The organism is Duganella sp. Root336D2 (assembly GCF_001425005.1).
Taxonomy (GTDB): domain Bacteria; phylum Pseudomonadota; class Gammaproteobacteria; order Burkholderiales; family Burkholderiaceae_D; genus Rugamonas.
This window is the reverse complement of record NZ_LMDB01000012.1, coordinates 508,241-565,159: the sequence shown is the minus strand read 5'-3', so window position 1 is coordinate 565,159 and position 56,919 is coordinate 508,241. Positions and strand designations below refer to the sequence as shown.

Below are 56,919 nucleotides of genomic sequence, written 5' to 3'. Positions count from 1 at the left end.
GGCGCCAAGAAAGCCCTGCCGGGCGTGCAAGTGGTCGGCAAGGAGTTCACCAACGCCAATGCGACCGACTTCAACGCCATCCTGACCAACATCAAGTCCAAGAATCCGGACCTGGTATTCTTCGGCGGGATGGACTCGGTGGGCGGCCCTCTGCTGCGCCAGATGAAGGCGCTGGGCATCACCGCCAAATTCATGGGCGGCGACGGCGTCTGCACCGATGCGCTGTACCGCCTGTCCGCCGGCGCTGCCGCAGACGGCGTGGTCACCTGCGCCGAAGCGGGCGGCGTGACTGCCGACATGCAGAAGAACATGGATGACTTCCGTGCCCGCTACAAGAAGAAGTACGGCCAGGAAGTGCAGTTGTACGCACCGTATGTGTACGACGCCATCATGACCATGGCCGACGCCATGGAAAAAGCCAATTCGTCCGAGCCTGCCAAGTACCTGCCGGTGCTGGCCAAGATCAAGCACCAGGGCGTGACCGGCCTGGTTGAATTCGACCAGTTCGGCGACATCAAGGATGGCGCGTTGACCCTGTTCACTTACAAGGGCGGCATCAAGACCAGGATGGAAGTAGTCAAGTAATACACGAGAATTATCGGGGGGGAGCCCGTGGGCCGCCAGCCAGCATGGCGGCCCATTTTCGTTTCAGGAGAAAGTGCAATGCAAACCAAAACCATCATCGCCGCCATCGCTTTGGCCTTTGCTGGCGCCGCAAGCGCCCAGGAATTGGTCAAGATCGGCTACGTTGGCCCGCTGTCCGGCCAGTCCGCCCATTTGGGCAAGGATAACCAGAGCGGCGTCCGCCTGGCGGTGGAAGACTTGAACGCCAAAGGTTTCAAGGTTAACGGCAAGGCGGTCAAATTCGAGATGGTGTCCGAAGACGACGCCGGCGACCCTAAGCAGGGTACTTCGGCTGCGCAGAAACTGGTCGACGCCAAAGTGCAGGGCGTGATCGGCCACCAGAATTCCGGCACCACCATCCCTGCCTCCAAGATCTACTACGACGCAGGGATTCCGCAGATTTCCGCCTCGTCCACCAGCCCGGTGTATACCAACCAGGGCTTCAACACCACCTTCCGCGTGGTGGCGAACGACTTCAAGCTGGGCAGCTCGCTGGGCAAATACGCGACCCAGAAACTGGGCGCCAAGCGCATCGCAGTGATCGATGACCGCACCGCCTACGGCCAGGGCGTGGCCGCCGAATTCCTGAAGGAAGCCAAGAAAGGCGCCGGCGTGCAGATCGTGGACAAGCAGTTCACCACCGATAAGTCGACCGACTTCAACGCCATCCTGACCTCGATCCGTTCCAAGAACCCGGACCTGGTATTCTTCGGCGGCATGGACTCGGTGGGCGGCCCTCTGCTGCGCCAGATGAAGGCATTGGGCATCAAGGCCAAGCTGATGGGCGGCGACGGCATCTGCACCGAAGCACTGCCGAAGCTGTCGGGCGGCGCCGACGACGTGGTGGTATGCGCGGAAGCCGGCGGCGTGACAGCGGAGCAGGAGAAAAAGCTGGACGAATTCGCCGTCCGCTTCAAAAAACGCTACGGCTACGACGTGCAGATTTACGCCCCGTACGCCTATGATGCAACAATGGCCATCGCCCACGCCATGGCCGACGCCAAGTCGACCGACCCGGCCAAGTACCTGCCCTTCCTGAAGAAGGTCAAGCATGACGGCATCAGCGGCACTATCGCCTTCGACGCCAAGGGCGACATCAAGGACGGCGCCATGACGCTGTTCGGCTACAAGGCCGACAAGAAGACGCGCATCGAAGTAATCAAATAAAAAAAAGCCGGGCTCGCCCGGCTTTTTTACGTCAACCCCAATTCATTTCTGCGACAGGACCCATTTCACCAGGGTCTTGGCTTCCGCCTCGCTTACCTGCGGGTTGGCTGGCATTGGGACTGCGCCCCACACGCCGGAACCGCCCTTCATCACTTTCTGTACCAGCTTGGCTTCAGCATCTTTCTGCCCGGCGTACTTGGCAGCGACATCTTTGTATGCCGGGCCAACCAGCTTGGTGGCCACTGCGTGGCACGCCATGCAGTTTTTGGCCTTGGCCAGGTCAGCATTTGCGAAAGCAGCCTGCGACGAGAAAGCCGCGGTTACCAGGAAACCAACCAACAGTGAACGTTTCATTTTCATCTCCGGGAAAAAAACTGACACAATTCTACTCCACAACGCACGCTGCGTATTATGGGTTGACCGTTAGCTGGATATTGCTATGATGGAATACTAAGGAGTTTTCCATGCCCATTATTTTATTGATAATCGCCCTCGTGGCACTGAAGTACTTTGAAGTCTGGAAGTTCGCCGACCTGTCGTGGTGGTGGATCATCGGCGCCATGGCCGCCGCCTTCCTCTGGTTCGAGTTCATCGAACCGATGCTGGGACTGGACAAGCGCAAGGCCCACAACGTCGACGAGCAACGCCGCAAAGACCGCGTCAAGAAGGCCTTCGACGACCTCAAGAAACGTAAGTAAGCGTCTGGCCATCCAGGCGCCGTGCGCCCCCTCCTGTAGCGCTGCCCGCTGAACCGGGCAGCGGCTCAGGGCTTCAAGATGATTCGCTACCACGATCAGCCACGAACTGGGCTTCAGCAGCGACTCAGGCATGCGCCGCATGTTCAAGGACCTGACCAACCTCACCCCAGCCCAATACCACCTTAACTACAGCAGATGAAAGTCGGGGTCAGCTCCGGCAATCGGACATTCTGTCCGATTGCCGGAGCTGACCCCGACTTTTAATTACTTACGCGCGAGCTGGCTGAGGTCGCGTACTGCGCCGCGGTCGGCGGAGGTGGTCAGCGCGGCGTAGGCTTGCAGGGCTTGCGAGACGTAGCGCTCCCGATTCTCCGGTTTCCAGGCGTCGGCGCCGCGCGCTTCCATTGCGGCACGGCGCGCTGCCAGCGTATCCGGCGTTACGCGCAGGTTGATGGTGCGCGATGGGATGTCGATGTCGATCATGTCGCCCTCTTCCACCAGGCCGATCGCGCCGCCTTCCGCCGCTTCCGGCGAGGCGTGGCCGATCACCAGGCCGGACGAGCCGCCCGAAAAGCGGCCGTCGGTGAACAGCGCGCAGGCCTTGCCCAGGCCTTTCGATTTGATGTACGAAGTCGGGTACAGCATCTCCTGCATGCCCGGGCCGCCTTTCGGGCCTTCGTAGCGAATGATGACGACGTCCCCTTCGTGCACGGAATCGCCCAGGATGCCTTCCACCGCTGCGTCCTGGCTTTCGAATACGCGTGCCTTGCCGCTGAATTTCAGGATCGATTCATCGACGCCGGCGGTTTTCACGATACAGCCCTTTTCCGCGATGTTCCCGTACAGGACTGCCAGGCCGCCGTCCTTCGAGTAAGCGTGTTCCAGGTCGCGGATGCAGCCGGTGCTGCGGTCCAGGTCTGAGGAGGCGTAGCGTTCGGATTGCGAGAACGCCACCTGGGTCGGTACGCCGCCCGGCGCTGCACGGAACAGCTGGTGCACCGCTGCGTCGTCGCTGCGCTTGATGTCGTACTTTTCGATGGCGTCGCCCATGGTCGGGCTGTGCACGGTGTGCTGGGTGGTGTCCAGCAGGCCGGCGCGCGCCAGTTCGCCCAGGATGGAAATGATGCCGCCTGCGCGGTGCACGTCTTCGATGTGGAATTTGTCGGTCATTGGCGCCACCTTGCACAGGCAAGGTACCTTGCGCGAGATACGGTCGATGTCGGCCATGGTGAACAACACGCCAGCTTCGTGCGCAGCAGCCAGCAGGTGCAGCACGGTGTTGGTGGAGCCGCCCATCGATACGTCCAGTGCCATCGCGTTCTCGAACGCTTCCTTGCTGGCGATGGAGCGCGGCAGCACGGTGTAATCATCCTGTTCGTAGTGGCGCTTGGCCAGCTCCACGATCAGGCGGCCGGCGCGCAGGAACAGTTCCTTGCGGTCGCTGTGGGTGGCGACGATGGTGCCGTTGCCAGGCAAGGACAGGCCCAGCGCTTCGGTCAGGCAATTCATCGAGTTGGCAGTGAACATGCCGGAGCAGGAACCGCAGGTCGGACAGGCCGAACGCTCGATTTCCGCCACGTCGGCATCGGATACGCTGCTGTCGCCGGCCTTGATCATGGCGTCGACCAGGTCCAGCTTGATGATCTTTTCGCCGCCGTTGACAGCCTTGACCACCTTGCCCGCTTCCATCGGGCCGCCGGAGACGAAGACTGCCGGGATATTCAGGCGCATGGCAGCCATCAGCATGCCGGGCGTGATCTTGTCGCAGTTGGAAATGCAGACCATGGCGTCGGCGCAGTGGGCGTTGACCATGTATTCCACCGAGTCGGCGATCAGGTCGCGCGAGGGCAGCGAGTACAGCATGCCGCCGTGGCCCATGGCGATGCCGTCGTCGACTGCGATGGTGTTGAATTCCTTGGCCACGCCGCCGGCTGCTTCAATCTCGCGCGCGACCAGCTGGCCCAGGTCTTTCAGGTGGACGTGGCCCGGTACGAACTGGGTGAAGGAGTTGACCACGGCGATGATCGGTTTATTGAAATCGCCGTCCTTCATGCCGGTGGCACGCCACAGGGCGCGGGCGCCTGCCATATTGCGGCCTTGGGTGGTGGTGTAGGAACGGTATTGCGGCATGGCGGGGTCTCCTCAGTAAGAGTCCTAGGGTGCCTCGCCCATGGCGAGTTGTCAAATATATGATATGCACTGCTGTGATATGCTTTGCGAATGAATATCGAACTTCGCCAGCTGCGCTACTTCGCCACCGTCGCCGAGGAGCTGCATTTCGGCCGTGCTGCGCGCCGCCTGCATATGACCCAGCCGCCGCTGTCGCAAACCATCATGGCGCTGGAAGAGATGCTGGGCGCACCGCTGTTCGAGCGTAACCGGCGCGGCGTGGCGCTGACGGCTGCCGGCGAAGCCCTGCTGCCGGAGGCGCGCCGCCTGCTCGAACAATCGGCCGGGCTGGCGGCGCTGGTGCAGCGCGCCGCCACCGGCGCCAGCGGGCGGCTGTCGCTGGCTTTCGTGTCCTCTGCCGACTACAGCGTGCTGCCGCCTACCCTGCGCGCCTATCGCGCTGAATACCCGCAAGTCGAAATCACGCTGAAGGAGGCCACGTCCGACCTGCAGCTCGACGACCTGCTGGAAGGCCGGGTCGATGCCGGCCTGCTGATCCCTCCCCTGCCCGACCGCGCCCGCCAGGAACTGGAATACCTGCCCGTGCTGAGCGAGCCGCTGGTGCTGGCCGCGCCTGCGGGACTGCCGGCCGTGGCGCATGCAGGCAAGCGCACCGGCGCCGCCGATCTGCGCAAGCTGGCCGGCCTGCCGCTGATCATTTTTCCGCGCCATATCTCGCCCGGGCTGTACGACGCCATCCTGTCGGTGTTCCGCGATGCCGGCATCACCGCCGAGGTGGCGCAGGAAGCGATCCAGATGCAGACCATCGTCAGCCTGGTATCGGCTGGCATGGGTATCGCACTTGTGCCACAATCCGTGTCGAATTTGCGCCGCCCCGGGGTGGAGTACCTGCCCCTGGTCCAGAGCACGCCGCTGGTGGAAACCGGCCTGGCCTGGCGGCGCGACAATGCCTCGCCCGTGCTGCGCGGCTTTTTGGAATTAATGAGAAAGAGAATCTGAATGCCGTTAATGCATCCAATGCCCGATCCGGTCGCCATCCACCTGGGTCCTGTGGCGATCCACTGGTATGGCCTGATGTACGTCCTGGCTTTTGCCATGTTCATCGGGCTTGGCCGCCTGCGCATCAAGCTGCCGCATATCGCCGCGCAAGGCTGGACCAAGGAAGACCTGGACGACATGCTGTTCTACGGCATGCTGGGTGTGATCGTCGGCGGACGCCTGGGCGAAGTATTCTTCTACCAGCCGGAAATGCTGCTGACGCCACTGCGCATCTTCAAAGTGTGGGAAGGCGGCATGAGCTTCCACGGCGGCTTCCTCGGCGTGTTGATCGGCATGGCGCTGTGGGCGCGCAAACGCAAGCGCAACCTGCTGGACGTGTATGACTTCATCGCGCCGCTGGTACCGCTCGGTTATGCCGCCGGCCGCATGGGCAACTTCATCAATGCCGAGCTGCCGGGCCGCGTGGTCAGCGATCCAAGCCTGCCCTGGGCGATGATCTACCCGAATGTGGGCCCGATGCCGCGCCACCCTTCGGCCATCTACCAGATGCTGGTCGACGGCATCCTGGTGTTCTGCATCCTGTGGCCATTCGCCCGCAAGGCCCGCCCACGCCTGGCGGTCGGCGCCCTGTATGTGCTGCTGTATGGCTGCGCGCGTTTCTTCACCGAGTGGTTCCGCACCCCGGACTGGGAAATCACCGTAGCCGGCCTGCCGGTCACCTCGGGCCAGATGCTGTCGCTGCCGATGATCGTCGGCGCCATCATCATGCTGGTGTGGGCCTACCGCTCAAACCAGCCCGATAGCGCCGGCCAGCGCGCCTGAGGCAATCAGCCACAAGGGATTCAATTTGGTCGCATAGGCCGCCGCTGCGGCGGCCAGCGCCAGCACGATGCCGCGCCACCCGGCGCCGGCCACACTCAGGAAGGTCCACGCGGCGCCGGCCAGCATGCCGGCCGCCAGCGGCGCCAGCGCATCGCGCAGCGCACCGGCCCAGCGCCCTTCCCCGCCGCCATGGCGGTTGATCACCGTCCCCAGCGCCAGCACCAGGCAGGACGAAGGCACAATCGCCGCCAGCGTCACCACGACCGCGCCCAGCCAGCCCTTGACCATCCAGCCGATCAGCGTCACGAACAGCAGGTTCGGGCCGGGCGCAGCTTGCGCCAGCGCGTACATGGCCGCGAACTGTTCGTCCGTCAGCCAATGGTTCTGCACCGAGACGTAATGGTGCACATCCGGCGCCACCAGCACCACCCCGCCGCCGATTGCCGTTAGCGACAGCAGCGCCAGGTGCCAGGCGAGGCCGCCCAGTTTGACGTCGTCGTTCATGGCTTCCTCCAGACAAAGGCAAACAGCAGGAAGCCGATCGGCACCAGCGTGGCCACGACCGTGATCAGCCCAACCTTCGCCACGCCAAGGCCGACAAAGGCCGCCGCCAGCAGCGCGACCTGGACCGCCCGGCGCGCGCGCAAGGCAGTGCCGCGCAACATGCCGAGCGCCAGCTTCAGCGCGGTAGCGAGGATCAGCCCCGACGCAGCGGCAGCCATCCCGCGCATGGCGTTGACGAAGATTGGATGGTGGGCCAGGCCCTGGTAAGCAGCCCCCAGCGCGATGACGATGAAAAACGGGCCGAGCAGGAGCCCTGCCAGCGCCGAGAAGCCGCCCGCCACGCCGGCATAGCGCTGGCCGACCATGACGGACAGGTTGCAGATGGTGGGGCCTGGCAGGAGCTGTGCGATGCTGAGGAGCTGGCCGAATTCGGCGGCCGTCAGCCACTGCGTGCGTTCGACCAGGTGGCGGTAGGCAAACGGCAGCACGCCGCCGAATCCCTGTATCGCCATGTGCGAGAAAACCTTGAACAGCGCCCAGCATCCTACCCGTGCATCCTGCATCGCATCCCCCTTACTGCGCCGCGCATTCCCTCAGGCGAATGCGTGATAGAACATATAGCCCGCCAGTGCAAACAGCACCACGGCAAAGACCCGCTTGAGCGCCGCCACGTCCATCTTGTGTGCCATGCGCGCGCCAAGCGGCGCCATGATCACGCTGGCAGCCACGATCACCGCCAGCGCCGGCAGGTAGACGAAGCCCAGCGAATGCTGCGGCAAGCCCGGCTCCGACCAGCCGTAGTAAATATTCGACAAGGTGCCCGACAGCGCGATCGGGAAGCCCAGCGCGGCGCTGGTTGCCACCGCCTGGTGAATACGCACATTACACCACGCCATGAACGGCACCGAGATAAACCCGCCCCCGGCACCGACCAGCCCCGCCATGGTGCCGATCGCGCCACCGGCAGCGAACATGCCCGCCGTGCCAGGCAGTTCACGCCCGGCCGAAGGCTTTTTGTTGCGCAGCATCTGCGCCGCGGAGAATGCCACGAACAGCGCAAACAGCAGCGACAACGCGGAAGTATTCATCTGCTTGCCGATCCAGGGCCCGATCCACGAGCCGATCACGATGCCCGGCGCCAGCAGCGCCACAATGCGCCACTGCACCGCGCCGTGCCGGTGGTGCGCCCGTACCGAAGACATGGAGGTAAACATGATCGTGGCCAGCGAGGTCGCAATCGCCATGTGCACCACCAGCGCGGGTGGAAAGCCCTTGGCCGTGAAGATCATGGTAATGAAGGGAACCAGCACCATGCCGCCGCCAATTCCCAGCAAACCAGCTGCGTATCCGCCCCCGGCCCCCATCAGGAGCAGGAGGCCGACCAGGCTCCAATCCATCAATCGCCCTTCAGCAGCGCCATCACATGCTTCCACTGGGCCGGCGTGACCGGCGTGATCGACAGGCGGCTGCCTTTTTGCAGCACCACCATGTCCTCAAGCTGCGGCAGCGAGCGCATTTCGGCCAGCGACAGCAGGCGCGTCTTGCGCACGCCTTTCACATCGACGGAAATCCAGCGCGGCTGCTCCTGCGTCGCCTTCGCATCGTAGTAATGGCTCTTGGGATCGAACTGGGTGGCATCGGGATAAGGCCCGCTGGCCACTTCCGCGATGCCGGCAATGCCAGGCTCGGGACAGGAGGAATGGTAGAACAGGACGCCGTCGCCCGGCTTCATCGCATCGCGCATGAAGTTGCGGGCCTGGTAGTTGCGCACACCGAACCACGGCATCGTCCTGCTTTTGGCAGACATGACGTCGTCGATGCTGACTTCGTCGGGCTCAGACTTCATCAACCAATATTGCATGGCTCTCCTCTGGGCGTAAAAAAACGGTTGCGCACCCTCAGGTGCAGGCAACCGCTTTTATGGAATGAGGCCCCGCCTGTGCCGTTATGCCGGCATCCCGAACCTTACGGTTCAAGGTGGTTGCAGTTAGTTCAACTTCGGGTTCATCAGACAAGTGACGCTCACGCCCGCCGAACAAATTTCCGCAACCGATGCATGTAAATGGTTCAAGGAATATATGGCAAATCTCGAACACCGCAGGGTGACACGAAGTTTACTCCTCAAACGTTTTGCGGGAAAGGCCTTTAAGACAATTTTTGGAGATTAGAAGAGATTCTCTTGCGGCGTCAGCGCATTGTCGAGCACCTTGTGCATGGCGCCCAGCTTCTCCTGCACCTCCAGCATGGACGGGCCGCCGTTGGCAGTCTTCGATGCCAGGAATTCAGCCGCCATGCCCAGCGCCGCCATCACGGCGATGCGGTCATTGCCCTTGATCTTGCCGGCGTCGCGGATTGCATTCATCTTTTTGTCGAGCAGGTTGGCCGCTTCGCGCAGCGCGCGCTCTTCATCGGCCTTGCATGCCAGCTTGTAGGGCTGGCCCATGATGGTCACGTCGACATGGATCATTGGGCATCCTCAGGAGTATCTGCTTCGGCAGCGGGAATTTTATCCAGCAGCGCCATTACGCGGGCGTGCGCTTCCCCGAGGCGGCGTTGGTATTCAAGGTTATCGGCCACCAGGGCTGCATTGGCCTGGCGCAACTGAGCGTTCTCGCGGCGCAAAGACTGCGCGAGTTCCGCAAGGCGGTCGATTTTGTCGGAAAGTTCTTGGAAGTCTGCGATCATCCCGAAACTATAGAGCCGCACGATTGTGCGGTCAACTTGGTGTTATAGATGCTTACGATTGTAGCTCATTTGTAAGCGTGCCCTGCGATCTTCCGCGCCGCCGCCGCGATGTCGATCCACACATCCTTGAACGCGCCGCAAATATCGGCCAGGTCATGGCCTAGTTCCCTGAACCAGATGCCGAGGCTCATGTTCCGTCTCCCGTGATTGAACCCCGCCATTACACCAGGCGAAAATGACAGGACGGCCCGCGCTTTGATTACAAATCTGTAATCGGGCGCCGCCCGCATTGACGGCGCTTTGGCATTTCCAGACAATGCTGGGGATGAAAGCCCTACTGGTAGAAGACGAACAGCGGATCGCGAGCTTTGTATGCAGCGGATTGCGCGAACAAGGCATCCTGGTGGACCATTGCGAAGATGGGAACCTGGGCTATGACTACGCGCTGTCACGCCAGTACGACATCATCCTGCTCGACATCATGGTGCCGGGCCGGGACGGCCTGGCGATCCTGAAAGCGCTGCGCCGCGACGGCCGCGACACGCCGGTGATCCTGCTCACAGCGCGCAATGAACTCGACGACCGGCTCCAGGGCCTGAACCTGGGCGCCGACGATTACCTGGCCAAGCCGTTCTACATGGAAGAACTGGTCGCCCGCATCCACGCGCTGCTGCGCCGTGTCAGCGGCGAACGGCAGAACGTGCTGACGGCCGGCCCGCTCAAGCTGGACCGGCTGACGCGCGTGGCGGAACTCGACGGCCGCGAAGTCGAACTGACCAGCCGCGAATTCAATTTGATGGAATACCTGATGCGCGCGCCGGGCCGGGTCTACACCCGCACCCAGATCCTCGAGCATGTTTGGGGCTACGACTTCGACCCGCAAACCAATATGGTCGACGTCTGCATCCAGCGCCTGCGCAAGAAACTGGCCCTGCCCGAGCACGTCGCCATCGAAGCGGTGCGCGGCGTCGGCTACCGCCTGCGCAAGCCGGACGGCGACGCATGAAGCCTGCGCGCCGGCCGTTCATCCGCTCCTTCCGCATCCGCATTGCGCTGATCACGACCGGCCTGGCCGTCGGCGTCATTGCGGCGCTGTTCGTCGCCTCCGCCCTGGCTGTCGTCGCACGCCGGGCCAGCATCCTGGACCGCATGATGGTGGCGCACCTGGCGGGGCCGGGTTTCAGCACCAGATCGCCGACAGTATGGCCCTCGATCGATGCCCACCTGAACGCCAGCTTCAGTGCCTTTGCGCCAATCGAAAGCACGGAGAATTTCGCCATCCTGCGCGCCGTGGACGACCAGGCAGGCCAGCTTTACCGGAGTCCGAACTGGCCGGCTTCCCTGCTGGTGCCGGAGGCTGCCGACAGCGAACTGCGCACCTACTACGGCGGCGGTACGCAGTGGCGCATCGGCCAGACGCGGCGCGGCAGCGTCGTGGTGCAACTCGGCGTGAACACCACCTTGTCCGAGGCCCAGCTGAAGGCCACCATCTGGCGCTTTGGCGGCGCCGTGATCCTGCTTTGCCTGGCGGTCGGCGGCGTGGCCTGGTACCTGGCCGGCCGCGCCATGCGCCCGATCGAGCACTTGAGCGGCGTGATGGAGCGCATCCGCGCCAGCGATTTGCGGCAGCGCGTGGCTGCCGATGAAGAGGTGCAGGAATTCGAACGCCTGGTCACCGTCTTCAATGACATGCTGGACCGGCTGGAGCGCAGCTTCCTGCAGTCGGCCCGCTTTTCCGGCGATGCCGCGCACGAGCTGCGCACGCCGGTCTCGATCCTGCAGGGCGAACTGGAACGCGCCTTCGAGCGGGCCGGCGCCTACCCGGAACTGGAACAGTCGCTGGCCGACATGCTGGATGAAGTGCGCCGCCTCGACAACGTCGTGCGCAAGCTGCTGATGCTGTCGCGCGCCGATGCCGGCCAGCTGCAGATCCCGCTGCAGGCGCTCGACCTGGTGCCGATCCTGCGCGAGCTGGCCGACGACCTGGACATGATGGCGCCCGAGCGCCCGTTGCGGCTCGACCTGCCGGCGCGCATGGATGCGCGGGGCGATGCCGACCTGCTGCGGCAGGTGCTGCAAAACCTGGTCAGCAACGCGGTCAAGTACGGCGTGCCGGAGGGCTGGATCGCCATCGCCGCCCGCCGCACCGGCACCGGCTGGCAAATCGACGTGGCCAACGCTTCGGCCGGCATCGCCTTCGAACAGCGCGACCGGCTGTTCGACCGCTTCTACCGCGCCGGCCATGCCTATGACCGCCGCGTGGCGGGCGTGGGGCTGGGCCTGGCGCTGGCGCGCGAAATCGCCCGCGCCCATGGCGGCGAACTGCGCCTGTCCGACTGCACGCCGGCCCAGCTCACCTTCAGCCTGTCCCTGCCGGCAGACGCAAGCGACAACTGACTAGCAATTCAGGCATATCAAGCTCCCAAGAAATATAACCCTCCGGAAACGCTAAACACCCCTCGTTCATAGAGCGGGCGCCGGCGCGCACCTGCCCTGCGCACGCTTGCATGAGCTGCCGTTGCGATAGCAAGCTGAACTTGTCATTATTTATTTACGAAAAGACCACAAATTCTGACAAGTTATGCTGGGAGGGACTATGCAGTACAAGCAGGTCGAACGGGTCGACACTGCGCTCGATGCCACACGCGCCGACGACCCTTTTCGCGATGACCGCTTGCTGGCGGAGATGCAGGACATCGTCACCGGGGAGAACACCTTCGGAATCAGATTAGTCGACACGCCCGAAGGGCGTAGCAAGGCGAGCATGCTGATTCACAAGATGTACGCCTGGCGTGGCCTGGAAGGCACCCATGCACTCACCGACGACCCGAACCGCGTCACGCTCATGGCGCACAGCCGCGACGAAGCAGTCGGCACGCTGACCCTCGGGCTGGACAGCCCGTCCGGCATCCTGGCCGACCAGCTGTTCGGCGCCGAAATCGACGCCTTCCGGGCGCGCGGCAAACGCGTCTGCGAATTCATCAAACTGGCCTTCGACATGGGGCCAAAATCGAAGAGCTACCTGGCGGCACTGATCCACCTGGCCGTCATGTATGCCTACGATATCCACCGCTTCGACGTCCTGTTCATCGAAGTCACGCCGCGCCATCGCCAGTTCTACCAGCGCATGCTTGGCTTCCGCCAGCTCGGCGAAGAGGTGGTCAATCCGCGCGTCAACGTGCGCGGGGTGCTGATGCACATCGAACTGTCGTACATGAAGGAGCAGATCCGCCGCTTCGGCGGGCAGCCCGATTCCGACGAACGTTCTTTCTATCCGCTGTTCTTCTCGCAGCATGAAGAAGCGGGAATCATCCATCGGCTGCGGGAACAGGAATAAGCCATGGCTGAATCCAACACCGAACGCCGCTTCGACTATGCGCAAGCGTTCTCGCGCAATATCGGCTGGGTTACCGGGGCAGAGCAGGAAGCGCTGCGCAACAAATGCGTGGCGATTGCCGGCGCCGGCGGCGTGGGCGGCGTGCACCTGCTGACGCTGGCGCGCATGGGCGTGGGCGCTTTCCACCTGGCCGACTTCGATACCTTCGACATCCCCAACTTCAACCGCCAGGCCGGCGCCTTCATGTCGACGCTGGGCCAGCCCAAGGTTGACGTGATGGCGCGCATGGCGCGCGACATCAACCCCGAAGTGAAGATCCGCACCTTCCCGCAAGGGGTCAACCAGGGCAACCTGCGCGACTTCCTGCAGGGTGCCGACGTGTACGTCGACGGGCTGGACTTTTTCGCCTTCGAGGCGCGCAAGCAGACCTATGCCATGTGCGAGGCGCTGGGCGTGCCGGCCACCTGTGCGGCGCCGCTGGGCATGAGCGTGGCCGGCCTGAACTTCGTGCCCGGCGGGATGAGCTTCGAAGAATACTTCGGCTGGGGCGACTTGCCGGAGCTCGATATGGCAATCCGCTTCCTGGTCGGACTGGCGCCGGCCGCCCTGCACCGCAGCTACCTGGTACCCGGCGGTATCAACCTGGCGGAACGGCGCGGCGCCTCGACCTCGATGGCCTGCCAGCTGTGCTCAGGCGTGGCGGCCACCCAGGCCATCAAGATGATGCTCAAGCGCGGCAAGCTGCTGGCCGCACCGCATGGCTTCCAGTACGACGCCTATCGCGACAAGTTCGTCCATACCTGGCGCCCGGGCGGCAATCGCCACCCCTTGAACTGGCTGGCGATCCAATTAGCCAAGCGCAAATTCTCGGCAATGCTGGCTGAGCAATCAAAATAAATATGGATTAATTTTAAATTAATACTCACGCTGCCCGCGGCATAAAAAGTCACACAAAATATCAAACCATGCGAATGCTCACCAAATATATCGCCCAAGTCGTTGAATTTGCTACTTAATTTTGAGAAGCTACATGTCGGAATATTTTACAGAACGGGCCGAGCAACGCAAACAACATGGTTTGAAAGTTAATACTAAGCGTTTGTTTTTTGGCGGTATTTTAAATGTGGCATACGGATTGCTTGGATAAGGATCATGGCCTGATCAAATTTAATGCTCAGTCATCCCAAAACTGGTGCTCTATCCTCTCAACGGAGAAATGTAATGAAGATTCTCACACCTAGCGTTCGCGGCCTCGCCGCCAGCATGCTGCTTGCGTTTGGCGCGCTGGCGACCGGCAGCGCAGCCGCTGCACCTTCTTTCCAGGTGAACCCAACCGGACTGGCACCTGCTGGCAATATCTTCACGGCCGACGCCCTCAACGGCGTTTCGTCTGCGCGCGTCGCCTATACGGGCGTGGGCAACAACTACGTGTCCAACGGCTACATCGTCTTCAGCGGCTTTTCCCTGAATTCGAACAATGTCTCGACCGCCGATACCCGCGTCAACTTCGACTACGGCTTGTACGCCACCTTCCACCAGGACTTCACTTGCAGCGGGATTCTTGGCCCGGGCGTATCCTGCACCCCGACCGCCCTGTCGCTGCAGCTGTGGGCCGATGTCGGCAACGACAATACCTATAACCAGGCGGTGGTCGGCACCGATCCTTCGGTGAACTTCGCCGGCGCACAAACCCAGCTGGCCTGGTCCGACTTCGCCTACAACGGCGTGGGCGGCATCGACAACCTCGGCGGCGTGTTCCAGAACGTCACCATGAGCTGGTTCCTGACCGCGGAAGGCAAGGACTACTTCTTTGACCCTGATCCGTTCTACAGCGCATCGTTTGCGGCGTTCAACAACACCACGCAAGGCGTCGATTGCGATACCGTCGACTGCACCAACGCCCTCGACATTGCCATCACCCAGGAAGGCGGCATCCTCGATTTCGTCGCCCCCGTCCCTGAACCGGGCGTGCTGGGCCTGCTCGGCATCGGCCTGCTCGGCATGGCTGGCGTGTATCGCCGCAAACAGCGTTAATCTCCACGCATGACGAAAATGGGACCGGCAACGGTCCCATTTTCATTTCCAGCCCCCGCTTTTGCCCCCTCTCCGCCCCTCGCGCGCCACGACATTGCCTCCTTGGCATGATTGCCATCAATTCAACGCTTGATCAAACGCAAAGAAATTCCCTTGAAAAGGGAAAGTGTCGTCCCTATAATTGTTGGCACTCGTTAGCCGAGAGTGCTAACAACTGTCAATAAACCGAGTAAAAGGAGTTTTGTATGAACCTTCGCCCTTTGCATGACCGCGTCATCGTCAAACGCCTGGACCAGGAAACCAAGACCGCGTCCGGCCTGATCATCCCTGATGCAGCTGCTGAGAAACCAGACCAGGGTGAAGTGCTGGCAGTTGGCAACGGCAAAGTTGCTGACAACGGCACCGTGCGTGCTCTGGAAGTGAAAGTGGGCGACCGCGTTCTGTTCGGCAAATACGCCGGCCAAGCCGTTAAAGTTGACGGCCAGGAACTGCTGGTAATGCGCGAAGAAGACATCATGGCCGTGGTACAGAAGTAATCACAGCCCCCCTAGATAGACAGAATTCAGGAGAAAACAAACATGGCAGCTAAAGAAGTCATTTTCGGCGATTCCGCCCGTGCCAAGATGGTCGAAGGCGTGAACATCCTCGCCAACGCAGTTAAAGTCACCCTGGGCCCTAAAGGCCGCAACGTGGTGCTGGAGCGCTCCTTCGGCGCCCCGACCGTCACCAAGGACGGCGTGTCGGTCGCTAAAGAGATCGAACTGAAAGACAAGCTGATGAACATGGGCGCGCAGATGGTCAAGGAAGTTGCTTCCAAGACCTCCGACAACGCCGGTGACGGTACCACCACCGCAACCGTGCTGGCCCAGGCCATCGTGCGCGAAGGCATGAAATACGTTGCCGCCGGCATGAACCCAATGGACCTGAAGCGCGGCATCGACAAGGCAGTTGCTGCCACCGTCGAACAGCTGAAGTCCATGTCCAAGCCAACCACCACCTCCAAGGAAATCGCCCAGGTTGGCGCGATCTCCGCCAACTCCGAAACCTCGATCGGCGACCGTATCGCTGAAGCGATGGAAAAAGTGGGCAAGGAAGGCGTCATCACCGTGGAAGACGGCAAGTCCCTGCACGACGAGCTGGACATCGTGGAAGGCATGCAGTTCGACCGCGGCTACCTGTCCCCATACTTCATCAATAACCAAGAGAAGCAAGTTGCCGTACTGGAGAACCCATTCGTTCTGCTGTGCGACAAGAAGATCGCCAACATCCGCGACCTGCTGCCGGTACTGGAGCAAGTAGCGAAAGCCGGCCGTCCACTGCTGATCATCGCTGAAGACATCGAAGGCGAAGCACTGGCGACCCTGGTGGTCAACAACATCCGCGGCATCCTGAAGACCTGCGCAGTGAAAGCTCCTGGCTTCGGCGACCGTCGCAAGGCAATGCTGGAAGACATCGCCATCCTGACCGGCGGCCAGGTTGTTGCTGAAGAAGTCGGCCTGACCCTGGAAAAAGCCACCCTGGCAGAACTGGGCCAAGCCAAGCGTATCGAAGTGGGCAAGGAAAACACCATCGTCATCGACGGCGCAGGCGAAGCCTCCGCGATCGAAGGCCGCGTGGCACAGATCCGCACCCAGATCGAAGGCGCGACCTCCGACTACGACCGCGAAAAACTGCAAGAGCGCGTGGCCAAGCTGGCCGGCGGTGTTGCCGTGATCAAGGTTGGCGCAGCCACCGAAGTCGAAATGAAAGAGAAGAAGGCACGCGTTGAAGACGCACTGCACGCAACCCGCGCAGCTGTGGAAGAAGGCATTGTTCCAGGCGGCGGCGTAGCCCTGCTGCGTGCCCGCGCCAACCTGAACGTGAAAGGCGACAACGCCGACCAGGAAGCAGGTATCAAGATCGTCCTGCGCGCAATGGAAGAGCCACTGCGCATGATCGTCACCAACGCCGGCGAAGAAGCTTCGGTGGTTGTAAACGCAGTGCTGGCTGGTTCCGGCAACTACGGCTACAACGCTGCCAACGGCACCTACGGCGACATGGTTGAAATGGGCGTCCTGGACCCAGCCAAGGTAACTCGTTCCGCACTGCAGAACGCAGCGTCCATCGCTGGCCTGATGCTGACCACCGACTGCATGGTTGCTGAAGTCACGGAAGACAAGCCAGCCGGCGGCATGGGCGGTATGGGTGGCATGGGCGGCATGGGTGGCATGGACGGCATGATGTAATCAGCCGGCTCACCGAGCTCACAAAAAAGCCCACTTGCCAGAACGCGGCCCAGCCCGCGCTCTGTGCGGGTGGGCTTTTTTCATTTCCTGTTCTTGTACCTCTGATCGCGAGTCTCCCAGTTGGGCTTGTGGGCACTTGGGGCGCTGGCCGTATCTGGCCACTGCCTTTGCCATGACAATCGCAACCATTGCATACGTTTCCGCAATCGACAATGATGTCCGAGACCGCACCACTGACGCATGGAAGGCTCTTGCCATCCAGCGGATGCACGCAATCATTACCAACTCCACATCCTGACCATGCTCAACACGCGCATCGTGGCGACTCATCCCTTGTTCAACCGCCAGCAGATGGTGAGGTAAGGACGCAAAAAAGTTCGCTGATAGACTCGCCACCATGACAATCGCAACCATTATCTGCCCCGCTCACGGCGAAAGCGGCTTCGTTTACGTTTGCAGCCATTTGATCGGGAATCCGGCTCAAAAATGGCATTGCGGCTATCCTGAAAAAGATGCCGCCTGGCGCGACGCCTGGTGTGCGGTATGTAATGAGGTATATGAGCGTGAAGGCGGATGGAACGCCATGAACGAAGGTGAAGTCGAGATCGATGTAATTTGCGGGCATTGCTATGAAGGCGCCATGGCGCAAAGCATCACCTGCCTGGACGACGCCAGGCAGGCTGAATGGACTCACTACCTGGAGACCTTGCGCAAAGCCGAATGGGCCCAGCCAGGAGCCATGACCGATGTCTTCGGCCTCCGGAATTATCCGGTCTGGGACTGTTACCAGCGAAGCGCGCAACTGGTTTTCATTCACGGCGATCACTTGCAGATTGTGGCCGACGTCGAATTCGTCGGCACCCATTCAACCGACAGCAATACCTGGACGTGGTCCTGGGCGAACTTCGACCTGCTGGAGCCAGTTCGCTCCCGCATCGCTGCCGTTCGCGACTTTGGCGAACAGCGCGCTTATCCCCGCCTCACTGTCCCGACATGGAGAGCCGATCATCAGGATGCGAAGGACATGACTGTCGTGGCCGCAGACGTATTGCGCGGCATAGGGTGCTTCGCGATCAAAACAGATGGCGGCTATCACCACATGGTCGTTATGTCGGTAAAACGGCGCGAGTGAGCAAGCCTGCACTCAACCGTGCTACAATCACAATAACTTTTGCGCAACGTTCATTTAATTTCGACAAGATGAAGAAACTTCTGACCGCCTTCCTGTTTTTCGCTGCAGGCTCCGCCTACGCCGGCCCGATCGACCTGATCACCAATGGCAGCTTTGAAAAGAACCCGATAGCCGCTGGTTCCTGGACCATCAAATCCGGGCTCGATGGATGGAGTGTAGGTTCGAAGGGCGTTGAAGTACGCAATAACGTGGCCGGCACAGCGCAGGACGGCGGCAACTTCCTGGAGCTGGATTCCACGGGCAATAGCTGGATCAGCCAGACCATCGACACCATTGCTGGCGGCGAGTACAACCTGTCCTTTTTCTATGCCCCGCGTGAAAATACCTCGGCTGCCACCAACGGCATTGACGTCCTGTGGAACGGCAACCTGCTGAAGCACGTCGAGCAGGACAACTTCACCTCCAAGACCAACTGGTTCAAGATTGAGTTGTCGATGTTTGCCGTTGGCAGCCTGTCGAACCTGAGTTTCAAGGCTTCCGGCATCAGCGACAGCATCGGCGGTTCGCTCGATAACGTCTCGCTGACGGCCGCCGTACCGGAGCCGGCAACTATCGCCTCGCTGCTGCTCGGCCTGGGCATGATGGGTTTAACCCTGCGCCGCCGCAAGCAGTAAGCGTCCACTCTCCGTACTCGGAAGCCTGCCAGGTTCACGCCTCGCAGGCTTTTTTACTCTGCCTGCCGGCTCATCAATTCATTGAGTCAGCTGTGCGTTGCGGATCACCGCCCTCAGAAGTTCGGCGCCCGCAGGAAAGTCTTCGCCGTTGACCCGGCAATCGGCAGCGAGCATGCCATTATCATCCCTGCACGCGTATAAACGGATGCCGAAGAATGCCTGCGCTGCAAGCTGCTCGCTGAAGGCATCAATCGAATTCGTGAACGGGCAGCAGGGGCAGGAATCGTGGTCGCCGCACTCCTCTCCGGCAGAGGCGGCTGCTGTCATGTGGTGCGCGTATGGCCCCATGAACACTTTGCGCAGTAAGCCAGGGGCGCCATCCTCCGAGGGCTGCGGCATTTCCCACGCGCCGCCTCCAAAATTGGGATTCAGATCTGTTAGTATTGGCGCACTTTCACCGCAGGGATGCGCAACATATGTCTTCTTCCCGTAAATCTGCTATCGCCGGTAGCGTTGCCGGTCTTCTTGTTGCCGCTGTCGGCGCCTGGTACGCAAGCAATCACAAGCCCAATATGACAGCAACGTCGACGGTGGTCGCCGCGGCCGCCTCCGTGCAAGCGGCGAAAGCGAACGTAAGCCGCGACCAGGCGGTGGAAAAGCTGATGGCGCTGCCAGAATTGAAACAGCTGGCCGATGCCATCGAAAAACGCAGCGGCGGCGAGCGGCATGGCGCGCTGCTTGAAACCGATCCGGCGCCGCGCGATGTGAAAGGCAGCCCCTACTACCAGCTCATTTTCGTGGAAAACGGCGACGACATGGCGCAAGCTGTGGCCAGCTTCCTGGTCTCGCACGTGAACGGCGAAATCCTCGTGGAAGATGATGTCAGCGGCGAGCTGATGTCGCTCGATCAATGGCGTAAAGGCTTGAAGGAATAGTCCATGTACACCCTCTACTACGGCCGCGGCACGGCGAGCCTTGCGATCCACGCGGCCCTGAAAGAGATCGGCGCGCCTTACCAACTGGTGGAAGTCGACATCGAAGCGGGCCAGCAGCGCAGTCCGGAATACCTGCGCATCAACCCGCAGGGCAAGGTCCCTGCCCTCATCATCGACGGCAAGCCCTTCACCGAATCGGCTGCCCTCATGATGATGCTTGCCGAACGCCACCCGCAATCGAACCTGGCGCCGCCCGCCGCTTCGCTGGCGCGCGCCGAATGGTATGAATTGATCATGATGCTGGCAAACAGCCTTGGCAATAATTTCCGCCTGTGGTTCTACCCGGCCGACCTCGCCGGCACGAAAGAAGACGGCGCGCTGCGCAGCGCCATCCAGCAACGCATCGAATCAACGTGGGCGATGCTGGATGCCCGCCTGGCCGATAACGGCCCTTACCTGCTGGGCGAATCGTTCTCCGGCGCGGACCTGATGCTGACCATGTATATGCGCTGGTCGCGTAATATGGCGCGTCCTGCAACTGCCTGGCCGGCAATGCAAAAATATGCCGACATGATGCGCGCCCGCCCAAGCTGGCGCCACATTACGCAAGTCGAAGCACTCACTGGATGGTAAAAGATGTTCAAGAAGTTGTTTGCGGCGTTCAGCGCCAAATCGAAAACCCGCGCTGATGCGCCTTACGGCACGGAAGATTTGAATACCGTGCATAAGATGCTGTTCGCCGACGATGTCGGCCAGCTCTTTGGCGAAGCTCCCGATGCACGGGTGGTGCAAGCCATCGCGCAAGACCCCAACGAAGAATCGCGCGTGCGCCTGCTGGCAGCACAATGGCTGCGCGCCAGCGGCCATGTGCCTGCCGCAGCGGAAGTACTTGGCGTAATCATCGAAGTGCCGCTGGACGGCAGCATGGACACCCTGGCCGCCTACGCCGACGGGCGCGTGCGCTACATCAACCAGACCGGCCGCACCGCAGTATTCGAAGGTGCGCCGGCCGATGTGGCGGCGCAGGCGAAAGCGCTGGTGGCAAGCGCCATTCCGGCCTTTATCAAGGCCTCCCGGCAAAAGCCGGTATATGCGCCCGGCGCGGGCCAGTTGCGCTTTACTTTCCTGTCGCAGGATGGCAACCGCGTCACCGACGGCTTCTTCAGCGACATCGTGCGCGACGAACTGGCCAAGCCCGTCCTCGAGCAAGGCCAGCGCCTGCTGGACCTGGTGGTCAGGCAGGGGAACGCGCAGTAAGCGGCGCGGGTGCGCCCTGCACTCGCCCCACCCACCACACCGAGAAGAACAACAGCGCCGACGCTATGAGGCCGATGGTTCCATAGCCAAGCACGTGGCCCGCCGCATCGGTATGCACCAGCAGGCCGCCGGCAAACGCGCCAATCCCCGTTCCCATCTGCTGTACCGCCGCATTCGCGCTCAGGAAGGCGCCGCGCCGCTGCGGCTCGGGGATGGTGGTCAATAGCGCCTGCAGCGGCACGAAACGGCCGGACATCGCCACCATGAAGAACGGGAAGAACAGCATGATCGCCAGCAGCGGGATTTGCGGCATGTGGGTCATGAACAGCGTTGGCGCGATGGAGAACAGCGCCATCCAGCGAAACACGCGCTGCTTGCCGGCCTTGTCCGACCAGCCGCCAATCAGGCGTGAGCTGAACAGGGTTGCAATGCCGCCGCACAGGTAGACGTAGCTGATCTGCGCCGGCTCGATGCCGAGGTTGCCGACCAGCATGGGCGAAATGAAGGGGATCACCATCATGCCGCTGACCGTGACCACAAAGCACAGCAGGAAGCCGCGTAAGTGGGCGCCTACCGTAAACAAGCCAAACAGCTCGGGCAGCACGCGTGCCAGCGGCACCGGTGCGTTCGCCAGGTGCGCAGTCATCGATGGCAGCGTGCGCGCAGCGGCTACCCATACGATCATCGACAGCACGACCAGCAGGTAGAACGGCGACTGCCAGCCGAAGTGCGCGCCGAGCATCACGCCGACCGGCACACCCGCAATCGCGGCCATGCTGAAGGAAGTCATCACGACACCGGTGGCGGCGCCGCGGCGTTCCTGCGGAATCAGGTCGGCGATGACGGACATGCTGATCGCACCGAGCACGCCGCCGGTCATGCCGGCAAAGGCGCGCGACAGTACCAGCACGTGGAAGTTCGGCGCCAGCGCGCAGGCCAGGTTCGACAGGTTGAACAGCATGAACACCACCAGCTGCAGCTTCTTGCGGTCAAAACGGTCGGCATAGGTTGCCGCCAGCAAGCCGGAAAGCCCGGCGCACCACGCGTAGGCCGACACGGCGCCGGAAACCTGGGCCGCCGAGATGGCGAACGCCTTCATCAGCTGCGGCGCGAGCGGCATCATGACCATGAAGTCCATGATGACGGTGAATTGGATGAACGCCAGCAGCCAGAGCACCGTGCGTTCGCGTTGAGGAGTGAGTTTCTGGGTCATCAGCTAAGTTGGTTAATGTCGTTGATGGCGCGCTTGAGGATAGCGCGAATTGCGTCGACGTGCTCGCGGCTGGTACGCGGTCCGCGGCCGCGGGTGATCACCGCGTCTTTCAGCGCGTGCATCAGGGTGCGCAGATCGCCACCGTCCTCGCCGCGCGCGTTCTCGACCAGGCGCGCCATGTAGGCATCCACCATATTGCGGTTCTCATCGAGGAACTGCTGCCCTTCCGGCAGCACCGAATACAGCTTCTTGTTGCCGTCCTTGACGATGTCGACATGGCCCATGTCGGCCATCATCGACAGCAGCGGGTAAATCGCGCCCGGGCTGGGCGAATAGCTGCCGCCGGTCAGCGCTTCCAGCTCCTTGATGATCTCGTAGCCATGGCGCGGCTTGTCGGCAATCAGCTGCAGCACCACGTAGCGCATGGCGCCTGCATCGAACATCTTGGGACCGCGGCCGCCGCCGCGCTGGTGATGGTGGTGCTCATGATGCAGCCGATGGTGGCCACGGAAGAAATGGAACATCGCTTTCTCCTGAATAGTTAAGATATATCGTAATAAGACATATCTTAACTTATTTTTTGCAAAATGCAAGAAGCCTGGAATGTTAAATCCCGCATGGAAGGCAAGCAGCGTGCGCCACACAATGGGCTCACATACGGGAGGTTGGATGGATACGCATAAAAAATACGGCACATTACCGGGGCGCCTGGTCATGCTCGGATTCGGCAGCGTTGGCCAGGCGGTGGTGCCGCTGCTGTTACGTCACTTTGAGCTCGAGCCTGCGCGCGTCACGGTGGTGTCGCGCGGCCCGGACAAGAGCGGGATCGCCGAGGAATATGGCATTACCTATGAAGCCACGCCGCTGCAGGAAGGGAATCTCGAGAGCATCCTCGATCCCCTGCTGGAGCAAGGCGACTTCCTGCTCAACCTCTCGGTCGACGTATCGAGCCTGGACCTGATCCGCTACTGCTGGCGGCGCGGCGTGCTTTATCTCGACACCTGCACCGAGCCCTGGAAGGGGTTTTACGACGACGAGCAGCTGTCGCTGTCGCGCCGTACGAATTACGCGTTGCGCGAGGCTGTGCTGGCCTTTCGCCTCGACAAGCGCCACGGCGCAACGGCAGTCGTCACGCAGGGCGCCAACCCGGGCCTGGCTTCCGTGCTGGTGAAACAGGCGCTGATGAACATGGCGCGCGACCAGCACCTTGAAGTGGAGCGTCCCGCCTGCTACGAAGACTGGGCCAAGCTGGCGCAGAAACTGGAGATCAAGGTAATCCATATCGCCGAGCGCGATACGCAAGTCGCCAGCCGCCGCAAAGGGCGCGACGAATTCGTCAACACCTGGTCGGTGGACGGCTTTGTCAGCGAGGGCTTGCAACCGGCGGAGCTGGGCTGGGGCAGCCACGAAAAACACTGGCCGGCCGATGCGGCGCGCCACGGCTACGGCAGCGACGCCGCCATTTACCTGAAGCGGCCCGGCATCGCCACACGGGTGCGCAGTTGGACCCCGCTGGAAGGCCCTTACCACGGCTTTCTGGTCACGCATGCCGAATCGATCTCAATTGCGGACCACCTGACGCTGCGTGAGAACAATGAAGTAGTCTACCGCCCCACCGTGCACTACGCCTACCATCCATGCGACGACGCCGTGCTGTCGCTGCACGAGATGGCTGGTAAAAACTGGCGGCAGCAAAGCCGGCAGCGCATCATCGGCGAGGAAATCCAAAGCGGCATGGACGAACTGGGCGTGCTCCTGATGGGCAACGCCAAAGGCACCTACTGGTACGGCTCGCGCCTGAGCATCGAGCAGGCGCGCAAGCTGGCGCCACATAACTCGGCTACTTCGCTGCAAGTGGTGGCCGGCATCCTGGGCGGGATGGCGTGGGCGCTGCGCCACCCGGATTGCGGCGTAGTGGAGCCGGACGATATCGACGACCAGCTCATCATGGAAATCGCCGCGCCCTACCTGGGCGAACTGGTCGGCGTATACGGCGACTGGACGCCGCTCAAGGAACGCAGCGGCTTGTTCGACGAGCCACACGACCAGGACGATCCCTGGCAGTTCCTGAATTTCCGCGTCACCTGATATGGGCACGCTGCTGCGCAAAGAGCTGGGCGTTATCGAAAACTCTTACTATGAGGCCAGCGTGCAGCGTGCTGCTGCCCTGCCGCCATTGGCCGGCAGCACCAGCGCCGACGTTTGCGTGGTCGGCGGCGGCCTGGCCGGCCTGTCCGCCGCGCTGGAACTGGGCGAACGCGGCTATTCCGTCGTGCTGCTGGAAGCCCAGCGCTTGGGCTGGGGCGCATCGGGCCGCAATGGTGGCCAGGTACTGCCGGGCTTCGGCAGCGATGGCGAGAGCGCGATCGAGCGCCAGTTGCCGCGCGACGATGCGCGCCGCGCCTGGGATGCCTCGGTGGCAAGCGTGCAACTGCTGCGCAAGCGCATCGACAAGTACAGCATCGATTGCGATTTCAAGCCCGGTGCGCTGAGCCTCGCTGTCAAGGCCAGCAAGATGCGCGCTTTGGAAGCGTGGGGACGGCATGTGGAAAAGGCTTACGGTTATCCACTCCACTGGATATCGCCGCACGAAATCGGCCGCTGGATCGACAGCCCGCGCTTTCACGCAGGCGTTGCCGATATGGGCGGCGGGCATGTCCACCCGCTCAAATACACGCTCGGACTCGGGCGCGCAGCAATGGCGGCAGGCGTACGCGTGTTCGAGGATTCGCCGGTCTTCCTGCTGGAACGCGGCGACACGGCACTGGTGCACACCGCGCAGGGGCAGGTGGCGGCGCGCTTTGTGGTGCTGGGCGCGAATGTCTATCTTGCGGAATATGGCAACCTGGTGCCGCAGGTAAGCGCGCGCATCATGCCGGTCGGGACTTACATTGTCGCCACCGAGGCGCTCAGCAAAGAATTCGCCGAAAGCCTTCTGCCGCGCCGCAGCGCCGTATCCGACACCAACTTCGTGCTGGATTATTTCCGCTTCAGCGCCGACCACCGGCTGCTGTTCGGAGCCGGCGACAGCTACAGCGCCAAGACACCTGCCAACCTGGTGGAACGCATCCGGCGCCGCATGGTGGCAGTGTTTCCCCAACTGTCCGACGTCGGCATCGACTACGCGTGGGGCGGCTTCATCGACATCAGCATGAACCGCGCACCGGACCTGGGGCGGATCGGCCACAACATCTATTACATGCAAGGCTTCTCAGGCCATGGCCTGGCCTTCACCGGCATGGCAGGCCTGCTGGTGGCGGAGGCGATTGCCGGACAGGCGGAGCGCTTCGACATCTTCGCGCGCGTCAAGCACGCCCCCTTCCCCGGCGGCACGCTGCTGCGTACACCGGCGCTGGTATTGGGCATGCTCTACTTCCAGATGCGGGATATGTTTTGAAAGTCGGGGTCAGCTCCGGCAATCGGACAAACGCTGCGCGTTTGTCCGATTGCCGGAGCTGACCCCGACTTTTAATCAGTTATCCAGGTGGGAGATCTGCAGGCGGCGGCTTTCCTGCACCACGCCGTTGGCTTTGTGCTCGAGCACCAGTTCGGCATTCTGCTCGTCCAGCGAGATGCCAACCGACAGGATGTCGATCAGCAGCAGTTGCAGGATGCGCGAAATCATCGACAGGAAGGCGCTGCTGTCTTCCGTATGATCAACCGCCAGGCAGACCGTGGCCTTCTTGGCCAGCGGCGTCTGGCTGCTGGTGATGGCGATGACGTCGGCGCCGGCATTGCGCGCCGATTCCACGGCCTCCACCAGTTCCGGCAGCTTGCCGGAGTTTGAGATCGCGATCACCACGTCGCCCGGCTTCAGCAGTTCGGAAGCCAGCTTGAACAGGTGCGAGTCGCCGTAGGCGGCGGTCGGGATGCGGAAGCGGAAGAACTTGTGCTGGCCATCCAGCGCCACCACGCGCGAATTGCCCATGGCGTAGAACTCGACCTTTTTGGCCTTGGACAGCAATTCGATCGCGCGGTCCAGCGAATGCACGTCCATCTGGTCGCGGAATTTCAGGATCGCGGAAACGGTGTTGTCGATCACCTTGGCGCTCAGGTCGTGCGTGCTGTCGGAGACGCGCACCTGGCTGTGGCGCACCGGAATAGCGCCGGTCAGGCTGGAGGCGAACTTCAGCTTGAAGTCCGCCAGGCCCTGGAAGCCCAGCGAGCGGCAGAAGCGGATCACGGTCGGCTGCGATACTTCCGCCAGGCGCGCGATATCGGCAATCGGTTCGTTGAGCACCAGGCGCGGCTGCTCGATCACCAGCTGCGCGACGCGCTGTTCGGCCGGCGTCAGTTCCGACTTCAGCGACTGCACGCGCTCCATCAGCGTATTGGCGCCGGTGCGGCCGCGCAGGTGCTCGGACAAAATCGTCGCAACGCCGTAAAAGGCTGGATTCGGCGTGGTGATGACGTAAGTCGGGATGTCGGCCAGGTAGGACGAGAAGCGCCCCTTGGCCTCAAAACGGCTGCGGAACGGCGATTCCCTGAACCATTCGCCCATGCGCGGCACAATGCCGCCGCCGATGAAGATGCCGCCGAAGGAGCCCAGTGTCACGGCCAGGTTGGCGGCGGCGCCGCCCAGCATGGCACTGAAGCATTCCAGCACTTCGACGCACAGTTCGTTCTGGTCTTTCAGTGCACCGGCGATGATCTGCTGCGACGTCAGGTCACGCACACTCAGGCCGTTGCGGCGCGCCAGGGCGCGGTAGATGATTTCCATGCCCGGGCCGGAAATCAGGCGTTCGTTGGAAACGTGCGGCCAGGTCTGCCAGGCGTATTGCAGGATCGCGTATTCGCGCTCGTCGGCCGGTGCAAAGTTGGTATGGCCGCCTTCGGAACCCAAGGTCACGAAACCGTCGGTGGTCGGGATCACGCCGGAGCAGCCCAGGCCAGTGCCGGGACCGAGCACGCCGATCACCGAGTTCTGCGCCGGGGAGCCGCCGCCGACCTGCATCAAATCGTCCGCCTTGAAGCCCGGGATGGCCATTGCCAGCGCGGTGAAGTCGTTCACCACCAGCAGGGTATGCAGGCCCAGTTCGCGCCGCACTTCGTCGGTGGAGAACTGCCAATCGCGGTTGGTCATGCGAATGTAGTCGCCATGCACCGGGTTGGCCAGCGCCAGCGCGCCGTGGTTGAGGCTGACGTCTCCGTGGTCCGCCAGGTAGTTGCGCAGCAGCGGAACGATGCCGGTGAAGTCGTCGCACTGCAGCACGCGCACCGACTGGAACTCGCCGGGAGCGGTTTGCAGCGCCAGGCGCGCGTGGGTGGCACCGATGTCAGCCAGCAGGCGGGGCCCGTCCGCAAAAGCGGATCGGTTAGCTTTTGGGTCTGCCTCTATCTGTTTCATTGTCTTTTAAGTATTAGATAATGCCTTAAAGGCGGGAGGATACCCGAAAAACAAGGCCCCGTGCGTAGACGGGGCCTCTTATATTTATACTGCGTAGCCGAACCACGCGCCATAGCCTGACAATTGGACCTCGCCGTCCAGCACTTCGCCCGGCAAACCAGGCTGCTCCAGCTTCTGCGCCCCTTGGGCCGCCGGCAGCTGGAAGTTCACCGGCGCGGCTCCCAGGTTGAACACCGCGATCACGCTGCGTTCACCTTCCAGGTCGCGCCGCAGCGCCAGTACCGGCTCCGGCGCGTCGTAGAACACAATGTCGCCGCGCGTCAGCTGCGGCATGGTTTTGCGCCAGGCGATCATGCGGCGCGCAAAGTTCAGCGGCGAATTCGGGTCCTCTTCCTGGAGCGAGGCGGCAATGGCCTTGTGCTCCTCGGCCACCGGCAGCCACGGTGTGCCGGAAGTGAAGCCGCCATGCGCACCGGCAGTCCAGGCAATCGGCGTACGGCAGCCGTCGCGGCCCTTGAACTCGGGCCAGAAGGTCTTGCCGTAGGGATCCTGGATCAGCTCATAAGGCACATCGGCCTCGCTGAACGCCAGCTCATCCCCCTGGTAAAGGCAAGGAGTGCCTTTCAGCGACAACTGCATGGCCAGCACCAGCTTGGCGAACGCCGCCTGGTTGCTCATGCCCTTCCAGCGCGTCACCACGCGCACCGCATCATGGTTGCCGACCGACCAGGATGGCTGGCCGTCCTTGACGCGCGCCTTGAAGTCTTCCACCTGCTTGCGGATGTGGCCCGCACTGCTGTCTGCGGTCAGCAGGTTGAAGCTGTAAGCCATGTGCAGCTTGTTGCCGCCGGCGGTGTATTCAGCCATGACGGCCAGCGAATCGTCGGCGCCCACTTCGCCGATCGCCACCGCGCCGTATTCATCCAGCAGCACGCGCAGCTTTTCGAGGAAGGCCACGTTTTCAGGCTGGCTCTTATCGTGGATGTGCGCCTGCATGCCGTAGGGATTGGCGTCGCTCACGGTGGAGGTGTCGCGCACGAGGGCCGGCGGGTTGCTGCGCAACTGGCGGTCATGGAAGTGGAAGTTACAGGCATCCATGCGCACGCCGTCGACGCCGCGCTCCAGCCAGAAGCGCAGCGCGTCAATGTGGGCCTGCTGCACGTCCGGGTGGTGGAAGTTCAGGTCCGGCTGGCTGACGAGGAAGTTGTGCATGTAGTACTGCTTGCGGCGCGAATCCCACTGCCACGACGAGCCACCGAAAACCGACAGCCAGTTGTTAGGCGGATTCCCGTCCGGCAGCGGATCGGCCCAGACATACCAGTCGGATTTAGGATTGTCGCGCGAAGAACGGCTCTCTTTGAACCATGGGTGGTCTTCGGAAGTGTGGGACATGACCTGGTCGATCATGATCTTCAGGCCCAGGCCGTGGGCCTTGGCAATCATGCGGTCGAAGTCGGCCAAGGTGCCGAACATCGGATCGACGTCGCAGTAATCGGCGACGTCGTAGCCGAAATCGCGCATCGGGGATTTGAAGAATGGAGAGATCCAGATGATGTCCACACCCAGCTTGGCGATGTAATCGAGGCGATCGGAGATGCCATTCAGGTCGCCGATGCCGTCACCGTCGGTGTCGAGGTAACTGCGCGGATAGACCTGATAAATGATTGCTTCTTTCCACCAAGGTGTGCTCATATTCCTAATCCCGTAAAAAACGACTATGTAGATAATATACATCATGGGTGGGGGAAGTTCAAATACTATGAATCCTTAAAAATCAACAACTTAGTGTTTTTGATGTAGCCAAACTACATATAAGTGAAACCAGTAGTTGCCAACGCAGGTGGGTTCGCATAGCATCGCGGCCATTATTCGAATCGGGAGACTTCATGTCGACGCAAGAACTGGAACAGGGTAACGGGCCGATGCCCAGGCAAATCCCGTATATCATCACCAACGAAGCCTGCGAACGTTTCAGTTTTTATGGCATGCGCAATATCCTGGTGCCGTTCCTGATCAGCACCCTGCTGCTGTTCATCCCGTCCGAGCACCGCGCCAGCGAAGCAAAGCACGTATTCCATACTTTCGTGATCGGCGTGTATTTCTTCCCGCTGCTGGGCGGCTGGCTGTCGGACCGCTTCTTCGGCAAATACAACACGGTATTCTGGTTTTCGCTGATCTACTGCGCCGGGCATGCCTGCCTTGCCCTGTTTGAGAGCAACCTCAATGGCTTCTACTTTGGCCTGTTCCTGATTGCGTTTGGCTCGGGCGGCATCAAGCCGCTGGTGGTTTCCTTCGTCGGCGACCAATTTGACCAGACCAACAAGAAGAAGGCCAAAGTGGTGTTCGACGCCTTCTACTGGAGCATCAACTTCGGTTCCTTCTTCGCCTCCCTGCTGATGCCGATCTTCCTGAAGGACTTCGGGCCTGCAGTGGCATTCGGCATCCCGGGCATCCTGATGTTCATCGCTACCATCGTGTTCTGGCTCGGGCGCGGGAAGTACATCCACGTACCGCCCTCGGAGCCTAGCGAGGAATCGTTTACCCGCGTCGCCAGAACCGCACTGATGTCGGCCGCGCCTGGTCAATCCCGCCCAGGCCTGACCGTGGCATTGATCGGCGTGGGCGCTGCCCTGGTATCGCTGGCCATGACCCCATCGTGGGGCTTCGTCATCGCGGCATGTACGGCCCTGGTGCTGGTGATGGCGTTCGGCGGCATCGGCACCTCGATGCAGCTTGAACGCGCGCGCGGCAAGCATAGCGACCAGGCGGTGGACGGCGTGCGTGCCGTGCTGCGCATCTTCATCGTGTTCGCAATGGTGACCCCATTCTGGTCCCTGTTCGACCAGAAGGCTTCGACCTGGATCGTACAGGCCAACGACATGGTGCATCCAACCTATGAATTCCTGGGCTGGTCGTTCTCCTTCGTGCCGGCGCAAATGCAGGCACTGAACCCGCTGCTGGTGATGCTGCTGATCCCGTTCAACAACATCGCCCTGTTCCCGCTGCTTCGCAAGCTGGGCATCGAACCGACGCCGCTGCGCCGCATGGGCACCGGCATCCTGGTTTCGGCGCTGGCCTGGGTGGTGATCGGCACGCTGCAAGTGGTGATGGATGGCGGCACACCAGTTTCGATGGCGTGGCAGATCCTGCCATATGCGCTGCTGACCTTCGGCGAGGTGCTGGTATCCGCCACTGGCCTCGAATTCGCCTATTCCCAGGCACCTTCGTCAATGAAGGGCGTGATCATGGCACTGTGGTACCTGGCGGTCACGGTTGGCAACCTGTGGGTGCTGATCCTGAATGCTGGCGTGAAGAACGACGCCGTATCGGCCTATATCAAGACCACCGGCTTCTCCGTGATGGCGTTCCAGATGTACTTCTTCGCCGCCTTCGCCGCGCTGGTGGCAGGCTGCTTCGCGCTGTACGCGATGCGCTACAAGATGGTGGACTTCTACCGCAAGGAGCCGGAACCGCAAGTCTGCTACGGCACCACGCCGGAACCGCAGAAGGCCTGAGCCAATCCAGCCCGCTCCGGCGGGCTTTTTTATTCCTGTCGCTGCCGATTTGCGGCGGCGAAAATCCGCACAAAGCGCGGCTGGAATTCCGGAATCCCGCCATCGCGGGCCCGGACGTTCCGCTCGCCAGGCGGCGCACCTCAATAAAATCAAGCACTTGCCGCATTCCAAGATTCTGGCATGGAAGCTGCTAATTGCTGGTCAGAACACCCCTTACCCAGGAGACCAGCATGACCAAGCTTAAACTCGCACCCCTCTTCGTGGCCGCAGCCTTCGCTTCCGCCGCCAACGCCCAGGAAGTCGTCCGCCTCGGCAACCTGAAATTCGCGCACTACGGCGCCGTCTCGTATATCAAGGAAATCGCACCCAAGTGCGGCATCAAGGTCGAAGAACACGTCTTCGCCAAAGGCCCGGACGTGATGCAGGCCATCCTGGCCGGTGAGCTCGATGTCGGCGCCACCGCGTCGGAAGCTGCCATCCAGGGCCGCGCCAATGGCGCCCCGATTTATGTCGTCGCCGGTTTCGCCAAAGGTGGCGCGCGCCTGGTCGCGCGCCCCGACAGCGGCATCAAGGCAATCAAGGATTTGAAGGGCAAGAAAGTCGGCGTGACCCGCGGCGGCATCCATGAAGTGCTGCTGGCAGCCGAACTGGCGCAAGCCGGCCTGACCTTCTCCGACCAACCGGGCAAGGACGTGCAACTGGTGTTCCTGGCCTTCGCGGACCTGAACCAGGCGCTGCTCGGCAAGAACCTGGACGCAATCATGCAATCGGAGCCGCAATCCTCGCAAGCCATTAACAAGGGCTTCGGCATGGAAGTCATGAAGCCATATGACACCCCGATCGGCGAGCCAGTGCGCACCATGGTCATGAGCGAGAAGTTCTACACCACCCGCCGTGCCACCGCCGCCAAGTTCATGAACTGCTTCGTGCAGGCCACCAAGACCTTCATCGACGACAAGCCGACCGCTGAAAAATACGTGCGCAACGTAATCTTCAAAGGCCAGATCACTTCCGACGACTTCCAGGACGCGATCGCCAATTCGCCGTACACCTACGACATTTCGCCGCAGCATATCCAGGTCACCACCGATGTGATGAACAAGACCGGCGTGGGAAAAATGCGCAAGGCACCGGTAGCTTCCGAATGGGTCAAGACCGACCTGCTGGACGAAGCGAAGAAAAGCCTGAACATCAAGTAAGGCGAGGCATATCATGGCAAAACTGAATTTGCGCCAGATCGCAACGGGCTCCGTGGTGCCCGCGCTGGTGATTGCCCTGTGGCAGGCCAGCGCTTCGCTGGAGTGGATCAATCCGCAAGTACTGCCCTCCCCGTGGGCGGTAGTGACGAAGTGGGTGGAATACCTGCTGCCGCTGCAAGCCTATGACCCCGCCGCGAGCTCCTGGCTCGCTTGGGCATTTTCCGGCGAACTGATTGGCGACACCATCAGCAGCATGTACCGGGTGCTGGTCGGCTTCGCCGTCGGCGCCGGCCTGGCCCTGCCTTTCGGGCTGGTCATGGGTTCGAGCAAGCGCATGTACGATTGGCTCAATCCCCTGCTGCAGGTACTGCGCCCGATTCCACCTATCGCCTATATCCCACTGGCGATCCTGTGGTTCGGCCTGGGCAACGCGCCAGCCGTGTTCCTGATTGCGCTGGGGGCCTTCTTCCCGGTGCTGATGAACACCATTGCCGGCGTGCGCCACGTTGACGGCATTTACATCCGCGCCGCCCGCAACCTGGGCGTCAGCCAGAGCACCATGTTCGTCCGCGTAATGCTGCCGGCAGCCGTTCCTTACATCCTGTCCGGCGTACGCATCGGCATCGGTACCGCCTTCATCGTGGTCATCGTTTCCGAGATGATCGCCGTGAACAATGGCCTCGGTTTCCGCATCCTGGAAGCACGCGAGTACTTCTGGTCGGACAAGATCATCGCCGGCATGATCAGCATCGGCCTGCTTGGCCTGGCGATCGACATCGGCATGAACAAACTGAATAACCACCTGCTGCGCTGGCACCGCGGCCTGGAGAACTGAGATGAGCGCAACCCATATCGACGTCAAAGGCGTCAACAAGGTATTCAAGACCGACAACCGCGAAGTGGTGGCGCTGCGCGACATCAACCTGCAGATCCCGCAAGGCCAGTTCGTCTGCCTGCTGGGGCCTTCGGGCTGCGGCAAGTCCACCCTGCTGAACGCCATTGCAGGTTTCTCGCTGCCATCCAGCGGCGAGATCACCGCCGACGGCCAGTTGATCACCGGTCCTGGTCCTGAGCGCGGCATGGTGTTCCAGGAATACGCACTGTTCCCATGGATGACGGTGGAGAAGAACATCGCCTTCGGCCTGGAGGTCAAAGGCATGGCACAAGCGGAAATCAAGCAGCGCGTGGACCAGCTGCTGTCCATGCTGTCGCTGTCCGACTTCCGCAACCGCTATCCGAAAGACCTGTCCGGCGGCATGCGCCAGCGTGTAGCCATTGCGCGCGTGCTGGCACTGGACTCGCCGATCATGCTGATGGACGAGCCGTTCGGCGCACTGGACGCCCTGACCCGCCGCAACCTGCAGGACGAACTGCTGCGCATCTGGTCGGAACTGAAAAAGACCATCATCTTCGTTACCCACAGTATCGAAGAGGCGATCTACCTGGCCGACCGCATCGTGGTCATGACCTACCGCCCGGGCACTGTCAAGCGCGACATGATCGTGGAACTGCCGCGCTTGCGTGATCCGGCGTCGGCAGACTTCAACGCCCTCAAACGTGAACTGGGCGCGCTGGTCATGGAAGAACAGCAGCGTCACCACAGCGACGAACTGCGCATGGCCGCAGTGGACTAAAATTGCGCTTATGCGCAAACCTTTTATTCTGTTGCTGTTACCGGCGGCCGCGATCATCGTGGCCGCCTATATCCTTGGCGCCTACCGCGCCGGCAATGAACAGCTGGCGCAAGGCCAGCGCCAGCTGCAACTCATGGCGCCGGAACTGCAGTCGGTGCTGGAGCGTTTTGAAACCCTCCCCTTTGTCCTGGCGCAGCAGCCCGACCTGACCAACGCCCTCGCCGCTCCGAAGAATCCGGAAGTCATCGCCCGCCTGAATGAGACGCTGCAAACCATCCAGCAGCAGGCCAAGGTCGGCGCGCTTTACCTGATGGACCGCAACGGCCTGACCTTGGGCGCCAGCAACTGGGACCAGCCGCTCGGCTTCGCCGGCAAGATTTTCTCCTACCGCCCTTATTTCCAGGCTGCGCTGAACGGCAAGGCTGGCCGCTTCTACGGCATCGGTACCAGCACCAGCGAAGCGGGCTACTTCATCGCGCAACCTGTAAAGCGGCATGGCGAGATCGCAGGCGTGATCGCCGTGAAGATCAGCCTCGCCGAGCTGGAACGCAACTGGAACAGCAGCGAAGACCCGATCGTCCTGGCCGACCGCCACGGCGTCATCTTCCTCAGTAATCGACCGAACTGGCGCTATCACAGCCTGACGCCCTTGCGGCCCGACGCCCTGGCGGAGCTGGCCAGCACGCAGCAATACATCGGCCGCGAAGTCACGCCCTTGGCGCGTAATCCCGGCCCGCGCGTCACGCAGGAAGTCGGGCGCCTGGGCTGGCAGCTGATGATTTTCCCAAGCCAGTTGCGCGTGGTACGCAGCGGCATCAACTGGGCGCTGGCAACCGCCCTGCTGCTGGCTTGCGGCGCCGTCTCGTATTGGGCCATGCACCAGCGCCGCCGCCGGCGCGAAGAGCGCATGGCCTTCGACCGCGAACTGGAGTCGCGCATCGCCCAGCGCACGCAGCAACTGAGCGAAACCAACCGCATCCTGCGCACGACCCAGAATGAACTGGTGCAAGCCGGCAAACTGGCCATGCTGGGCCAGATGGCTGCCGGCGTGACACATGAACTGAACCAGCCGCTGGCGGCAATCCGTGCCTTTGCCGACAACGCCCGTACTTTCCTCGCCCGCGGCCAACCGGAACAGGCGGCCAGCAACCTTGGACACATCGGCGATGCCAGTGCCCGCATGGGAGCCATCATCAGCCAGCTGAAAGGTTTTGCGCGCAAGGACGACACCATAGGCCCGGTGGACTTCGCGCGCGCAGTACGCAGCTCTACTTTCCTGCTCGAGAGCGAGAGCAAGCGTCGCAATGTGGCGATGGAGATCGAGACCGGCGCGGAGCCGCTGGTGGTGGCAGGCGATACGGTGCGCATCGAACAAGTGCTGATTAACATATTGCGCAATGCCCTGGATGCGGTCGAGGGAACGCCGCAGCCGCGTGTCTCCATCGTGCTGTCGCGCGAAGGTGCCGAAGGCGTCGCACGCATCAGCGACAGCGGCCCGGGCATCCCGCAGGAAGTGGCGGCGCACCTGTTCGAGCCCTTCTTCACCACCAAGCCTGCCGGGCAAGGACTGGGGCTGGGGCTGGCGATCTCCTCCTCGATCGTGCAGGCAATGAACGGCAGCCTGTCGACCCGCAACCTGGACGGCGGCGGTGCGCAGTTTGAGTTACGCTTACCGCTTATTAAAGAAGGAGCTGCCCGATGAAGGCGCTATTGGTTGAAGATGAGGCGTCGCTGCGCCTGGCCACCTCGCAAACGCTGGAGCTGGGCGGCTTCGCAGTGCAGGCTTGCGCAAGCGCCGAGGAAGCGCTGCCGTTGCTGCTGGCGAATTTCGCAGGCGTAGTGGTAACCGATGTACGGCTGCCGGGGCTTTCCGGACTGGACTTGCTGGCGCGCGTTGCGGCGCTCGACGCCGAGCTGCCCGTCATTGTGGTGACCGGCCACGGTGATGTCAGCATGGCAGTGGAAGCCATGCGCGCCGGAGCCTATGACTTCATCGAAAAGCCCTTCTCGTCCGAACGCCTGATGGACGCGGTCAAGCGCGCGCAAGAGCGCCGCAACCTGGTCCTGGAAAACCGCCGCTTGCGCAGCGAACGCGCGCAGCACCCGGACATGCCAGACCTGATCGGACGCTCCGAAGCCATCGAGCACTTGAAAGTCGTGGTGCGCAATGTGGCGCCGACCGGCGTGGATATCCTGGTCAATGGCCAGACCGGTACCGGCAAGGAAGTGATGGCGCGCCTGATTCATGCGGCCAGTGGACGCAAGGGGAATTTCGTCGCCATCAACTGCGGCGCACTGCCCGAGTCGGTGTTCGAGAGCGAAATATTCGGCCACGAGGCGGGGGCCTTTACAGGCGCGCAAAAGCGGCGCATCGGCAAGCTGGAATTCGCCAATGGCGGGACGGTGTTCCTCGATGAGATTGAGAGCATGCCGATGGCACTGCAGGTCAAACTGCTGCGCGTGCTGCAGGAACGGCGCCTCGAACGCCTGGGCGGGAATGAGTCGGTGGCGCTGGATTGCCGGGTAGTCGCGGCCAGCAAGGCCGACTTGCTGGCGCTGTCGGCCCAGGGATTGTTTCGCGAGGACCTGTATTACCGGATTGGCGTCATCAGCATCGATTTGCCGCGCCTGCGCGACCGGCACGAGGATATTCCGCTGCTGCTGGCGCACTTCGTCGCCGAGGCAGCCCGGCGCTACCAGCGCGCAATGCCGATGTGGACGCCGGAGCAGATGGCCGCATGGCAGGCAGCGGATTGGCCGGGGAATGTGCGGGAGCTGCGCAATTTTGCCGAGCGCCTCACGCTTGGACTGGTCCCCGTCGCAACCATCGCACCGTCGCATAGCCCGGCAATCGTATCCGGCGCGGCTTTTGCCACTGGCGCAGGCATTTCATCGCCAGCGGCTGCTGCCACTGGCGCAGGCATGGAATGGGCAGCCGGCGCCGGCGCCACAGGCAGCGCCGCCATGACCGCAGGTGCCGCCTCGGCAGCCGGCGTCGCAATGGCAGCCGGCGTACCCGCCGCAGGCTCGGTGACGGGGGACGCCGAGCAGCCTTCCCTGCCGCAGCAAGTCGACGCCTTCGAGCGCGACCTGATCCTGCGTGCCCTGGCCTCTGCCGACAATAATGTGGCGCTGGCCGCTGACCGCCTGCTTCTGCCCCGCAAGACGCTCTATGACAAGCTGAAAAAGCACCAGATCCAGCGCGACTAATATGTAGTGAAGCTACAGATTTTGAGCTAATATTTCTGTAGCATCACTACTACGGAGACAAAATGAAGCAGCGCACCCTCGTGGCGGCCCTTGCGGCGGTCCTCGCGGCGTTTTCCGCCGCCGCGGCACCAACCACCGTCCTCACCGCAGCCCCCACCGCTGCCTCACCTCATACCCTGGCCTCCTGCGCCGGCCCGCATGAGACCGTGCTGGCCCTTACCCAAGGCTTCGATGCCCGTGCTCTGTGGCTGGACGGGCGTTTGGCCAAATGGACCGGCGTCCAGGCCGAGGGCAGCTTCAAAATCTATTACGCAGCCGCCGCTGGCATCAGCGCGCCGCAAGGCGCCACCGTCAGCGGAGCGGATGGTGCAATGCCGCTGGCCGCGACGACCGAAACACTTCCCGCCGCGCTGGCCCAGCGCTTCAAGTACACCGGCGACGGCGTGCTGCTCGCACTTTCGGCCGCCAACCGCGCCCGCCTGCCGGCAATGCTGGCAAAACAACTGGTACTAGTGCAGGAAAATGCAGACGGCACCGTGCGTGACGCCACCGCGCTGCAGGTGCCGGGCGCATTGGACGAAATCTACGCCACCGCCGAACAGGCGAACGACCTGGGCGCAAGCATCGGCAAAGGCGCCACCACATTCAAACTGTGGGCGCCGACCGCACAACGCGTTTCTGTCTGTGTGTTCGACACCGGCAGCAGCAAGGCGAAATCCGTCACCACCATGCACGCCGACGCAAAAACCGGCATCTGGTCCGCCAATGCTAACGGCAACCTGTCCGGCCGCTATTACAAATACGTGGTGGACGTGATCGCGCCAAAAACCGGCTTGGTACGCAACGTCGTCACCGACCCGTATTCCGTCAGCCTGACCACCGACTCTTCCCGCAGCTACATCGCCGACCTGGCCGACCCGCGCCTGGCGCCCGCCGGCTGGAACAAGGACCAGCCACCGGCCAGCGTGAAGGTGCAGCCGGACATGTCGATTTACGAGCTGCACGTGCGCGACTTCTCGATCAACGACATGTCCGTCAGCGCCATGAACCGCGGCAAATACACCGCCTTCCGCGAGAGCGGCACCAACGGCATGAAACACCTCGCCATGCTGGCTAAAGCCGGCATGACCGACGTCCACTTGCTGCCGGTATATGACCTGGGCAGCGTGCCGGAGAAAGGCTGCGTCGCCCCCGTCGTACACGGCGCTCCAGACGGCGACCAGCAGCAGAAAATCGTCAGCGACAACGCGCTGAAAGACTGCTACAACTGGGGCTACGACCCATGGCATTTCAACGCACCGGAAGGCAGCTACAGCACCGACGCCGCCGACGGCGCACGCCGCATCATCGAACTGCGCGAAATGGTGATGGCGCTGCACAAGATCGGACTGCGCGTCGGCACCGACGTGGTCTACAACCATACTTATCGCGGCGGCCAGCACGAGCGCTCGGTGCTGGACCGCATCGTCCCCGGCTATTACCAGCGACTGAACCTGAAAGGCGAAATCGAAAGCTCCACCTGCTGCTTCAACACGGCCACCGAAAACCGCATGATGGCCAAGCTGATGATCGACTCGGCCGAGCTGTGGACGAAGCACTACCACATCGACTCCTTCCGCTTCGACTTGATGGGCCACCAGCCGCGCGCCGCAATGGAAGCGCTGCAGGCCCGCGTCAGCAAGGCCGCTGGCCGGCATGTGAACCTGATCGGCGAAGGCTGGAACTTCGGCGAAGTGGCGGACGGTGCGCGCTTCGTGCAGGCCTCGCAACTGTCGCTGAACGGCAGCGGAATCGGCACATTCAGCGACCGCGCGCGCGATGCCGTACGCGGTGGCGGCGCGGGCGATTCGGGGCAGCAAGTGATCTCGCAGCAAGGTTATATCAATGGCCTGGTGTACGACCCGAATGCCGGCGCTGGCTTGCGCCCAGTGGCGGATTTGATGAAGGCATCCGACCTGGTGAAGGTCGGCCTGGCCGGTTCGATCCGCAGCTACCGCATGCAGACCTTTACCGGAGAGACCAAGGAGCTGCAGGCCATCGTTTATGGCGGCAACCAGCCTGCCGGTTATGCCAGCCAGCCAGGCGAGGTGGTCAACTACGTCGAGAACCACGACAACCAGACGCTGTATGACATCAATACCCTCAAGCTGCCTATCTCCACGACCAGCGCTGACCGCGCGCGCGTGCAGATGCTGGCGGCTGCAATCAACGCCTTCTCGCAGGGCGTCGCGTATTACCACGCCGGATTCGAGATCCTGCGTTCCAAATCGATGGACCGCAACAGCTTTGAATCGGGTGACTGGTTCAATCGCCTCGACTGGACCTACCAGACCAACTACTTCGGCACCGGCCTGCCGCCCGCCGCGGACAACGGCAAGGATTACGCGCTGCTCCAGCCCTTGCTGGCTAATCGCGCGCTTCAGCCAACGCCCGTTGATATCGCACTCGCACGCGACACCTTCCGCGACCTGCTGCGCATCCGTGCCAGCAGCACCTTGTTCCGGATGCGTACCGCGGACGATATCAAGAAGCGCCTGCACTTCCTGAACACCGGGCCAGAACAGCTGGCGACCGTCGTCGCAGCGCGCCTCGACGGCGCCGGCTATGAAGGCGCGGGATTCAAGACGGTGGCGTACTTTATCAACGTGGACAAGGTGGAGCAGACCATCACTGCCGCTGGAGAAGCCGGCAAGGCCTACCGCCTGCACCCGGTGCAAACCGGAGCCGCAGCCCGCTACGACACCGCAACGGGCAGCTTCACCATTCCCGCGAGGACGGCTATAGTATTCGTTGAATAAACTTTAAGGCCGATGGCCGCCCAGTCATGTCCACCATCCTTCGCGCAATCCAGGGCGATATCACCAAGCTTTCAGTCGACGCGATCGTCAACGCTGCCAACTCCTCGCTCTTGGGCGGTGGCGGCGTTGATGGCGCAATTCATCGCGCCGCTGGGCCAGAACTGGTCCACGAATGCCGTCTTCTCGGTGGCTGCAAGACGGGGCAAGCGAAGCTGACGAAGGGTTATCGGCTACCGGCCAAGTACATCATCCATACCGTCGGACCGGTGTGGCGCGGCGGTACCAATGGCGAACCGGATCTATTGGCGGCCTGCTATCGCGGCAGCGTGGAACTGGCGGCCAGACACGGTGCCGCCTCACTGGCATTTCCCAGCATCAGCACCGGCATCTACGGCTACCCGATTGACCAGGCCGCCGAACTCGCCGTATCGGCAGTATGCGCCGCGGCCGAGCAATTCCCTGGGCTTGAAGAAGTCATCTTCTGCTGCTTCTCCCAAGCCGACCTTGAGGTCTACGAAGCGCTTCTCAACTAAAGCCACTTCCATGTGGCGAAAGCCGTCCTATCTGGAGGTAAGCAAATGCGGGTTCGTGTCAGAGTGTGAGGAACGCCATCGCGAAGGCTGAGCATGACTCGGGAACTCGTCTGCACCATCGGCCATCCGAACCGCACAATCGAGGAATTCACCGGATTGCTGCAGCAGAATGGCATTTATGCCTGCTCGATATCAGGACAGTGCCAAAGCCGCGCCATCACCCGCAGTTTGGACAGGAGCAGTTCGCTGCATCGCTGGCAGAAGCGGGCAAGCTTTGCTGGTTCGCGGCATGCAAGTCGACGATATCATTGATGCGCGACGACGGCCTCCACACAATATGACGCCTTTTGCTTGCGTAGAAGGCCTACGTATTACTTGAACCGACATTGCGTGTCAACAGGAAGGCAGCTTCCGCCCCATTGCGGACGTTTGCAAACTCAATCCGAATCGCAAGGATGCCGCCGAGCGTCACATCATTGGGTACGCCATTGCGGCCACATTGAACCCTTGGGATGATTGACAACACCACGCTCTATTGCCTTCTCGTTCCAGCGCTCTACAGGTTCAGCAGATTCTCCCTTATGCTTCAACAATTCGGGGGCTCCAATGAAATAAATCGCTTGGTCCTCCCGTCTCCCGAAGCGCTGCAGGACGCTGTAGTGTTCTTTCATACCAGACATCCAAACCGAGACCGTCAGTACGTCAACAGCATTTCCGTCAGGCTCCCTGTACAAACCTTCACGCCCGAACGCCCACGAGACATTGTTTGACTTTGCCTCGCCTAGACTGGCCCATCCCTTAGACACGGCTTCCTCCTGGGTTTCGGACTCAAAGTCGACCACCTGTCTCCCATCATCGCCTTCGAGAACGGCGAATGGACAGATCAGCTCACCGGCTCGATTTGCGTCAGCAATTGCGGCACAGTGGACGAGAACGAAGCCCGCAAGTTCAAGCGCTTCATTTAGAACGGAAAATCGGAAGAGAGAGCCGAACATTTAAATACTTTCAACAAGTTAGTTAAGCCGCGCCGCAACTTTGCGTCAGTTGAATTCAATGGCTGCTTCTGGCCGAAAACGGCAGGCGTGTTTAGCTGCGTAGGATTTCCTTAGCTTGTTCAGACAGCCCTTCCAATTGCTCACCAGCCGTTGGGCTCTCGGACAAACGTTCAAGGTCAGCACGCAACGCTACAGCAAGTTCTGGCGACTGATCAACGATACCGACAAGGATAGAGTATTTCCACGCATCGTCATCTGACTCAAATACCGTCTTAAGATATGGAGCGAGGGGCGCGCCCACCTGCACCAAAAACGGTTGAAAAACTCTCGCGACCGGCCAATTCATGTCCTGCATCCAATCCAAAATCTGGGGCATTACCGGCTTAACTCGCTCCCAGCCAAGCGACACCAGAGTCATCGCATTTTCGGTGTCGTGCTTGTCACGTGGAAGCGGGACGCCAAAGTCTTTATTCATTCAGTTCCTGCGAACCATCGTAAAGGTTCATCCTTTCCTAATGCATCCGGCGGCTCATGGCCGAGAACTGCAGTTTCAGGTTCCATGATCCATCGAAAGCGCAAGGGTGCGACGCTCCAGTTCGCCAGTTCGATGAAGTTCTCGAAGTACCGAATCAATGATCGGCACACTGAGTTCACTAACGACGATCATGTGCAATTCCCCCAAATGGACTTTTGCCGTACTGCCTTCGACGACATCGCCTACTCGATTCAGTAGTTCAGGTGTCACAAAGAAAAGCCAACGTTTACCGCTCGGGAACGAAATGGTTACTTCGACCGACGTTTGCAAAGGCAGTTCAATCGAGTCGTCAATAGTGTACTGGAACATAGAATCTTGGAAAGTCTGGAGTGGCTGCTACTGGCCGACTGTACGCGGTCAAATCGGGCTGCTCGCCTAATTTTCAACGTGTCGGACAGGGATACCATGTTGAAGCGCCGAATCGTACACACACTTGGCCAATTCATCATCCTCGATCACCAAAACTGAGTTAGTTATCTCGTTTGTCGGCAGGAATTGGGGGGTATCGATAATTTTTTCCAACACGCTCAAACCTTCGTTGCGACAAGCGTCCGCCAATCTACGAGCATGCCTGGACTCAAATCGTCCTAGGAAAAAGATCGGACATCCGCGCAACCGCTCAGTAACTTGACTAAGCGGCAGCGATTTAAATTCCGACACGGAACGCCTCACCGCCATCAGTTCTCGAGGCGATGGGCCATCAAGTTGTTCAAACTTCAGAGATAGTTCGACATCATTTCCATAGAGGCGCGTCAGCACCCAGCCGGGCTGAGAACCGTCCCATAGATATTGAAAAGCAAGGACTTCCGATGAACTCATAATTCTAAAAGTAGATTTTTTGCGATAGTCCGAAACGCGATGACCGCTCTTGGCCGCTATGAGCCAACGCCAAAGTATATGCGCGAAAACACAAATGCCGAAATCAGTCCGCCCGCTATAGCGCTCGCCAACGTAACTGTCGGCTTCGACGTTTGACGTGCGATGAGCAAACCAATTCCAGTTGCGGATGAAATCGCTAGCAGGTGACTCAATGCAAACGTCAAGAAAAATCCGATAGCGGTGAGGCCCCAGCCTGCACCTGAGCCAGGAGCTATCGCAGCGACGCACCAAGTTATCAGCGCCCGGACCTGTCAGGAATTTTGTGTGCCGGGGTCGCGGTTCGTAGTTAGTTAATCGCGTTGGTGAAGCGTTCCCCAAACAGAATGGCAAACTGGTTGGCGGNCGGACCTGTCAGGAATTTTGTGTGCCGGGGTCGCGGTTCGTAGTTAGTTAATCGCGTTGGTGAAGCGTTCCCCAAACAGAATGGCAAACTGGTTGGCGGCCATCTTCCAGGTCCGCTGCGGCATCTTCCAATCTTTTTCAATATTGCGCAAGGCCAGATACAGCAATTTGGTCGCCGCTTCGTCACTCGGGAAGTGGCCACGGTTCTTCACGATCTTCCGTAAACGCATGTGCAGGCTCTCAATAGCATTTGTGGTGTAGATGATCGAACGTACTTCCGGTGGGTACGAGAAGAATGGAATCACCTGCTCCCATTGGCGCCGCCACATCGCCGGCACGGTCGGGAAGCGCTGTCCCCACGGCCCCTCTGCGAAGGCGTCTAAAGCCGCCGCTGCCGCGTCGGCATTCGCAGCCTGGTAGATCGGCTTGAGCGCAGCGGCGAGCTCTTTACGGTCCTTCCAGGACGCCAGCGTCATCGAGTTGCGGATCAGGTGCACGATGCAGGTCTGGATCTGCGCCTGCGGGAAGACCGCCTCAATCGCTTCAGGGAAGCCGCGCAGGCCATCTACGACCGCGATCAGGATGTCTTCCAGTCCACGGTTGCGCAGCTCGTTGAAGACCTTCAACCAGAATTTGGCACCTTCCGTTTGTTCGATCCACAGGCCAAGCACTTCTTTTCGGCCATCGGCGCGGATACCCAGCGCCAGGTACACCGCCTTGTTCTTGACGGTGCCTTCATCACGGATCTTCAGCCGCAGTGCATCGAAATAGACAATGGGGTACATCGTCTCCAGCGGCCGCTGCTGCCATTGCGCCACTTCGTCCATGACCTCGTCGGTGATGGTCGAGATCAAATCGTGTGATACATCAGTGCCGTACAGCTCCAGCAAATGCGCCTGAATCTCGCGCACGGTCATGCCGCGTGCATACATGCCGATCACGTGGTCATCAAAGCCCGGCATACGGCGCTGGTGTTTGGCGACCAGCTTGGGCTCGAAGCTGGAAAGGCGATCACGCGGGATCTCCAGTTCCAGCTCGCCGCCCGGCGCGAGCACGGTCTTGCGGCTCTTGCCGTTGCGGTGGTTCTTGGCGTCGCCTTCGGTGGCGAGATGGTGGTTCAATTCGGCGGTCAGCATGCGCTCGGCCAGCATCTTTTTGAGCTGGCCAGCCAGTCCTGATTCCCCGAGAATGGACTCGGCGTCCTTGTTCTCGACCTGGGCCAGCAACTGGTCGATCAGTTCAACGGGAAACGGGTACTGCTTTTTGGTTTTTGGCTTCTTCGTGGTCATTGCATCGGTCATGGACAATCCCTTTCGGTATTATTTCATGACCCCGGACTCACACGAAAATTCTGACAGGCTCCAGCGCCCAGGATACCAACACCAAGATTGGCAACCAGACGCCTGAGATAGATAGCCAATTCAGATAGCGCAGCATGATTTGAAAACCTAGGTCCTATTCTTTTGGGCGACCGCTAATGGCCGACATTAGCCTTCCGGCGATTCATAATGCGCCTGAATGCCACGCCATCTGCAAGCATCGAGTACGCCGCCAGCATAATCCATTACTTCGTCCCAGGCGCGAGTCCTAAGAAGTCCACCCAGGGAATCTGGCAACTGCGCTAATCGCTCATTGTAATAGGCATCGAACTGTTTCAGCAGTACCAGCTCATCGGCAGAAAAATCGCTCGCAAATTGCGCATCCGCTGGATGGTAGAAGTCATCGAACCATTGATTAACCAATTCATTCGCTACGTTCACCGGCGCGGATTCTTGGTATTCAAGCTGTTCGCTGCGTGATGCAATAAGGTTCAAAAGGTTAATGATGTTGACCCGATGCGGCCCCATGGAAACTCCAAAAATTTATGCGCACGCCACAGGCAGCTTTTGGCCGTTTTTGGACGAAGTAAGACTCTATCCGATCTGACAGTCAATGTCAGATTGAGTTTGAGCCACTACAGACCAAGCAAGACTCTATCCCATTTGACAGTCAGTGTCAGATTAAGTTTGCGGCACTTCAACTCAGGCTTTGAAATTATATACGTCACAATGCACTCGCCAGTACTCCTCCGCCTTTGGCTCAAGCAGCCCGCGCAACTGTGCATTAACTATGTTGAGCGGCGCCATCCGTCTTGCCGGGTAGCGCTCTCTCCTTCGCTTCCGCGGCTTCCATGTGAAGGCGGAGCGCGCGCAGGCCGACCCGCTGGATACGCGAGAGCGGCCGCTGTGGCATCGGCTGCGCTTCCTTATTTCTTATGGCGGCATACATCATCAGTTCAAGCTTTTCCATTTCGGTGAGCGAAAATGGTAACGGTGCTTCCGATGCCTCAAAAAAGTTGATTCCAATGTGGATCGGAACCGAAGTACGTGGCCGCGAGTTGGCCGAGTAGATCAACGTGATCGGCTCCGGTTTCTGGCCAGACTTCGAAGTGGACTCTATCCAAAGCTTGGCGCGGCAAACTTTGGTGTAGCTTATTTCGCCTTCAGACCTGTCCGGAAGCTTCTCATGGTCCGTCAGCCTCACCTTGATTTCGCTTCTAAGCGCCTTGAAATCATTCATTCTCAGGTAAAAGGCGACGCCAAGGTTCTGCCACCCTTCCGGCATCTGCGCGTAAAACCGGGGCAAGAGCCACATTACGTCGTGATCAACCGCGAGGAACGGCTGGTAAGCGTCAACCATCGCCTGCTGCCGGGGTGTCACAGCGATGGCCGTTGGAAATGCCTTCTGAGATGCGCTTTGCGCTGCCTTCTGCAGTGCGCGTTCCGATACTTTTTCAAAGGCCTTTGATATCACCGTGTAGACGTGTGATTCCATCTCGTCCTCCGCACGCCGACTGTCGCAGTCTGGAACGCCAGAACACCCGCTCAGGAAAAACAGGCAAGACAAAACGGAGGCAAGTACTCGTAACATCGCAGAATTAATTTTTTTACAATGCGATAGTTTGCCCCAAACTGCGCGCTTCTGGCAAGCCGCCCCCGGCACGTCTTATTGCGAGAGCAGGATTGTGGAGCTTTTGCCGTTGGTGCGAACGACGCCGCCTTTCACGATATATGAAACGCCGGAGTAGGCATCCTTGACCTTCGCGCCATCAGCAAACAAGCCGCCGACGCTGATGTCGACCGGCTCGCCGGTCTTCACATCCAGCGCCACCACAACCTTGTCGTCGTCGCGCACACGGCTGAAGGTGTACGGCAGGTCCGCCAGCTTCCTATGCTCGCCGGCGCCGACCGATTGGTGCGCCTGGCGGAATTTACCCAGCTTCGCCCAGTGCGTACGGATCTTCGCGTTTGCCTTAAGGTCGCCCCAGTTCATGAAGGAGCGCAGCTTTGCATCGCCCTTCGCTTCCGCCACGTCGAGCCGGCGCGAGATCTCGTCGCCGTAGTAGATCTGCGCAGCGCCTGGCGCCAGCAGCAACTTGTTCGCAGTCTCGAAAGGCTTCTGGCGCGATGGATCGAAGGGATTGCCATCATCGTGCGAGTCCATGTAGTTCATGACCGAATGGCCTTTCAGCGGACCCGCGAGCTGCGTCGCATACTTGCTGAACAAAGATTCGTAATCGCCCTTCGCGTCGTGCACCATGCCGAAGTTGATCAGGCCATCGAAACCGTTGGCGAAGTAATTGGCTTTCTCGCCGCCGCCCATGTCGAAGGCCTGGCCGTGCGCGATGTTGTAGTTGTACACCTCGGCCAGCATGTAAAAGCGGCCGTCACCCAGCACCTTCCTGGGATTCAGGCTTTTCCATTCGTCGTGCGCCGCCAGCGCGACCTTGCGCAGCTCGGCCCATACCGCAGGTTCAACATGCTTGGCTGTGTCGGCGCGGAAGCCGTCGACACCGTACTTGCGCACCCAGTCCGCGTGCCACTTCATCAGGTAGTAGCGCGGTGCGCGCGGATAGCCGGTACGGGCAAAGAAGTCGTCCAGCTCTTTCACTTCGCGCTCATAGCGGCCTTCGGCTTTCCACTTTACTGCCAACGCTGGAGGCAATTCCACCGGCGTATCGCTCTCCGTGCGGAAGTCTGGCAAGTTCTTTACCAGCGTGCAGCTCACGGTGGACGGCAGGTCCTTGTATTGGCACTGCGGTTCTGTGCGCACCCAGCCTTCCGGCCAGACAGGATCGGCTTCTGTCACCGGACCGGTATGGTTCATCACTACATCCAGCAGCACGCGGATGCCGCGTGCATGGGCGGCTTCAACGAAATCGCGGAAGTCTTTTTCGGTCCCGAGATTGGCATCCACCGCCGTGAAGTCGCGCGCCCAGTAACCGTGGAAGCCGTAGGATTTGCCGGTACCTTCATCCGTGCCGGCGTGCACTTGTTCGACCGGCGGCGTGGTCCAGATCACGTCCACGCCCAGGTCGTCGAAATAGCCGGACTTGATCTTTGCCGTCAGTCCCTTGAAATCGCCGCCCATGAATCCCCGCAGCGGCGCGGCATCGGCCTTGCGGCCATAGGCCAGGTCGTTGCTCTTGTCGCCGTTGGCGAAACGGTCGGTGACCAGGAAGTAGACGGTCGCATTCTCCCAAAGGAATGGCTTGGGCGCCGCCGCGACTGCGCTGTGCGCGCTGGTGGCAAGCAATAGGGACAATGCGAGGGACGAAAGTTTCATTCGGCTTTTCCTATGTAATGACTGTTGGATTGCTGCGGCCTGTATGCAAGGCGATGCTGGCCACGCTGTCTGCAATTGCAATCAGGCCGGCCAGGGCTTGCTGAGTTGGGATATGGTGCTGCTCCGGGTCCGCCTCATAGCGTTCAAGGTAGACGCGCAAGGTGGCGCCCTCGGTGCCGGTGCCGGACAGGCGGTAAACGATGCGAGAACCGTCCGTCATCATGATGCGGACGCCCTGCTGGCTGGCGTGCGAACCATCGACCGGATCGGTATATTCGAAATCGTCCGCGGCCTGCACTTCGTAATGATTCAACTTCTGGCCTGGCAGGTTTGGCAGCTTGATGCGCAAGTCCTGCATCAGCAGCTGCGCCGCGCCGGTTGCGATGGCCTCGTAATCATGGCGCGAGTAGTAGTGGCGGCCAAAGCGCTGCCAATGGGCGGTGACGATCTCCTGCACCGAGCCGCCGCGCTCGGCGAGCAGGTTGAGCCAGAACAGCACGGCCCACAAGCCATCCTTTTCCCGGATGTGGCGCGAGCCTGTGCCGTAACTCTCTTCCCCGCACAAGGTGGCCTTACCTGCATCGAGCAGCGTGCCGAAGTACTTCCAGCCGGTGGGCGTCTCATAGCAAGGAACGCGGAGTTCTGCCGCTACCTTATCTGCGGCGCGTGAGGTGGGCATCGAGCGCGCAATGCCCGCGATACCGTCGGCGTAGCCTGGCGCCACCGTGGCATTGGCGGCCAGCACCGCCAGGCTGTCGGATGGCGTGACAACAAAGTCGCGGCCGACGATCATATTGCGGTCGGCATCGCCGTCGGAGGCAGCGCCAAAATCCGGTGCGGCGTCGGCGCACATGATATCGACCAGTTCTTCTGCATTGACCGGATTCGGGTCTGGATGCAGGCCACCGAAGTCTTCCAGCGGTGTGCCGTTGATCACGGTGCCCTCCGGTGCGCCAAGCATGCCTTCAAGTATGGCGTGTGCATAGGGGCCGGAAACGGCGTTCATGGCGTCAAAGCGCATGGTGAAGCCGCTGGAAAACAAGCGGCGAATGGCCTCGAAGTCGAACAGTTGCGCCATCAGTTCCGCGTAGTCGACAACGGGGTCGATGACTTCCACCGTCATACCGTCAATTGTCGTGCGCGCGCCAGGCTTGTCGATGTCGATATCAGGCATATCGCTGATGCGGAATTGCGCCAGCGCCAGCGTGCGCTCATAGATTGCTTCAGTCAGCGCTTCCGGCGCAGGACCGCCGTTGGAGGCGTTGTACTTGATGCCGAAATCACCGTCCGGGCCGCCCGGATTATGGCTGGCCGAGAGGATGATGCCACCCAACGCGCCATGCTTGCGGATCACGCAGCTTGCGGCTGGTGTAGACAGGATGCCGCCCTGCCCCAGCAAGACGCGCGCGAACCCATGGGCGGCGGCCATCTTCAGGATGTCCTGGATTGCATTGCGGTTGTGGAAGCGGCCATCGCCGCCCAGCACCAGCGTCTTGCCCGCGGCGTCGCCGAGCGTATCAAACACGCCCTGCACGAAATTTTCGAGATAATGAGGCTGCTGGAAGACCGCGACTTTCTTGCGCAGTCCTGAAGTCCCCGGACGCTGTCCAGGGATGGGCGAAGTTGCTACCGTTTGAATTGCCATATTCGCTCCATAAAAGGGGTACGTCCCCTTTATTTTCCTGCGAATGGCGCGATCGGTGCGCGCCGCTGGATGGCTTAGGATTCTTTCTTGGCGGAGTCGCTGACGATCAGGGTAACAATGCCACCGATGACCATCGAGACGCCTCCCAGCACCAGCACGTTGACCGAGTGGCCGTTGAACAGGTGTTTGATGACCGGACCGAGCACCAAGTTGGCGACGATTTGCGGCAGCACCACAAAGTAATTGAACACGCCCATGAAGTAACCCATGCGCTTGGCCGGCAACGCACCTGCCAGGATCGCGTACGGCATGGTCAGGATACTGGCCCATGCGATACCGACACCGATCATTGGCAGCATCAGCATGTTCTTGTCGTGGATGAAGGCAATGCTGATCAGGCTCAGGCCACCAATCACCAGGCAAAGCATGTGCACCAATTTGCGGCTGGTGATGTGCGCCAGTTTAGGCAGCAGGAATGCGACCAGCGCTGAGACACCGCCGTAAATTGCGAACAGGTTGCCGACCCAGTTGCCCGCCTCCTGGAAAATGGCCGACTTGCCGTCGGTGGTGCCGAACACGTTTTCGGCTACTGCTGGCGTGGTAAACACCCACATGCCCATCAGCGCGAACCAGGCAAAGAACTGCACCAAGGCCAGTTGCACCATGGTTTTCGGCATGTGCACGAAGCCGCCAAATACCTCTTTCAGCGAAAACAGGAAGCCGCGCCGCTGTGCTTTCTCCATGCGGAATTTCTCGACGTCTTCCGGCGGCAATTCGTCGGCGGTCAGCACGGTCCACAGTACGGACAGGAAGTAAGCGGCGCCGCCAGCGTAGAAGGAGTAGCGCACGGAGTCGGGGATCGCACCGTTGACGACTTCATTGCTGACGTGAAGGAAATTGGTAAAGAACATCGGCAGCAGCGAGGCAATTACGCCACCCAGGCCAATGAAGAAAGTCTGCATCGCAAAGCCTGCAGTCTGCTGCGATTCATCCAGCTTGTCGCCAACGAAGGCGCGGAACGGTTCCATCGAAATATTGATCGATGCATCCATCAGCCACAGCACAAGGATAGCCATCCACAGGGCGCTCGAATTGGGCATCAGGAACAGGGCAATGCTCGCCAGCAGCGCGCCGATGAAGAAGAATGGGCGGCGGCGGCCCCATTTCGCGTGCCAGGTGTTGTCGCTAAGGTAGCCAATAATCGGCTGCACCAGCAGGCCGGTCACCGGGGCGGCAAGCCAGAACAGGGGCAGTTCATCCGGTGTTGCGCCAAGGGTCGAGAATATGCGGCTGGTGTTGGTGTTCTGCAGCGCGAAACCAAACTGGATGCCGAAGAAGCCGAAGCTCATGTTCCACAACTGCCAGAAGGTCAGCCGTGGTTTGCTGATGATGGAATGCATTTGCATCACTGTCCCCGAATAATTTGTAGCAAAATAACATGGCGATTTCGGGCTGTCAATCAGCAGACAGCCCGTAAATTCGCGGTTTTAAGGCATATTTGTAGTCATGCTACAAAATTACAGCCAACTTTGCCTTCATTACACTACGTGCAGGCAAAGTCAGCTGCAGGGTACGGTTGCGGGCATCCCAGCGTGACGCGACAGCCTTGCCATCCAGCTTCACGCTGCGCGGGCGGCTAGCCACATTGTGCACTTTGAGCGCATATGTGCGTGCCACTGGCTGCCAGGCCTTACCTACTTCGGTTTCGATTCCGATTTCGACACCGGTTGCCGATGCAACGCCCGCAAAATGGGCGATCTCGTATTTACCCTGCTCGTAAGCATTGGCAGTGGCGCCGTCGTCGTCATACAGCTTGCCGCTGGTCGCGCCAGCGCTGGCGTCGTAGTAGTAATTCAGCTCGACCTGCCTGGTGCTGTAATCGCGCGTGGTTTGCACGACTTTCGCGAGCGGCACGAAAGCACCGGCGCGAACAAAGACAGGAATATGCTCGGCGGCGACCGGCACTACTTCATTGATGCCGCCTTTGTGCGCGGCGCCACTGTAAAAATCGAACCACACCTTGGCCGACGCAGGGAAGTTCACTTCCTTGCGCTGCGCCCCCGGTTCGGTGACCGGCGCCACCAGGAAGTCCTTGCCCCACAGGTAGGTCGATGCCACGCCGTTGTCGCCACCCTCGAACATGATTGGGCGCATCAGAGGCAAGCCGGTCTGGCTATTGTCGAAGGCCGCGCTGTAGTTATATGGCAGCATGGCGTAGCGCAGGCGGATGGCTTCGCGTGCCAGGGACTTGGTGCGTTCGGCGCGGAATACCGGTTCGGCCGGCACCTCTTCTTGCGCATGCGGGCGGAATACCGGCTGGAATACGCCATACTGCAGCCAACGCACGTACAGTTCGTCATCCAGCATCGGCGAAGCGAAGCCGCCAAGGTCGGAGTGCATATAGGCCAGGCCTTGCATGCCCATCTGCAGCGCAATTTCCATCTGCGACTGCAGGCCGCCCCAGCTACGCTGCACGTCGCCGGACCACGGAATCATGCCGAAGCGCTGCGACCCGGAGTAACCGGCGCGCATCAGGATAAATGGCCGCTCGTTCGGGAAGTCCTTCTTGTAGCCTTCCGCGATCAGGCGCGCCCAATCGTGGCCGTAGATATTGTGGACCTGGTCGGCGCCGAGCTGGCCATTGCTGCCATGGCGCAGTGCAGATGGATGCACTTCCGGTTCGCCGAGGTCGCCCCACCAGCCGGCCACACCGCCCTCCTTCAGCTCCTTGTAGATATTCCAGAACCAGTCGCGTCCCTCCGGGCGGTACAGGTCGACCAGGCCGGTGTTACCGAAGTAGAAGTCATATTTGAATGGCGCGCCGGCGGTATCGGTCGCCAGCACTTTCTTATCGACTGCTTCCTGCCAGCGGCTGGAGGTGGTCAGCACGAACGGCTCGGTGATGACCACGGTCTTCACGCCCTTCGCAGCCAGGTCGGCCATCATGCCTTTCGGGTTGGGGAAGCTTTCCTTGTCCCAGGCCAGGTTGCCCATCGTGCCTTTGACGGTCTTGCCGAACCAGTACAGGTCCAGCACCACGGCGTCGACCGGGATCTTGTCGGCGATGAACCTGTCGACTACGGCGCGGGTTTCCGCCTCCGTATGGTAGCCGAAGCGGCTCGCGAAATTACCAAAGGCCCAGCGCGGCGGCAGCGGCTGGCGGCCGGTCAGGCTGGTGTAGTTGGCGACAACGTCTTCCCACTGTTCGCCGGCGATCACCTGGTAAGTCTTGCGGCCGCCAACCATTTCATACGACAGCGTGCCATCCTTCTTGCTGTCGAAATCGAGGTAGCCGGTCTGCGGGTTGTCGAAGTGGATGGCGTATTTCTTCGACGACAGCGCCATCGGGATGGTGAAATTCAGGAGCTGCGAGCGTGCCTCGTAGCCGTAATGAGCGCGGTTGTACAGCTGGAAGCGGTTGCCGCGGCGGTTCATGCCGGTTGCGCGGGCGCCGGCGCCGTACAGCGCCTCATCGCCATCCAGCGCGAACTCGATCGCTTCCATGCTGCCGTCCCTGCGATAGCCGCGCTTTTCCGCGACCAGGGGCTGGCCTTTGTATAAGTAGCTGATACGGAAAGGCTGCTTCTCGACGCGTACGGTAATGCCAGCCGTGGCAAATTCCAGCGTCCCACCCTCTTCACGCAGTGTGCTGGGCACGATAGCCGGCGGCAGCACCACCGCATGCGACACTGCATCAGCCACTTCACCTTTCGGAATGAAGGTGGTTTCCACTACCGCAGCGGAGTATGGCTTGATGATGTAGGTGCCGTCATTTGTGCCGATTTCCAGGGCGCTACCGTTTTTCGCGGCAGATAAGAAATGGCGATCAGCGTTCTGCGCCATGGCGGCTTGGCTAATCAGGGCCAATATTGCAAATTTAATTAGTTTCATAGGGTGATATATTAGCGGGCAGTTTTATCTGAGAGGAGAGCGAATTGAATAAAACGATTATTAAAAAACCGATGGTCCTGGCCCTGGGCCTGGCACTGGCAGCGGGTGTCGCCCACGCCGCACCAGCCCCGAAAAAAGGTAAAGGCACCCCTGTCGAAGCGAAGAAATTCATCGCGCAGACTGAGGAAAAATTCGACAAACTGGGCAACGACGCCAACAAGGCAGCCTGGGTTGCGCAGAACTTCATTACCGACGACACCGAAGCGCTGACCGCCTACTTTGGCGAACAGCAACTGGACGCGTCCGGCCAGGCCGCGCTGGAATCCCGTCGCTTTAACGGCGTGAAGCTGGCCGACGACGAAGCGCGCAAGATCAAGCTGCTGCAACTGACGCTGATGCTGCCGGATCCGAAAGAGCGCCAGGCATACGCCGACGCCAACGCCAAGCTGAATGGCGCCTACGGCAAGGCCAAGTACTGCCCGACCCCGGACAATTGCAAAGCGCTGGGCGAACTGGAAAAGACCCTGGCCACCAGCCGCGATCCTAAAGTCCTGCTGGACGCCTGGAACGGCTGGCACATGCAGTCGCCGTCTTACAAGAAGCTTTACACCGACTACGTGGAGCTGTCCAACAAGGGCGCGCGCGAAATGGGCTATGCCGACACCGGCGCCCTGTGGCGTTCCGGCTACGACATGAAGCCGGAAGAATTCTCGGCCGAGATGGAACGCATCTGGCAGCAAGTGAAGCCGCTGTACGATTCGCTGCATACCTACGCCCGCTACAAGCTGCGCGAGACCTACGGCCCGGACCAGGTTCCGATGACCGGCCCGATCCCGGCCCACCTGTTCGGCAATATGTGGAGCCAGAGCTGGGAGAACATCTACCCGCTGCTGATGCCGGCCACTGGCGCTTCCAAGTTCGACCTGACCAATGTGCTGGAAGAGAAAAAGACCAGCGCCAAGGAAATGGTGCAATACGGCGAGCGTTTCTACACCTCGCTGGGCATGCCTAAGCTGCCGGAATCCTTCTACCAGCGCTCGCTGCTGGAAAAACCGCGCGACCGCGACGTCGTTTGCCACGCCTCCGCTTGGCAGCTGGACGGCAAGGACGACGTGCGCATCAAGATGTGCATCCGCCCGACCGAAGAAGAATTCGCCGTCATCCACCATGAGCTGGGACATATCTATTACGACCTGGCTTACAAGAACCAATCCAACCTGTTCCGCACCGGCGCCAACGACGGCTTCCACGAAGCGATCGGCGACACCATTGCGCTGTCCATCACCCCGAGCTACCTGAAGAAGGTCGGCCTGATGAACGAGAACCCGGACCCGAACGCCGACATCGGCGTGCTGTTGAAGCGCGCCCTGGCCAAGGTTGCCTTCCTGCCGTTCGGCTACTCGGTCGACAAATGGCGCTGGGACGTCTACAGCGGCAAAACCAAGCCAGCCGACTACGACAAGAGCTGGTGGCAGCTGCGCGAGCAGTACATGGGCGTGAAGCGCCCGCTGCCGATGCTGGCTGACGGCTTCGACGCCGGCGCCAAGTACCACGTTGCAGCCGACGTGCCTTACGCCCGCTACTTCCTGGCCCACCTGCTGCAATTCCAGTTCCATCGTGCCCTGTGCAAGGAAGCAGGTTACACCGGTCCGCTGCACCAGTGCTCGATCTACGGCAGCGAAAAAGCCGGCAAGAAGCTGTGGACCATGCTGGAAATGGGTACATCCAAGCCATGGCCGGAAGCGCTGAAAGCCGCCACCGGCGAGGACCGCATCGACGGCCAGGCCCTGCTCGACTACTTCGCCCCGCTGAAAGTCTGGCTGGACGAACAAAACAAGCAACTGGCCGCGAAGGCCAAGTAAATACAAAAATCGGGGGCCGCGGCCCCCGATTTTTTTTCACCTGAACGCTTAGAACTTGTAGTTCGCGCCCAGCAGGAAGGTGCGGCCATACTTCTGGTATTCCAGTTGCTGGTTGCGGTTGCCGTTGTAGGTCTCGTAAGCCGCGTCACGCAGGTTGTTCACCTGCAGTACCAGGCCTACGCCCTTGAGCATGCCTTCGTTGAAGCTGTAGCCAACCTGGAAGTCCAGGATGTTCTCGCCTACCACGTAACGCAGCGAACGCTCGCCGGCGAAGTTGCCGATCTCACCCACGAAGTCCGAACGCTTGCGCTGGCTCAGGCGGGTTTCGAAGCCGGCTTTTTCGTAGTACATGGTCAGGTTGCTGGTGTGCTTCGACAGGCCTGGCAGCATGATGGTCTGGCCCAGGTTGGCGCTCGGTTCCTTGATGGTGATGGCGCTGTCGTTGTACGAATAGCTGCCGCTCACGCCGAAGCCGTCCAGTACCGGGGTCAGCATGTTCAACGGCAGGGATGCGGTGAGCTCCAGGCCTTTCATGTTGCCGCCCTTGCCGTTGTAAGGAGCGGTGTAATTGCCAAACGGGGTAATCGCATTGGTGCCAGGGATCTGCGCGGAGAAGTCGCGGGTGCGGGTCTCGGTGAAGATGTAGGTATCCAGCTTCTTGTAGTAGAAGGCCAGTGCAGCGTAAGCTTTCTTGCCGAAGTATTTTTCATACGACAGGTCGAATGCCTTGGCGCGCCACGGGTCCAGCTGCGCGTTGCCGCCTTTGCCACTTGGCTTAAAGTCGTTGGTGCCGACGCTAAAGTCCAGTGCGGAGCTCAACTGGTCAACACGAGGACGGGCAATCTGCTTGGCCAGTGCCATGCGCACGGTGTGGTCGTTTGGCAGCTGGAACGCCAGGTTCATGCTTGGCAGCACGTCGGTGTAGGTCTTGCCGTCATGGACTGGCTTGACTTCCTGGCCGGCTGCGGCAGTGCCGTCCCAGTATTTGGCGTCCGAAGACTGGTCGGTGCGCTGTACTTGCACGCCGAAATTGCCGCGCAGGCTGACATCACCCAGTTCGTGTTCGATATTGGCCTTGGCGAAGGTCGTCGTGATCTTCTCATTAACGGTCCAGGCCTTGGCGATCAGGTAGCTCTTGTCAGAAGTCGGAGCGAAAGTCATGTACTTGGCAACGACGCCCGGCACGTTCCACGAAGGAATAGTGCCTACGCCCGCAAAGCCCAGGTCGACCGGTGCATACAACAGGTCCGGAGAAATGGTCGAAGCAGCGCCGGCCAGTTTGATGTCGCCTTCAGGCTGTTGCTTGTCCTTGCTGCGGTCGGAGTAGTGAACGCCGATATCGAAGCTTGAGAACCACTTCTCCAGTGCGCCGGACGATTGGATATTGGCAGCCAGCTTGAATCCATTCAGCTTGTCTTCCACTCGCGGAGTCTTGCCGTAGCCGGAACCGTAGATGGTGTTACGTACGAACAGGCTGGCTGGGTTACTGTAGT

The 56,919-nt window shown here is 60.8% G+C and carries 53 protein-coding genes and 1 other RNA gene (2 of these 54 only partly in view); 28 read left to right on the top strand and 26 right to left on the bottom strand.

Annotated features, from left to right (window positions below):
- Positions 1-585, top strand: the 3' portion of a protein-coding gene (locus tag ASD07_RS12690) for a branched-chain amino acid ABC transporter substrate-binding protein (protein ID WP_055930297.1). Its footprint begins 558 nt before the window's first position; 585 of the gene's 1,143 nt are visible here — the last part of the coding sequence; its start codon lies off the left edge, out of view; the stop codon is at positions 583-585.
- Positions 586-663: 78 nt separating this feature from the next.
- Positions 664-1,791 (top strand): branched-chain amino acid ABC transporter substrate-binding protein, encoded by a 1,128-nt coding sequence (locus ASD07_RS12685; protein WP_055930294.1) that lies wholly within the window; start codon positions 664-666, stop codon positions 1,789-1,791.
- 42 nt (positions 1,792-1,833) lie between these two features.
- Here the strand turns inward: ASD07_RS12685 and ASD07_RS12680 are convergent, their stop codons facing one another.
- A complete protein-coding gene (locus tag ASD07_RS12680; RefSeq protein ID WP_055931820.1) occupies positions 1,834-2,145 on the bottom strand; it encodes a c-type cytochrome in 312 nt (103 codons plus the stop codon).
- A 110-nt stretch (positions 2,146-2,255) separates the two neighbouring features.
- Between ASD07_RS12680 and ASD07_RS12675 the strand changes: the two genes are divergently transcribed.
- Positions 2,256-2,489: a TIGR04438 family Trp-rich protein gene (locus ASD07_RS12675; RefSeq protein ID WP_055930291.1), complete on the top strand. Its 234-nt coding sequence runs from the start codon at positions 2,256-2,258 to the stop codon at positions 2,487-2,489.
- A gap of 264 nt (positions 2,490-2,753) precedes the next feature.
- On the opposite strand, the gene ilvD is transcribed toward ASD07_RS12675, so the two are convergent.
- A complete protein-coding gene (gene ilvD, locus ASD07_RS12670; protein ID WP_055930288.1) occupies positions 2,754-4,619 on the bottom strand; it encodes a dihydroxy-acid dehydratase in 1,866 nt (621 codons plus the stop codon).
- Positions 4,620-4,709: 90 nt separating this feature from the next.
- Here ilvD and ASD07_RS12665 point away from each other — a divergent pair, with 90 nt between their 5' ends.
- Entirely contained in the window at positions 4,710-5,618 is a 909-nt protein-coding gene (locus ASD07_RS12665) for a LysR family transcriptional regulator (RefSeq protein WP_055930285.1), read from the top strand.
- Positions 5,619-6,440: a prolipoprotein diacylglyceryl transferase gene (gene lgt / locus ASD07_RS12660; protein WP_055930281.1), complete on the top strand. Its 822-nt coding sequence runs from the start codon at positions 5,619-5,621 to the stop codon at positions 6,438-6,440. It abuts the gene before it with no gap.
- Here the strand turns inward: lgt and ASD07_RS12655 are convergent.
- From ASD07_RS12655 to ASD07_RS32070, 8 genes are all read right to left on the bottom strand, one after another.
- A complete protein-coding gene (locus tag ASD07_RS12655) occupies positions 6,405-6,944 on the bottom strand; it encodes a chromate transporter (RefSeq protein ID WP_055930278.1) in 540 nt (179 codons plus the stop codon). The genes lgt and ASD07_RS12655 overlap by 36 nt on opposite strands.
- Complete coding sequence (locus ASD07_RS12650) at positions 6,941-7,507, bottom strand: chromate transporter (protein WP_055930275.1); 567 nt, start codon at positions 7,505-7,507, stop codon at positions 6,941-6,943. The genes ASD07_RS12655 and ASD07_RS12650 overlap by 4 nt, the downstream gene beginning before the upstream one ends.
- A gap of 30 nt (positions 7,508-7,537) precedes the next feature.
- Positions 7,538-8,341 carry a sulfite exporter TauE/SafE family protein gene (locus ASD07_RS12645; protein WP_055930272.1) on the bottom strand — a complete coding sequence of 268 codons (804 nt, stop codon included), beginning with the start codon at positions 8,339-8,341 and terminating at the stop codon, positions 7,538-7,540.
- Complete coding sequence (locus ASD07_RS12640; RefSeq protein ID WP_055930269.1) at positions 8,341-8,805, bottom strand: EVE domain-containing protein; 465 nt, start codon at positions 8,803-8,805, stop codon at positions 8,341-8,343. The genes ASD07_RS12645 and ASD07_RS12640 overlap by 1 nt, the downstream gene beginning before the upstream one ends.
- 65 nt (positions 8,806-8,870) lie before the next feature.
- Positions 8,871-9,051, bottom strand: a non-coding RNA gene (ssrS, locus tag ASD07_RS30130) — 6S RNA.
- 57 nt (positions 9,052-9,108) lie between these two features.
- On the bottom strand, positions 9,109-9,411 hold the full coding sequence (locus ASD07_RS12635; RefSeq protein WP_055930266.1) for a cell division protein ZapA: 303 nt from the start codon (positions 9,409-9,411) through the stop codon (positions 9,109-9,111).
- Positions 9,408-9,629 (bottom strand): hypothetical protein, encoded by a 222-nt coding sequence (locus ASD07_RS12630; protein WP_055930263.1) that lies wholly within the window; start codon positions 9,627-9,629, stop codon positions 9,408-9,410. The genes ASD07_RS12635 and ASD07_RS12630 overlap by 4 nt, the downstream gene beginning before the upstream one ends.
- 65 nt (positions 9,630-9,694) lie before the next feature.
- The gene (locus ASD07_RS32070; RefSeq protein ID WP_255357000.1) at positions 9,695-9,820 is read right to left on the bottom strand and encodes a hypothetical protein; all 126 of its coding nucleotides are present in this window, start codon (positions 9,818-9,820) and stop codon (positions 9,695-9,697) included.
- 134 nt (positions 9,821-9,954) lie between these two features.
- On the opposite strand from ASD07_RS32070, the gene ASD07_RS12620 reads away from it, so the two are divergent.
- The 9 genes from ASD07_RS12620 to ASD07_RS31270 all read left to right on the top strand — a co-directional run bounded on the left by ASD07_RS12620 (position 9,955) and on the right by ASD07_RS31270 (position 19,031).
- A complete protein-coding gene (locus tag ASD07_RS12620; protein WP_055931816.1) occupies positions 9,955-10,635 on the top strand; it encodes a response regulator transcription factor in 681 nt (226 codons plus the stop codon).
- The gene (locus ASD07_RS12615) at positions 10,632-12,026 is read left to right on the top strand and encodes a cell wall metabolism sensor histidine kinase WalK (protein ID WP_055930257.1); all 1,395 of its coding nucleotides are present in this window, start codon (positions 10,632-10,634) and stop codon (positions 12,024-12,026) included. Before ASD07_RS12620 ends, ASD07_RS12615 begins: the two co-directional genes overlap by 4 nt.
- A 199-nt stretch (positions 12,027-12,225) precedes the next feature.
- Positions 12,226-12,966, top strand: a complete 741-nt coding sequence (locus tag ASD07_RS12610) for an N-acetyltransferase (protein WP_229207132.1) — start codon at positions 12,226-12,228, stop codon at positions 12,964-12,966.
- A gap of 3 nt (positions 12,967-12,969) precedes the next feature.
- On the top strand, positions 12,970-13,863 hold the full coding sequence (locus tag ASD07_RS12605) for a ThiF family adenylyltransferase (protein ID WP_055930254.1): 894 nt from the start codon (positions 12,970-12,972) through the stop codon (positions 13,861-13,863).
- 324 nt (positions 13,864-14,187) lie between these two features.
- On the top strand, positions 14,188-15,000 hold the full coding sequence (gene pepA, locus ASD07_RS12600; RefSeq protein ID WP_055930251.1) for a flocculation-associated PEP-CTERM protein PepA: 813 nt from the start codon (positions 14,188-14,190) through the stop codon (positions 14,998-15,000).
- Between the two features lie 245 nt (positions 15,001-15,245).
- Positions 15,246-15,536 carry a co-chaperone GroES gene (groES, locus tag ASD07_RS12595; protein WP_028101749.1) on the top strand — a complete coding sequence of 97 codons (291 nt, stop codon included), beginning with the start codon at positions 15,246-15,248 and terminating at the stop codon, positions 15,534-15,536.
- 42 nt (positions 15,537-15,578) lie between these two features.
- Positions 15,579-17,225 carry a chaperonin GroEL gene (groL, locus tag ASD07_RS12590; protein ID WP_055930248.1) on the top strand — a complete coding sequence of 549 codons (1,647 nt, stop codon included), beginning with the start codon at positions 15,579-15,581 and terminating at the stop codon, positions 17,223-17,225.
- Between the two features lie 397 nt (positions 17,226-17,622).
- Positions 17,623-18,357 (top strand): DUF6882 domain-containing protein, encoded by a 735-nt coding sequence (locus tag ASD07_RS31275; protein WP_162246555.1) that lies wholly within the window; start codon positions 17,623-17,625, stop codon positions 18,355-18,357.
- 68 nt (positions 18,358-18,425) lie between these two features.
- Positions 18,426-19,031 (top strand): PEP-CTERM sorting domain-containing protein, encoded by a 606-nt coding sequence (locus tag ASD07_RS31270; protein WP_055930239.1) that lies wholly within the window; start codon positions 18,426-18,428, stop codon positions 19,029-19,031.
- Between the two features lie 78 nt (positions 19,032-19,109).
- On the opposite strand, the gene ASD07_RS12570 is transcribed toward ASD07_RS31270, so the two are convergent.
- Positions 19,110-19,358: a DUF6348 family protein gene (locus ASD07_RS12570; RefSeq protein WP_156397984.1), complete on the bottom strand. Its 249-nt coding sequence runs from the start codon at positions 19,356-19,358 to the stop codon at positions 19,110-19,112.
- 245 nt (positions 19,359-19,603) lie between these two features.
- On the opposite strand from ASD07_RS12570, the gene ASD07_RS12565 reads away from it, so the two are divergent.
- Genes ASD07_RS12565 through ASD07_RS12555 form a run of 3 tightly spaced genes read left to right on the top strand, consistent with a single transcriptional unit; the run spans position 19,604 to position 21,223 of the window.
- A complete protein-coding gene (locus tag ASD07_RS12565) occupies positions 19,604-19,966 on the top strand; it encodes a hypothetical protein (RefSeq protein WP_229207131.1) in 363 nt (120 codons plus the stop codon).
- 3 nt (positions 19,967-19,969) lie between these two features.
- Positions 19,970-20,599 carry a glutathione S-transferase family protein gene (locus tag ASD07_RS12560; protein WP_055930232.1) on the top strand — a complete coding sequence of 210 codons (630 nt, stop codon included), beginning with the start codon at positions 19,970-19,972 and terminating at the stop codon, positions 20,597-20,599.
- 3 nt (positions 20,600-20,602) lie between these two features.
- Positions 20,603-21,223, top strand: coding sequence for a hypothetical protein (locus tag ASD07_RS12555; RefSeq protein ID WP_055930230.1), 621 nt, complete (start codon positions 20,603-20,605; stop codon positions 21,221-21,223).
- Here the strand turns inward: ASD07_RS12555 and ASD07_RS12550 are convergent.
- Together ASD07_RS12550 and ASD07_RS12545 are read right to left on the bottom strand one after the other, a co-directional pair.
- Positions 21,201-22,436 (bottom strand): MFS transporter, encoded by a 1,236-nt coding sequence (locus ASD07_RS12550; protein ID WP_055930226.1) that lies wholly within the window; start codon positions 22,434-22,436, stop codon positions 21,201-21,203. The genes ASD07_RS12555 and ASD07_RS12550 overlap by 23 nt on opposite strands.
- Positions 22,436-22,960 (bottom strand): PadR family transcriptional regulator, encoded by a 525-nt coding sequence (locus ASD07_RS12545; RefSeq protein ID WP_055930223.1) that lies wholly within the window; start codon positions 22,958-22,960, stop codon positions 22,436-22,438. Before ASD07_RS12545 ends, ASD07_RS12550 begins: the two co-directional genes overlap by 1 nt.
- A gap of 145 nt (positions 22,961-23,105) precedes the next feature.
- Between ASD07_RS12545 and ASD07_RS12540 the strand changes: the two genes are divergently transcribed.
- Both ASD07_RS12540 and ASD07_RS12535 read left to right on the top strand, forming a co-directional pair.
- Positions 23,106-24,524: a homospermidine synthase gene (locus ASD07_RS12540; protein ID WP_055930220.1), complete on the top strand. Its 1,419-nt coding sequence runs from the start codon at positions 23,106-23,108 to the stop codon at positions 24,522-24,524.
- A gap of 1 nt (position 24,525) precedes the next feature.
- Positions 24,526-25,833 carry an FAD-binding oxidoreductase gene (locus ASD07_RS12535; RefSeq protein ID WP_055930217.1) on the top strand — a complete coding sequence of 436 codons (1,308 nt, stop codon included), beginning with the start codon at positions 24,526-24,528 and terminating at the stop codon, positions 25,831-25,833.
- A 75-nt stretch (positions 25,834-25,908) separates the two neighbouring features.
- Here ASD07_RS12535 and ASD07_RS12530 read toward each other — a convergent pair whose 3' ends face one another.
- Together ASD07_RS12530 and ASD07_RS12525 are read right to left on the bottom strand one after the other, a co-directional pair.
- Positions 25,909-27,783, bottom strand: a complete 1,875-nt coding sequence (locus ASD07_RS12530) for a glucokinase (RefSeq protein WP_055930214.1) — start codon at positions 27,781-27,783, stop codon at positions 25,909-25,911.
- 84 nt (positions 27,784-27,867) lie between these two features.
- A complete protein-coding gene (locus ASD07_RS12525; RefSeq protein ID WP_055930211.1) occupies positions 27,868-29,475 on the bottom strand; it encodes an alpha-amylase family glycosyl hydrolase in 1,608 nt (535 codons plus the stop codon).
- A 194-nt stretch (positions 29,476-29,669) separates the two neighbouring features.
- Between ASD07_RS12525 and ASD07_RS12520 the strand changes: the two genes are divergently transcribed.
- The 8 genes from ASD07_RS12520 (at position 29,670) to ASD07_RS12485 (ending at position 40,672) form a co-directional block, all read left to right on the top strand.
- A complete protein-coding gene (locus ASD07_RS12520) occupies positions 29,670-31,298 on the top strand; it encodes an oligopeptide:H+ symporter (RefSeq protein ID WP_055930208.1) in 1,629 nt (542 codons plus the stop codon).
- 230 nt (positions 31,299-31,528) lie between these two features.
- Positions 31,529-32,497, top strand: coding sequence for an ABC transporter substrate-binding protein (locus ASD07_RS12515; protein WP_055930205.1), 969 nt, complete (start codon positions 31,529-31,531; stop codon positions 32,495-32,497).
- 13 nt (positions 32,498-32,510) lie between these two features.
- The gene (locus tag ASD07_RS12510) at positions 32,511-33,332 is read left to right on the top strand and encodes an ABC transporter permease (protein ID WP_055930202.1); all 822 of its coding nucleotides are present in this window, start codon (positions 32,511-32,513) and stop codon (positions 33,330-33,332) included.
- A 1-nt stretch (position 33,333) separates the two neighbouring features.
- Positions 33,334-34,131 carry an ABC transporter ATP-binding protein gene (locus ASD07_RS12505; RefSeq protein ID WP_055930199.1) on the top strand — a complete coding sequence of 266 codons (798 nt, stop codon included), beginning with the start codon at positions 33,334-33,336 and terminating at the stop codon, positions 34,129-34,131.
- Positions 34,132-34,141: 10 nt separating this feature from the next.
- A complete protein-coding gene (locus ASD07_RS12500; protein ID WP_055930196.1) occupies positions 34,142-35,833 on the top strand; it encodes an ATP-binding protein in 1,692 nt (563 codons plus the stop codon).
- Positions 35,830-37,341: a sigma-54 dependent transcriptional regulator gene (locus tag ASD07_RS12495; protein ID WP_055930193.1), complete on the top strand. Its 1,512-nt coding sequence runs from the start codon at positions 35,830-35,832 to the stop codon at positions 37,339-37,341. Before ASD07_RS12500 ends, ASD07_RS12495 begins: the two co-directional genes overlap by 4 nt.
- A 62-nt stretch (positions 37,342-37,403) precedes the next feature.
- Positions 37,404-40,139: an alpha-1,6-glucosidase domain-containing protein gene (locus ASD07_RS12490; RefSeq protein ID WP_055930190.1), complete on the top strand. Its 2,736-nt coding sequence runs from the start codon at positions 37,404-37,406 to the stop codon at positions 40,137-40,139.
- 26 nt (positions 40,140-40,165) lie between these two features.
- Positions 40,166-40,672 (top strand): O-acetyl-ADP-ribose deacetylase, encoded by a 507-nt coding sequence (locus ASD07_RS12485; protein ID WP_055930187.1) that lies wholly within the window; start codon positions 40,166-40,168, stop codon positions 40,670-40,672.
- Between the two features lie 473 nt (positions 40,673-41,145).
- On the opposite strand, the gene ASD07_RS12480 is transcribed toward ASD07_RS12485, so the two are convergent.
- The 10 genes from ASD07_RS12480 to ASD07_RS12440 form a co-directional block, all read right to left on the bottom strand.
- On the bottom strand, positions 41,146-41,667 hold the full coding sequence (locus ASD07_RS12480; RefSeq protein WP_055930183.1) for a hypothetical protein: 522 nt from the start codon (positions 41,665-41,667) through the stop codon (positions 41,146-41,148).
- Positions 41,668-41,758: 91 nt separating this feature from the next.
- Entirely contained in the window at positions 41,759-42,142 is a 384-nt protein-coding gene (locus ASD07_RS12475; RefSeq protein ID WP_055930181.1) for a DUF5071 domain-containing protein, read from the bottom strand.
- A gap of 75 nt (positions 42,143-42,217) precedes the next feature.
- Complete coding sequence (locus ASD07_RS30810; protein ID WP_156397983.1) at positions 42,218-42,511, bottom strand: hypothetical protein; 294 nt, start codon at positions 42,509-42,511, stop codon at positions 42,218-42,220.
- Between the two features lie 956 nt (positions 42,512-43,467).
- Positions 43,468-44,712: an IS256 family transposase gene (locus ASD07_RS12470; protein WP_156398007.1), complete on the bottom strand. Its 1,245-nt coding sequence runs from the start codon at positions 44,710-44,712 to the stop codon at positions 43,468-43,470.
- A 198-nt stretch (positions 44,713-44,910) separates the two neighbouring features.
- The gene (locus tag ASD07_RS12465) at positions 44,911-45,270 is read right to left on the bottom strand and encodes a hypothetical protein (RefSeq protein ID WP_055930171.1); all 360 of its coding nucleotides are present in this window, start codon (positions 45,268-45,270) and stop codon (positions 44,911-44,913) included.
- A gap of 256 nt (positions 45,271-45,526) precedes the next feature.
- Positions 45,527-46,237 carry a hypothetical protein gene (locus ASD07_RS12460; RefSeq protein WP_055930168.1) on the bottom strand — a complete coding sequence of 237 codons (711 nt, stop codon included), beginning with the start codon at positions 46,235-46,237 and terminating at the stop codon, positions 45,527-45,529.
- A gap of 171 nt (positions 46,238-46,408) precedes the next feature.
- Positions 46,409-48,028, bottom strand: coding sequence for an alpha-amylase family glycosyl hydrolase (locus ASD07_RS12455; protein ID WP_055930165.1), 1,620 nt, complete (start codon positions 48,026-48,028; stop codon positions 46,409-46,411).
- A 10-nt stretch (positions 48,029-48,038) separates the two neighbouring features.
- On the bottom strand, positions 48,039-49,673 hold the full coding sequence (locus tag ASD07_RS12450; RefSeq protein ID WP_055930161.1) for an alpha-D-glucose phosphate-specific phosphoglucomutase: 1,635 nt from the start codon (positions 49,671-49,673) through the stop codon (positions 48,039-48,041).
- 74 nt (positions 49,674-49,747) lie between these two features.
- Complete coding sequence (locus tag ASD07_RS12445) at positions 49,748-51,079, bottom strand: MFS transporter (protein WP_055930158.1); 1,332 nt, start codon at positions 51,077-51,079, stop codon at positions 49,748-49,750.
- 103 nt (positions 51,080-51,182) lie between these two features.
- On the bottom strand, positions 51,183-53,516 hold the full coding sequence (locus tag ASD07_RS12440) for a TIM-barrel domain-containing protein (protein ID WP_229207130.1): 2,334 nt from the start codon (positions 53,514-53,516) through the stop codon (positions 51,183-51,185).
- Between the two features lie 92 nt (positions 53,517-53,608).
- Here ASD07_RS12440 and ASD07_RS12435 point away from each other — a divergent pair, with 92 nt between their 5' ends.
- Positions 53,609-55,426: a M2 family metallopeptidase gene (locus ASD07_RS12435; RefSeq protein WP_229207129.1), complete on the top strand. Its 1,818-nt coding sequence runs from the start codon at positions 53,609-53,611 to the stop codon at positions 55,424-55,426.
- A 48-nt stretch (positions 55,427-55,474) separates the two neighbouring features.
- Here the strand turns inward: ASD07_RS12435 and ASD07_RS12430 are convergent, their stop codons facing one another.
- Positions 55,475-56,919 carry the 3' portion of a TonB-dependent receptor gene (locus tag ASD07_RS12430; protein ID WP_229207128.1) on the bottom strand. The gene runs 1,144 nt beyond the window's last position, so the window shows 1,445 of its 2,589 coding nt (coding positions 1,145-2,589); its start codon lies off the right edge, out of view; the stop codon is at positions 55,475-55,477.

Coding starts and splice junctions, on each gene's coding strand:
- ASD07_RS12685 (WP_055930294.1), top strand. CDS start 664: ATGCAAACCAAAACCATCATCGCCGCCATCGCTTTGGCCTTTGCTGGC.
- ASD07_RS12680 (WP_055931820.1), bottom strand. CDS start 2,145: ATGAAACGTTCACTGTTGGTTGGTTTCCTGGTAACCGCGGCTTTCTCG.
- ASD07_RS12675 (WP_055930291.1), top strand. CDS start 2,256: ATGCCCATTATTTTATTGATAATCGCCCTCGTGGCACTGAAGTACTTT.
- ilvD (WP_055930288.1), bottom strand. CDS start 4,619: ATGCCGCAATACCGTTCCTACACCACCACCCAAGGCCGCAATATGGCA.
- ASD07_RS12665 (WP_055930285.1), top strand. CDS start 4,710: ATGAATATCGAACTTCGCCAGCTGCGCTACTTCGCCACCGTCGCCGAG.
- lgt (WP_055930281.1), top strand. CDS start 5,619: ATGCCGTTAATGCATCCAATGCCCGATCCGGTCGCCATCCACCTGGGT.
- ASD07_RS12655 (WP_055930278.1), bottom strand. CDS start 6,944: ATGAACGACGACGTCAAACTGGGCGGCCTCGCCTGGCACCTGGCGCTG.
- ASD07_RS12650 (WP_055930275.1), bottom strand. CDS start 7,507: ATGCAGGATGCACGGGTAGGATGCTGGGCGCTGTTCAAGGTTTTCTCG.
- ASD07_RS12645 (WP_055930272.1), bottom strand. CDS start 8,341: ATGGATTGGAGCCTGGTCGGCCTCCTGCTCCTGATGGGGGCCGGGGGC.
- ASD07_RS12640 (WP_055930269.1), bottom strand. CDS start 8,805: ATGCAATATTGGTTGATGAAGTCTGAGCCCGACGAAGTCAGCATCGAC.
- ASD07_RS12635 (WP_055930266.1), bottom strand. CDS start 9,411: ATGATCCATGTCGACGTGACCATCATGGGCCAGCCCTACAAGCTGGCA.
- ASD07_RS12630 (WP_055930263.1), bottom strand. CDS start 9,629: ATGATCGCAGACTTCCAAGAACTTTCCGACAAAATCGACCGCCTTGCG.
- ASD07_RS32070 (WP_255357000.1), bottom strand. CDS start 9,820: ATGAGCCTCGGCATCTGGTTCAGGGAACTAGGCCATGACCTGGCCGAT.
- ASD07_RS12620 (WP_055931816.1), top strand. CDS start 9,955: ATGAAAGCCCTACTGGTAGAAGACGAACAGCGGATCGCGAGCTTTGTA.
- ASD07_RS12615 (WP_055930257.1), top strand. CDS start 10,632: ATGAAGCCTGCGCGCCGGCCGTTCATCCGCTCCTTCCGCATCCGCATT.
- ASD07_RS12610 (WP_229207132.1), top strand. CDS start 12,226: ATGCAGTACAAGCAGGTCGAACGGGTCGACACTGCGCTCGATGCCACA.
- ASD07_RS12605 (WP_055930254.1), top strand. CDS start 12,970: ATGGCTGAATCCAACACCGAACGCCGCTTCGACTATGCGCAAGCGTTC.
- pepA (WP_055930251.1), top strand. CDS start 14,188: ATGAAGATTCTCACACCTAGCGTTCGCGGCCTCGCCGCCAGCATGCTG.
- groES (WP_028101749.1), top strand. CDS start 15,246: ATGAACCTTCGCCCTTTGCATGACCGCGTCATCGTCAAACGCCTGGAC.
- groL (WP_055930248.1), top strand. CDS start 15,579: ATGGCAGCTAAAGAAGTCATTTTCGGCGATTCCGCCCGTGCCAAGATG.
- ASD07_RS31275 (WP_162246555.1), top strand. CDS start 17,623: ATGACAATCGCAACCATTATCTGCCCCGCTCACGGCGAAAGCGGCTTC.
- ASD07_RS31270 (WP_055930239.1), top strand. CDS start 18,426: ATGAAGAAACTTCTGACCGCCTTCCTGTTTTTCGCTGCAGGCTCCGCC.
- ASD07_RS12570 (WP_156397984.1), bottom strand. CDS start 19,358: ATGACAGCAGCCGCCTCTGCCGGAGAGGAGTGCGGCGACCACGATTCC.
- ASD07_RS12565 (WP_229207131.1), top strand. CDS start 19,604: ATGACAGCAACGTCGACGGTGGTCGCCGCGGCCGCCTCCGTGCAAGCG.
- ASD07_RS12560 (WP_055930232.1), top strand. CDS start 19,970: ATGTACACCCTCTACTACGGCCGCGGCACGGCGAGCCTTGCGATCCAC.
- ASD07_RS12555 (WP_055930230.1), top strand. CDS start 20,603: ATGTTCAAGAAGTTGTTTGCGGCGTTCAGCGCCAAATCGAAAACCCGC.
- ASD07_RS12550 (WP_055930226.1), bottom strand. CDS start 22,436: ATGACCCAGAAACTCACTCCTCAACGCGAACGCACGGTGCTCTGGCTG.
- ASD07_RS12545 (WP_055930223.1), bottom strand. CDS start 22,960: ATGTTCCATTTCTTCCGTGGCCACCATCGGCTGCATCATGAGCACCAC.
- ASD07_RS12540 (WP_055930220.1), top strand. CDS start 23,106: ATGGATACGCATAAAAAATACGGCACATTACCGGGGCGCCTGGTCATG.
- ASD07_RS12535 (WP_055930217.1), top strand. CDS start 24,526: ATGGGCACGCTGCTGCGCAAAGAGCTGGGCGTTATCGAAAACTCTTAC.
- ASD07_RS12530 (WP_055930214.1), bottom strand. CDS start 27,783: ATGAAACAGATAGAGGCAGACCCAAAAGCTAACCGATCCGCTTTTGCG.
- ASD07_RS12525 (WP_055930211.1), bottom strand. CDS start 29,475: ATGAGCACACCTTGGTGGAAAGAAGCAATCATTTATCAGGTCTATCCG.
- ASD07_RS12520 (WP_055930208.1), top strand. CDS start 29,670: ATGTCGACGCAAGAACTGGAACAGGGTAACGGGCCGATGCCCAGGCAA.
- ASD07_RS12515 (WP_055930205.1), top strand. CDS start 31,529: ATGACCAAGCTTAAACTCGCACCCCTCTTCGTGGCCGCAGCCTTCGCT.
- ASD07_RS12510 (WP_055930202.1), top strand. CDS start 32,511: ATGGCAAAACTGAATTTGCGCCAGATCGCAACGGGCTCCGTGGTGCCC.
- ASD07_RS12505 (WP_055930199.1), top strand. CDS start 33,334: ATGAGCGCAACCCATATCGACGTCAAAGGCGTCAACAAGGTATTCAAG.
- ASD07_RS12500 (WP_055930196.1), top strand. CDS start 34,142: ATGCGCAAACCTTTTATTCTGTTGCTGTTACCGGCGGCCGCGATCATC.
- ASD07_RS12495 (WP_055930193.1), top strand. CDS start 35,830: ATGAAGGCGCTATTGGTTGAAGATGAGGCGTCGCTGCGCCTGGCCACC.
- ASD07_RS12490 (WP_055930190.1), top strand. CDS start 37,404: ATGAAGCAGCGCACCCTCGTGGCGGCCCTTGCGGCGGTCCTCGCGGCG.
- ASD07_RS12485 (WP_055930187.1), top strand. CDS start 40,166: ATGTCCACCATCCTTCGCGCAATCCAGGGCGATATCACCAAGCTTTCA.
- ASD07_RS12480 (WP_055930183.1), bottom strand. CDS start 41,667: ATGTTCGGCTCTCTCTTCCGATTTTCCGTTCTAAATGAAGCGCTTGAA.
- ASD07_RS12475 (WP_055930181.1), bottom strand. CDS start 42,142: ATGAATAAAGACTTTGGCGTCCCGCTTCCACGTGACAAGCACGACACC.
- ASD07_RS30810 (WP_156397983.1), bottom strand. CDS start 42,511: ATGTTCCAGTACACTATTGACGACTCGATTGAACTGCCTTTGCAAACG.
- ASD07_RS12470 (WP_156398007.1), bottom strand. CDS start 44,712: ATGACCACGAAGAAGCCAAAAACCAAAAAGCAGTACCCGTTTCCCGTT.
- ASD07_RS12465 (WP_055930171.1), bottom strand. CDS start 45,270: ATGGGGCCGCATCGGGTCAACATCATTAACCTTTTGAACCTTATTGCA.
- ASD07_RS12460 (WP_055930168.1), bottom strand. CDS start 46,237: ATGGAATCACACGTCTACACGGTGATATCAAAGGCCTTTGAAAAAGTA.
- ASD07_RS12455 (WP_055930165.1), bottom strand. CDS start 48,028: ATGAAACTTTCGTCCCTCGCATTGTCCCTATTGCTTGCCACCAGCGCG.
- ASD07_RS12450 (WP_055930161.1), bottom strand. CDS start 49,673: ATGGCAATTCAAACGGTAGCAACTTCGCCCATCCCTGGACAGCGTCCG.
- ASD07_RS12445 (WP_055930158.1), bottom strand. CDS start 51,079: ATGCAAATGCATTCCATCATCAGCAAACCACGGCTGACCTTCTGGCAG.
- ASD07_RS12440 (WP_229207130.1), bottom strand. CDS start 53,516: ATGGCGCAGAACGCTGATCGCCATTTCTTATCTGCCGCGAAAAACGGT.